Genomic DNA, 57671 nt, shown 5'->3' on the forward strand with positions numbered 1-57671 from the left:
CGCCAGGCGCCGCAACCACTCGCAGACCTATCTGATCACGGTCGCCGGTCTGAACCTGGCCTTGCTGTCGATCCTGCCGGCCCTGAAAGTCGCGCCTCTGGCCGTGACCCCATTGCTGCAGATCGACACCTTCGCTTGCCTGTACATGGCGTTGATCCTGGTCGCCACCCTCGCCTGCGTCACCCTCGCCCATGCCTATCTGGGCGATGGCGGTTCGGGTTACCCGGGCAACCGTGAAGAACTCTACCTGCTGATCCTGATGGCCGCCGCCGGTGGTCTGGTTCTGGTCAGCGCGCAGCACCTGGCCGGTTTGTTCATCGGTCTGGAACTGCTCTCGGTACCGGTTTACGGTCTGGTGGCTTACGCCTTCTTCAACAAGCGTTCGCTGGAAGCCGGCATCAAATACATGGTGCTGTCGGCCGCCGGTTCCGCGTTCCTGTTGTTCGGTATGGCGCTGCTGTACGCCGACTCGGGTTCGCTGAGCTTCGTCGGTATCGGTCAGGCGCTGGCTGCAACTGGCCTGCCTAGCTCGCTGGCACAATTGGGCCTGGGCATGATGCTGATCGGTCTGGCGTTCAAGCTGTCGCTGGTACCGTTCCACCTGTGGACGCCGGACGTCTACGAAGGTGCGCCGGCACCGGTCGCTGCTTTCCTCGCCACTGCTTCGAAAGTGGCCGTGTTTGCGGTGATGGTGCGTCTGTTCCAGATCTCCCCTGCCGCGAGCAGTGGCGTACTGAGCGACGTGTTGACCGTCATCGCCATCGCCTCGATCCTGTTCGGTAACCTGCTGGCACTGACCCAGAGCAACCTCAAGCGTCTGCTCGGTTACTCGTCCATCGCGCACTTCGGCTACCTGCTGATTGCACTGGTGGCGAGCAAGGGTCTGGCGGTGGAAGCCATCGGCGTCTACCTGGTCACCTACGTGATCACCAGCCTCGGCGCGTTCGGCGTGATCACTCTGATGTCCTCGCCGTACAACGGCCGTGACGCCGATGCACTGTACGAGTACCGCGGCCTGTTCTGGCGCCGTCCGTACCTGACCGCCGTACTGACCGTGATGATGCTGTCCCTGGCCGGCATCCCGCTGACCGCTGGCTTCATCGGCAAGTTCTACATCATCGCCACCGGTGTCGAATCGCACCAATGGTGGTTGGTCGGGTCCTTGGTACTGGGCAGCGCCATCGGCGTGTTCTACTACCTGCGCGTGATGGTCACCCTGTACCTGATCGAGCCAAACCTGCGCCGCCACGATGCGCAATTGCACTGGGAACAGAAGGCAGGCGGCGTCATGCTGCTGGCCATCGCCCTGGTTGCGTTCTTCCTCGGCGTTTACCCGCAGCCATTGCTGACACTGGTTCAGCAGGCGGGTCTGGCGGGCTGATAGCTCCGTCGCCTTTAGCTACAAACAAAAACGGCACCTTCGGGTGCCGTTTTTTATGTGTGATTTTTTCAATAGCAAACAGTATGTGTCGAGCAAACGGCTGCCAATCACCGCTGAAGAAGTGGTCGCCATCCGTCAAAAGCTCAATCTCTCCCGGTCGGTGTTTGCGATGTATCTGCACACCAACGCCCGAACGCTCGAAAACCGGGAACAAGACCGCGCCATACCTAATGCGCAAGCAACTACGCTGATTCGTCTGGTTCAGCGTTTTGCGCAGATGATCGAACAACTGGCGCCTCTGAGCTGATGTTCACAGTTCGCCTGAAGAAGTGAAAACGCCTTTCCTCTGGCGAGGAAAGGCGTTGACTACATTCTGCGAACCAATGTTTGTCAGCCACTACTTCCGTCATAGCGGTTGCGAATGATCAAACTTGCAGATTCGCCGTCGTAGTAATTGATATATATCCAACCATTGTAAGCGGTGAGGTTTTCTACCGTTGGCTTGCCAGTCACCGCGACAGTCACCGGCACCCTCTCCGCAGGTTGTCCCGTAAAGGTCGAAGTCGCGCGAATGCCATACCTCCAATACGAGGCTGATCCTCCCATTTCCTGAGGACCGAACCTTTCAGATATCCTGGCCTTGTTATGCCCCAGAGACATAGGCAAGTCCAAGGAACTGAAATCCCGCTCCAAGACTTTCAACCGCACCGAAAAACTGCCAAGTGCAGTGCTTTTGACGCAGTTCAACGACCAGTTCACACCGGAATCACTCAATGTCTGCGGGTCGGTCGGACTCACGGTAACGCCAAGTTCGGCCGCTTGCGCACTCAACTCCAGCACCACGTCGTGACCAAGCAAGAAACTGCGGTCCTGGGGTCGCACGGTCACTGTATGTGTCGCTCCAAGGCAGGGGAACGCCGGGCCGCCGCCAAACAGCTGCGGGAATGCATCGAAATCAACCTTCACCGCCTCGGCCAAATCCCCCGCTTCCACATACGCAGGTATTTGCCAGTCAGGCAGTACCGGGGTGGTCAGGTTCAAGCCGAAGATGCCGCCATTCCCGTTGTCGGTAAAAATATACCAATGCGCTGATTGCCCTTCCTTTATCTCCTGAGGCATTTCCAGGTCCGGGGAAAAGGTCAGGCCACGCTCCGCAGCGCCCCACAGGTCTTGCAAGGTTACACTGGAGCCGATCAAAACACTGCCTTTGTTGACCTTGAGTTCCAGCTTATAGGCTACGTCTCTTCCCCTTAACAACACGAGATCGCCCTTGGTCAGGTCAACCTGCTGACCGTCCAGATACAGCTCGGCCTCCTGCGCCCATTCGTCCTGCTGAACAGCGTTCACCTCGTAAGTTTCGGTCATGACCACACCCTCGTTGGCCTGGGTGATATCCGCCAGGATCTCACGCTTGCCGATCGTGTCCGGGGTATAGGCATATTGCGTCCAGCCCTTGAGGTCGGTCGTGGTTTCCGTCAAGGGTTCCAACTCGCCTTTGAGGCGCCACTGCACTTTCACGCCTTCGATTGCCTGCCCGTTGTCTGCAGAGATCACCTGTACACGCAACACTACGCTCTGCCCTGTGCCAACGACCGGCGTGCCAAGTACCGGAATGGCGTCACCGATTCCGTACAGTGACTCGACCACGTGGAAACGGTGAGGTTGAGTCCACTCGGAACAGTCTCCGTCGGCTATCTGCTGCGCCTGAATGTCGTAAGTATCAACTTCCCACTCCTCCTCGGCGTTCCAGCGCCAAGTGATAGAGCCGTCGATAGAGGCAAACGGGAGCTCGGGTTCTGCGACATGGCGCAGCACGATCTGCCCACCGGTTTCACCGCTGCCCTGGATCCTGGGACGGCGCAATGCATTGCCATTCGCTCCTGGCACTCGAATAACCGGTGTTGCTGGCGGTGCGTGTACGGTGAACACGTGAGGTGTACTCCAATCGGAATCCGGGCCATTGCTTGCCTGTTTCGCTTGAAGTTCGTTGGTGCCAGGCACCAAAGGATTCACCACCATGAACTCCAGAATGCCATCGGCGTTTGCTGTGTCCTCGCACAACGTATCACCACCGACAAGCCGGACGGTGAGCAGTGCACCGGGCAGGCCGACGACCTGAATGGTGGGGTATCTCGAGGTTCCGCTGCCCGCCTGCGGTTGTTGGAACCTGGGGGGATCGGGCCTGTCCGCCGCGTCCACGGTAAAGGTACAGGTGTCACTGGCATCGGAGTCCACGCTGTTTACGGTCTGCACGACCTTGACCGTATTTTCGCCAGGCACCCATTCCGCTGACGGGGTGAAGGTACGTTCCGCCCCACTGCCGGCGAAGTCGCCAGCCACCGGTTCATCGTTGTCGGTGAGCATTTTCAGGGTGACCGCTCCGGATGCCACCTCGGTAATGTTCAGCGGCTGTTTCAGTGCGACCGGGGCGGGCGGTGCCGCGATAGCCGGTTTTGGAGGCTTGATGTAGAACTCAAGCCTATCGGTGGCTTCGGACGTTTCCCCGTTTACGCTCTGTTGCGCGTTGATCAGTTGTTGCCCGGGCTGCCAGGGGAATTCGAAAAACCATAGGGTTGCGTCGTAGGTCACGGTGCCCGGTACAGGTTCGCCACTGTCGAATTGCACGAAGACTGTCGCCCCTGCCACGCAAGTTCCTTCCACCCTGACATTGGCCAAATGACTGGTTTTCGGTAGAGGGTGGGTGATCGCTGGCCTGGGTGGTTTCGCGGTCACCGAAACGGTGACCGGGTCGCTTGGGTCAGAGAACACATCATCCACGGCCTGTACCGCCTCGACATGGGTGGTTCCTGTCCAATCCATGGCGGGTGTAAAGATGCGCGATACGTCACTGCCATCGAAATAACCCGGCACCGTTTCGCCGTCCTCGGTCAGCATTTGCAGGGTAACGTCACCGGCCACTACGCTGGTAATGGTCAGTTGCTGTTTCGAAGTAACCGGGTTCAATGGCTGTCGGATGACCGGTTTGTAGGGGCGCATCACAACGCAAACCACATCGCTTGACTCGGAATTCACGCCACTGACGGTCTGCATGACCTTGACCGAAGTCCTGCCCGGTGCCCACCCGAACCTTGGCGTGAAGGTGGCGATATCACCGTTTGATCTGAATTCGCCATCCACCCTGGTGCCTGCTTCCGTGAACATTCGCAGGGTGACAATACCGCTTGAAACATCCTTGATGGTCAGCACCTGATGCGATGACGCCGGGATGGGTGGTTGTTCGATTTCCGGTTTTTTGGGGGGCGCGTACACAATAACCAATACGCTTGGCGACGACGCTGCACCGTCGATAGTCTGCACGACCTTGATTTTTTGCGTGCCGGCCCAGTCCGCAGTCGGTGTGAACGTACGCGATGCGTCGACTCCCGTAAAATCACCTTCAACCGCCGCGCCATCTTCGGTAAACATTTGCAAGGCAACGGCACCGGGGACGACGCCGGTAATGTTCAGACGCTGTCTCGGCACGGCCGGTTTCGGTGGCTGGTCGATTTCCGGCTGGGAGGGTTGCACCAAAAAGGTAACCACATTGCTTGGATCGGATGACACGCCGTCCACGGACTGCACGGCCATGACCGCATTGTTGCCCGCAGGCCAAGGCGGTGACGGTGTGAACTTGCAAGGGGTTCCAGTGCTGAATTCGCCAGTCACCGTTGCGCCTGCTTCGGTCAACATGTGCAATGTGCCGGGGGCGAATGAAGCGTCCTCAAGGATAAGTGCGTATCTCGAGCTCACGTAGCTTGGTGGCTGAGCAATCGACAGTTTGGAGGGTTGCACCGCAACGGTAACCAGATTGCTTGTATTGGCGACGTTGCCCACGGTCTGCACAACCTTGACCGTGGTCTTTCCCACCTTCCACGCCGCCGTCGGGGTGAAGTAGCGAACGGGGACGCTGTCCGTGAAGGAGCCTGCAACCGGTCCGCCTGCCTGCGTGTACATTTGCAAGTCGTTTTGACCGGATGAGGAGAAACTGATGGCCAGCACCTCTTTTACTGCTGCCGGGTCAGGTGGCGGAGCAATAAACAGTTTCACCACAATGGGCACCAACTCGCTTGGGGTGGAGGGGATACCGTCTACGGTCTGTACGATCTTGACTTGGGTGGACACAGACCAGTCTTGCGCCGGAGTGAAGGAACGGGTCGTGCCGCTGCCCGTAAATTCGCCTGCCACTTTTGCGTCAACTTCGTTGAACATTTCCAGCAAAGTAGCATCGAGTGAAACGGATTTGATGCTCAGCGTCTGCCTGGCTGTGACCGGAACGGGAGGCCGCTCGATGATCGGACTGGAAGGACGAACATTGACGGGTACCAGTCTGCTTGAATCAGATGCCACATCGCCCACGGTCTGCACGGCCTTGACCTTCGTGGAGCCCACCGCCCACGCTCCCGACGGTGTGAAAGTGCGAGTGGAGCTATTGAAGCTGCCAGCAACGGGTTCGTCTTTTTCCGTGAATATTTGCAGAGTGGCCTTCTCCGGCCAGACACCATTGATCTTCAGCACCTGTTTTACTGAGCTGTAGTGGGGTGGAGATTCGATCTGCAGCGTAGGCGGTTTTACGCTGACGACCTTGATATCTGACCAGGCAGAGCTCTGTCCGCTGACCGGTCCTACCTGTTTTGCAGTGATCAAATGCTTACCAGGGGGCCACGCTTCACCGCTACTAACCGACCAATTGCCATCCTGCCAAACAGTCGTGGTTAACTGAACACCCTTGTTCTTGTCTTCAAGCCAGATCTCAAGCGTGGCGTTCTTGAGGCCACCCTCGCCGCTAACGCTGACTTTACGGTGTGGGTAAACAATGACGCCGACAATTTGCGGCGCAAACAGGGCGGCAAAATTGGTATAGACCGCCCAGCGAGAGGGTACATCCTCATAGACCTGCAACGCCGTCATCGAAAAGCTCTCGGTCATCGGCAGAGGCTTTGTCAGGGTAGCCGTCCAGTTGCCATCTTCATCCACCGGCGCAGTTCCGATCACCAACTCACGTTGATCATACTCATACAGTTTGACCAAGGCGTCTGGATAACCTCTTCCACTTATTTGCGGTAGCGGAGTATGTACAACCTTAGGATTTGTGATCATGGGGGGCGGAAAGTCAACTTCAAATCTCATGGTTACCGAGAGGGATTTCGACTTATCAGAACTTAACTCATGATCATACGTAAACTTGAATTCCACTTCTGCCGAATGCTTATTACCTGCTATAGAACCGCCACCACTGATCTCATGCCAATAACCATCCTGAATCGCATTATCGTTTGTTAATTCCCTTTCAGACCAACTCCCTGCCGAGCTAAAACTCAAGTAGACATTACCCTTGCGCCTGCCGTTATCGGTTGCCGCATAACGCTTTGCCTGACAAGAAAACAAAGAACCTGAAGGATTCCAAAAACACTCCACTAAAAGCTTTGCTTCCCATGGCAGGAATAAATCCGGGTACTTCACATGCAACACCAATGTTGAAAATGACTTAACATTATTTCCTTCAGCGCCCTCCCCCTGAATGCTGCCCGCTGAATATTCAATAAATTCTCCGCCGCCGATAGCGTACGAATTTTCCGGCACTTCCACAGCGCTGCCTTCTTTTTTAGTATCGTCAGTTTCCATGAGGGGTCTCCCTGACTATTGGAAATTCAAATTAGAAAAAGGCACAGCAGCAAATAATGTAAAAAACACAACACAAAAGTTTGCCTACCTACCGGGAGCGAACTGAAAGACACAATAGTTTATTGCGCAGGCCACTCACAACTGTCACTTCTGACAGGCCTTCATAACTAACAGAAATCAACCCTTCAAAAAAACTTCGTTTTTATTATAAAAAAGTCGTCAGAAAAAAAGCCAACACAAGAAAAAGCGTTTCAAAAGCCGCAAAAACCAAACCTACAAACAAGCAAATAGTTCTAAACAATTATTACATGTTCCAATTAGTTCTATATAACCCCCCTCAACCTGTCAGGTCTGACAGGTTACGCCCCCCGCGTTTATCGTTAGTTTGCTCCTACCGGGCATTGCATCAATGCCGCTCTTGGCTGGTAGGAGAATCACACTCATGGCTGACAACAATTCGTTGCTGCAGAGGCTGGTCAAACCCGACGTCTCGACACAGAAGGGCCGCACCGACTTCGCAACGGCCATGCAGAAAATGGGTTTCACCTCAGTCTTCGATATCGTACGTCAGCCCAAAGCCGCGTTCGTCCGCCAGCTCGCCGAATTCACCGATGCCAACGCGGAACTCGCCTACGACAATGCCATGGGCTATGCAGCGCTGATTTCGCGCTTGTACCGGGAGTACCAGACTTCCTCCGGTAAATTCCAGCAACTTACCCACCGTAGCGGCGTTCGCGCTCTTGTTCCGCTGGGGCCAACTTTTCAATATCTGTTCAAGGAAAGCTGGGACGACTTCTGCAAGGTCGGGGCGCTTGCTGCCATTGATATGGTGATCGCCTACCTGATCAACTTAAGGGTGTTTCTCCTGCAACTGGAAGCGACTAACGAAGACCCCAAGCGCCTACTGATGGACAGGCGCCGTCCCGACCTGAAGGAGCTCTTGATCACCCACGAAAGCACTTTTACCCCAAGGCCAATGCTGGAACTGGTCACCCAGTTATTGGAAGATCGTTTGGGTGCTTTTCTGGAAACCAATCCGACTGATAAAGGCAAGTCCGCCCATGAGGCAGTGGCTGACCGGCGCTATCCCTTCGAACTGCCCTACAACTTCTATCACCATCAATGTCAATTGGGGCTGGCCGATAAAAAGCCTCGTCTGGGGGAATTGAACTATCGGGCCAGCCTGTTACTGCCGATCAAACAGCAATCAAGCAACGACTATGGCGAAGTGCAGAAACCGGTACTGCAAGCGCAACGTTTGTTATGCGGATTGAGCACGGAGCAACAGAACGTGCTGATCGAGCCCTCAGTGTTCAGTCATTTTTATCTGACCCGAGATGACCTGATCAAAGGGTGGGGAAGCCCAGGCACCACCCATCTGCGCCCGCATATCCCTCACAAAAGCTGCTATTTGTTGCTGACGGATCAGGAGGATGTCGCGGCCGTCAATCCGCAGGCACTAACGCCCACAGAAGTTGCAGGCAGCAAGACCGTCCTATCGCTGACCTTTCGCAAAGGCACCCAGACACAGGCTGCCAACGTCGATCTGAGTTCCAACGTTCCAGTTCTTTCAACGGGCTGGTTGATCAATCGCCTGCACGCTGCGTCAACGAACACCGTCATTTCCTACCTGAAGGGCGCCGCGTCCCTCCCCACGCCCACCGCACAGGGATACACCGCCAGTTTCGATCTGGTCACTGCCACCGCCGCCGGCGCCGAGCCCGTCAAGCTGGCCCGACAGCGCTTCACCCTCACGCTCGATGAGCACTACACCCTGACACCTGCGCAAATGGATTTTTTCAGAAAGTCTTACGGTGTCGAGGTTTCGCAAAGTTCGCCGCCGTGGCAATTGACGCGCCTGACAGACTTCATGGCGCACACCGGCCTGAATGCCGAACAGGTTGAAATGCTCCTGTGCCGACAGACCCGCGCGGTGCGTTTGTCGCCCAACTGCCCCAGCCAGAACCCGCAACACGGGGGTGTGACGCTCCCGCAGGCTGCCGCAAAAGTGCTGCCCTTCCCCCACCCGAACCAGTATGGCGCCTGCTACGTCAACGGCACCGGCGCCGGTGCTGACCTGTATGACAGCGAGCGGGAACCTGACGCCGAATCGATCATCCGTGATCAGTTCGACAATGCGATGGGGCTGGAACAAATCACTGTGGGCGATAGCAAGCAATGGCGCCTGAGCAAAACCTCGCTCAACCGTCTCGACCGCCTGCAACGCATGATTCGCTTGCAACGCTGGTTGCAGATCCCCTTCGCGAAGCTGGACACGCTGATCATGTCTGCGATCCGTGCCGAGGGCGAAGACAACCTGGCGATGGAACTTAACGAAAACACTCTGCGTGCATTGGGCGTCTATCGCTACCTCAATCGGCGCCACGGCATCGAGCCGGAGGAGTTCGCCGCACTGATGCACGACCTCTCGCCTTATGCCAGCGGCAAGGATGAAATGCCGTTGTTCGATCAGGTGTTCAATCGCGTGCAACTGTTCGACACCCCTCTGGTCCTCGACCAACAGCCCATCAACCTGGAGGTCGTCGACACCGCCACGCAGAAAACCGTATTGCAATTGTGTGCCGGCCTCGGTGTGCAACCGACTGAGGATTCGTTTCTGTTGATTGCCTTACAAACCCAGAAGTACCTGACCACACTCAAGCGCGATTTGCCCACCGTCTCCTCGTTCTACCGCCAGGCCCGGATTGCCCGTCTGTTTGGATGCTCGGTCGCCGAGTTGCTGACGCTGGCAGGACTGCTCGGAGGTTCTGCTTATAAAACCGTGTTGGCGAGCGGCCACTTGAACGCGCAGAAGACCAGGGAACAAGCGGACATTCTCGATGTGCTGATGCAGTTGGACTGGGCCGTAGACTGGCTCAAGGACAGCCAACAGACCGTCACACAATTGCAACAACGCCTGGGCCCACATGCCTCGGTGCGGGTCGAAGAACTGGACGGTGATCAGCAAGCCCAAGTGGACGAGCCGCCGCCCCTGCCCGACGATCTGCTTGAGCGCCTGAGCAAGTTGCAGGACGACACGCGCCGCAGCATGGTGACCAAAGCGCAAGTGGCCGCATTGGGCCTTCCACTGCGTAAGGATGGAAAAAGCCGACCGCAAGACATCCAATGGTTCGGGCTACTGGTCAGCCATAAACTCATCACGACAGACGGCCTGTTAATGGGCCTTGATCGTGCACTGACGCTGGTGGACGAACCGATCACCTGGCTACAGACAGGTGTCGCGCAAGTACTTAAAGACCTCGACCTTGAACAAGCTGTCAAAGACATGTGCGCCGAAAAACTCATCGAACTGCTGCTCGGTGCACATGACCGCCAGGTTCAGTTGCTCGAAGGATTGTTCCAGGAAACTGCCAAGCTGGCGCCGGACCGCTGCCGGGCGGTCATTCACTGGGCGCAGTCGTCGGTCTACAGCATTCTGGTGCAAGCGCTCAAGGAAACGCTGACCCCCGCATTGATCGAGCATTACCAGCGCGTCTCACGCCACGCCGAAATTGTTGTGCAACTGAGATTGAGCAACAGCGCCTTGCGCTTGTTCGTGGTCAATCCAACATGGCTGGGGGGCTCGGCATACGAGGGCAGCAACAGCGAGCCGTGGCTGTGCGACCTCTATCTGCTCGAACGCTTCAGTCAATGGTTCCACAGCCAGAGCCAATCGGAGGACAGCGTGCTGAGCTACTTCAGCGGCGCCAATCCAGCCAAGGCGCAATTGAAAAACAAAGCGCTGCGCACGCTCGCGAGCGAAACGGCCAACGCAGCACTGGCTCGTTTGCTGGAGTGGTCCGAAATGGAAGTGACCACGCTGACCAGCACCCTCCCCGATGAGCGCGCCAGCTCAATGGCCCAGGTCGACTGGGTACGTCGTTGCCAGGCCACTTGTCAGGCCAGCGGGCTGTCTGCCAAAGCACTGCTGCAAGCCACAGGGTTGACTGAAACAAGCCTGCTGAACGACTGGAAAATCGTTGGAGACGCGGTGATGGCCGCCAACTCTGCCTCTGACTCAACACTGGCCAATGGTTAAGGAACGATCATGACGAGCGCCTTCGACGCCCCCCTCAATGAAGCATTTCGTGACGCGATGCTCGCCCTGTATCTGCATGAGGCCGTGCCCAACGACCCGTACCTGATCGAGCAGGGGTTGACCCAACAAATCAAGACTGCCAACGACCTCTACGAGTTCTGGTTGCTGGACGTGCTGATCAGCCAGGATGTGCCGACCAGCCCGGTGGCCTGTGCCATTGCCAGTTACCAACAACAGATCAACAGCATGATGCTGAACATGGAGCCGGGGTACAGCGACGACAGTTTCACACCCCAGCAGATCAAGACCTGGCGCGACGGTCTCAATCGCTACCCGATCTGGTCCGCCATCCAGCAGTTGCATTACTTCCCTGACATCTACCTTGACCCCACGCTGCGCCTGACCAAGACCAGCAGTTTCGAGCAACTGGAAAACGACCTCAACCAGGCACAGATTCAGCCCGAAACCGTACAGACTGCCGTTCTGTCTTATCTGGCAAAGTTCGAGGAAATCGCCAACCTGAAGATCTGCAACGGTTACATCGATGGCGAAGATTTCGCCAACAGTACCTATTACTTCATCGGCAAATCCCCCGCCGAAAATGCCTACTACTGGCGCTCACTGGACATGAGCCAACGCCCGGTAAAAGAGCCCGCCGCCGCGTCTGGCAGTGTTCCGGACAAATTCGACAAGCCCCTGCCCAATGCCTGGTCGGACTGGCAGAGCGCCAATGTGCCGATTTCGGAAAAGGCCCTTGAACACACGATTCGTCCGTGCTGGTTCAACAACCGCTTGTTCGTGATCTGGGCGGAGCTGGAACTCCAGGATGCGGACGCCATGCAGTCCCCTGAAGAAGGGAGAGCCGAGACCAGCGTCAAGGTCAATCCGCGGTTCCGTTTGTATGCCAGCTACAAGAAATACGACGACAGGTGGAGCACGCCCCGGGTCTATATCGAGAGCTATTGCCAGACGCCGGCGCTCGTCGCCAAGCCCCTGGAACAGATCGCAGAGCAAACCCAGACCATCGCGGTGTATGACCACTCCACATCGCCAGAGTCGATGGTGATCATGTTGTATTCGAACTATCAGGACATACCTGGCGATATTCCCGGCAATCGCGACAAATATGATTTTCTGCGAACGGTGCGGATCGACAAGAACTTCAATGTGACGTCGCTGTTTCCGTCATATGGCGTGGTGCCCAATGTCAAACCAGGCGCGCCTCCATCCGCCACGGCGTTGCAGGATGGCTCAGGGCATGTGCTGCTGATCGGCCACATCTTCGCCAATAAAAACGCTGGCCGTTTTCAGTACTGGCTTCCCTCCAGCACCCCGGTGTTTGGTGCTATCGAGCACGCAACACCGGAAACAGAAAAGGACACTTGGGACTTCAACGATTGGCAGTCGCGCATCAAGACCTGTGAAGAAGATGTCGAGCTTGTCTACCATCCTGGCGATTCAAGTATCGGATTGACCTTGAGACTGAATGAAGGCTTTCCGGATGTCACCACGATCAAGTTCTCTGTTTATGGTTATTCCAACGAGGAGCTCTTCCACTTAACTCTAGTGTTCAGTCATACCGACAAGCGTGAATGGCTCACGCTGCTCGAAGGTTCGGAGATCAAGTCCTTCGGTGAATTCATGAATAGCCACGATACGGTGTATTGCTTCAGAGGCTGGCCAGACAGCATCAGAAGTCTTATTTCCGATCCTGACAGAAACAACCGAACTGAATTCTCCGTTCCTCCCATAGCGCCGGGCGGCAGCGCATCTCTGGCAGGGAAATTGGCGGGTTCGTACATACTCGACCGATTGCGCGATTCCCCTAATGAAATTTGGCTCTCTGATGTCTGGCGCGTTCCCAGAGGTGAAGAGCAATCTACGATGTCCATCTTTCCGCTCATCCAAAATCATGTCGTCGAGACTTATGGTTACCAGCTTTTCATAGGGCACCCTCTGGACGTAACGGCCACTGAGTTTCCTGCAAAACTTGAAGATATACGTCCCCTGTATAGCTCCGGGATCGTCGACAAACTGCCCGAAAACTCAGGCGGGGAAGGAATCACAGTCCCCGTCGACAAGATTAGCTACCAACCCGTCGGCTGGCCGGTTAAATGGCCCGACAAACCGAATGAGCTGAAAATTCCACTCGTGTACGGCGTCTTGATCCACAACAAGCATCGCTTAGGCCATTCACTCGTTGGCGCAGCCCTCAAAGCGGTATCCATCACTTGGGGAGAGACTCTCGCAGCAGAGCAAAAAAAAGCGCCGCTCATCAACAACAACGACAACGCTTCTCTGGGCAATGCTCAATACATCGACTTTACCGAATCAAGCATCAATTTCAGTGACGGATGTGAATCTAAAGAAGGTTATCGAGCGCCCATCCGCATGAACACCACCTTCGCCCGGGAATTGATCCAGCTCGCCGAAAGCGGCATGGATCCGCTGCTGAGTTGGCACACCCAGACACAGCAGACAGAACCGCCCATTCCCGATGGTCTCGGCGCGCAATCGATGGATTTCTCCGGCGCGTACTACCTGTATTTCCTCGAACTGTTCCTGTACTTGCCATGGCTGGTGGCGTATCGCTTGAATGAGGAACAGCAATACGAAGAAGCCAAACACTGGCTGGCGTATCTCTTCAACCCTTCACGGCAAAACGCAGATCCGGGGCATCCCGGCTATTGGCAGGCTGTGCCTCTTGAAACGCCCGTCTGGCCCGGTGCGCCAGACCCCAGCCAGGCCATTGTGTATCCGGACGATCCGCATCAGATTGCACTCAGTTTTCCCGTGCACTTTCGCAAGGCCTTGTACGGACTCTATATCGATATCGAGAGCAATCAGGCTGATCAGGTGTACCGAGAACTGACACCGGACGGTTTGGCAGAAGCCAAGTTGCGCTATGTCCATATCCTCGATTTGCTCGGGCCGCGCCCGGATGTGCGGCAAGTAGACGATTGGTCACCGATTACGCTGGATGAGTTGAGTGCTGCGAAAAATGACGACCTGCGTGCCTTCGAACAACAACTGATCGCCACCCAACGACAACTTCAGGAGCAGCCGCCGCTGCGCATCGGCAAGGCCCCGCAATCGCAGGACGCGCCATTGCTGTGTCTGCGGCCTTACCGCGAGGATTCATCGTTGTCCACCGTGGACAATCCGTATTTGCGCCGTCCGTTCAACCCTGAACTGATCAAGCGCTGGGACAGGGCCGAAGGCCGCTTGTACAACCTGCGCCATAACCTCGACATGGCGGGTAATCCCTTGAACCTGCCGTTGTTCGCCGCGCCACTGGACCCGCGCGCCCTGCTCGCTGCCTGGGGCCAGGGCCTGTCCGGGGCGGCGCTGAGTCGGCTGTTGAACCCACAGATTCCCCATTACCGCTTCAGCTTCATGTTCGCTCTGGCGCAGAACGCGGTGGACAGTGTGATCCAGTTCGGCTCGACGCTGTTGTCACTGATCGAGCGCAAGGAGCAGGCGCAGTATCTTGAGTTGCAACAGCAGCAGGCGTGGAATCTGGCGAAGGTGGCGGTGGATATACAGGTTCAGGCTGGGAAAATTGATGAAAAAAACAAGGAGGCGTTGCTGGCGAGTCAGGTCATCACTGAGGGGAAACTTGCCTATTACCAAGAGTTAGCAGAACAAGGATTGAGCCGTAATGAAAAGATTTCCAACGATGCACGCTTGAATGCCAATACATATGAATCAGGAGTTGGCTTAGCTCAAAAGGCCTCATCCCTCGCTAAAACGATACCAAACATTTTCGGACTTGCGTTGGGCGGGATCGACCTAGGAGCTGCGTCACAAGCAGTTGTTCATACCGTTGAAGGCTCAGTCATAGTTGATCGAGCTACTGCTGAGAATGCAGATCTCACCTCTCAGTTCGACCGACGCGGTGCGGATTGGAAGTACATGTACGACCAGGCAAAACTCGAAGCCGAACAGATCGAAGCACAACTCGCCGTCTACGAAGAACAGCACAAGGCCACCCAACTGCAACTGCGCCAGGCACAAACCGCGCTGAACCACGCCAAAGCGACCCACGACTTCCTGCTCAGCAGCAACCGCTTCAGCCGCTCACAGACCTACGACTGGCTCAACAGCAAGTTCGCTGGGTTCTACAACGGCGCTTATACCACCGCGCAATCGCTGTGCCAGGCGACCGAGGCCTGCTGGCAGTACGAAATGGGCGATTTCACGCAAACCTTCATCCGGCCCGGTGGGTGGAACGCCACCTACCGCGGCCTCGGTGCCGGCGAAGAGCTGAAAATGAGCCTGCAGCGCATGCACGGCGATTACCTGAAAAACAATAAACGCGAATTGGAGATCCGCAAAACCGTCTCGCTCAAAGAACTCAAGACCAAGTACCCAGACGTCGCTGGCAACAAGACCTGGGAAGAGATCAAGCAGACTCTGACGGACAATGGCACCTGTGAATTCGAACTGACGCAAAAAATGTTCGACGACGATTACGCCGGGCATAACCACTACCTGCGTCGGATCAAGACGATCAGCGTGACCCTGCCGATCAGCATTGGGCCTTATAAAGATATCTGCGCCGTGCTGACTCAGACCTACAGCAAAGTTGAAATGGCCGCCACCCTCGGCAACGCAAAGGAAAACCTGCGCGCGAGCCAACAGATCGCCCTCTCCCACGGCACCGACGACAACGGCCTGTTCCAGCTCAACTTCCAGGACGAACGCTACCTGCCATTTGAATGCACCGGGGCCATTTCGCGCTGGGTTCTGACCTTACCCAACCACGAAGCCCAAAAGGCCATGATCCTCTCCCTCCAGGACATCATCCTGCACCTGTGTTACACGGCCAGACGCGAGGGCGGTTCGCTATGAACGGACAACAGCCACCGCAACAGTCGACGATGCAAATCAACACCCCTGCTCTACCGAAAATGGGCGGCGCCATTCAAAGCGTTGGCAAGGGCTGGGGAGGCGTTGGCACCTCCGGCACGGCGTCCCTGGAACTGGCCCTGCCGATCTCTCCAGGCCGCGGCTTTGCCCCAGCGCTGGGGTTGGGTTACAGCAGCAATGTCGGCAACAGCCCGTTCGGAATCGGCTGGCAAATGACGAACAATGCCATCAGCCTGCGCACCACTCAAGGTACGCCAATGTACGATGGCACCGACCAGGTGGTGGGGCCTGGTGGCGATGTGTGGATGCCCGAGCGTGACGAAAGTGACGGTAAACCGATTTTCCGTAGCGTCACCGAATACAACCACCGGCCACTGGCCGGCGAGTACAACGTGGTGCGTCACTGGCCGCGGGTCGAGGGTGAGTTTGCCCTGATCGAACATTGGTTCTCTGCCACCGACACTGCGGGTTTCTGGCTGATACACGGCGCAGATGGCAGTCTGCATGTGTATGGCAAAACCGAAAGCTCGCGTCGCAGCGACCCGAACAACCCGCAGCATGTCGGCGTGTGGATGATCGACGAAAGCCTCAACACCCGAGGCGAGCACATCGTCTACGAGTACAAAGTCGAAACCGACCCGCCCCAAGCCCCGCAATGGCATGACTACCGCGCTCAGCGCTATCTCAAACGCGTGTGTTACGGCAATGCCGAGGCCAACCCGCACCTGTACGCATGGGAAACCGATAGCTGGAAAAAGCAGCACTGGCACTTTCAACTGGTGTTCGATTACGGCGAGCGCAGCACCGATCTTGAGCAGGTACCGACCTTCGCTGAACAAAAAACCTGGTCCGGTCGCGGCGACCCGTTCTGGAACTACAGCTACGGTTTCGGACTGGGTACCCAACGCCTGTGTCGGCAAGTGTTGATGTTTCATCATTTCACCAAGGAACTGGGGGATTCGCCCGCACTGGTCCAGCGTCTGCTGCTGGAACACCGGGTCAGTCCGTTGGGTTACAACCAACTGACCGCGGCTCATATTCAGGCTTACGATGGCCTGGGCCAGACAGAAAGCCGACCGCCGATGGAGTTCAGCTACAACCCGTTCGAACTCGACTCGACGCATCGCAACTGGACACCGTTCGCGCAAATGCCCGGGCTCAACGACGGCCAGCACTATCAACTGGTGGACCTGTACGGCGAAGGTATTCCGGGGGTGCTGCGTCGTTACGACCAGGCCTGGTATTACCGCGAACCATTACGCAGCGAGACCGGCGGCGACAACGTGAGCTACAGCGACTGGAAACGTCTGGAGCACATTCCTGTGACAGACAGCAGCAAGCCGATTCACCATTCGCTGACTGACCAGACCGGCGACGGCAAGCTCGACTGGGTAATTGCCATGCCGGGGATGTGTGGTTGTTTCACCCTTGATCCGGACCGTAACTGGTCCGCTTTCGTGCCCTTCGATGCGTTTCCCAACGAGTTTTTCCACCCGAAGGCGCAGATGGCCGATCTGGTCGGTGATGGCCTGATCGACCTTGCGCTGATCGGCACCCGCAGTGTGCGCCTTTACGCCAACCGCCGTGCGGCAGGGTTTGCCAACGGCGTCGACGTGCCTCATTCGGTAAAAACAACTGAAGGGGATGACGATGAACTGCCAACACCGAGTAATACGCTAACCGAGTTGGTCGCCTTCGCCGATGTACTCGGCAGCGGCCAACAACATCTGGTGCGCATCCGTTATAACGAAGTCAAATGTTGGCCCAACCTGGGCCATGGGCGTTTCGGCAAGGGTTTTGTGCTGTGTGCCTTGCCATTTGTCGACAGCGAATTCAATTGCGCGCAGGTGTTGCTGGCCGACCTCGACGGCTCGGGGGCGACCGATCTGATCTACCTGGAGCCCGATGGCCTGCGGGTATTCATGAACCATGGTGGCAACGGTTACGAGCAGACCTGGGACGTATTGTCCTGGCCCGAAGGCGTGCACTACGATCGGCTCTGCCAGGTCAGCACCGCCGACCTGCAAGGGCTCGGTTGCTCCAGCATCGTCCTGACGGTGCCGCACATGACGCCCCAACACTGGCGCTATGATTTCGTCAAAGCCAAGCCTTACCTGATGAATCGCACCTGCAACAATATGGGTGCCAGTACCGGCGTCACCTATCGCAGCTCGGCCCAGGAATGGCTCGATGAAAAACAGGAGCAACACGCCGCCAAGGTCGAAAACCCGGTCTCCCGCCTGCCGTTCGCCATGCATCTGGTCAGCCGGCAAACGCAATTCGACGACATCACGGGTAATCGACTGAGCCAGGGCTTGCGCTATCGGGGTGGTTATTACGATCGCCTTGAACGCGAGTTCCGCGGTTTTCGTGTACTGCTGCAGACCGATACCGAAGCCTCGGCGGCGGAGCGCGCAACAGTCGGTTTCACCGCGCCAATCCTCAGCAAGACCTGGTTCCACACGGGGGATGCCATCGATCCTGCGAGGGACGGTTATTACGTTGGAGATGAATTGGCTGTTGCCCTGCAACCCACGTTGCTGCAGAACTACCACTTCAATGATCGGGCGACGCAGCCCTTCACCGCCGATGATGAAAGCATCAACCGTGAAATAGCCCGAGCCCTGAGCGGCAGGGTACTGCGCTCGGAAACCTATGCGGCAGATGACGACCCCCTCACCGCGGTGCCGTACGCGGTTCAGGAACACCGCCATCTGGTGCGGGTGCTGCGTCCCAAAGGCAAGCATCAGCCCTACGCGGTGCTTCAACCTCTGGCTCTGGAGTCCATCAGTTACCAATATGAGCCAGCCATCGCGGACGACCCGTTGTGCCAGCATCACATCAACCTTGAGTGGGACGAATATGGCGCCTGCGTCCACAGCTTCGACGTCCACTACGCACGACGCAAGCACGTTGACGATACGCCGCCCTTCAGTGACGAACATCAGCAAAACTGGTGGAAGGATGCCCATGACGAGGCGCAACAGAACTGGTACCTGACGCAAACCAGATCGCTGCCCATCCACTTGCCGAACACCCAGGCGTGGCGCCTGGGCCTGCCCTATCAAAACCGCACGAATGCCCTGGTTCTGAAAAATACCGCACTGAGCCCCGCCAGTATCCACCATGACCGGTTTCTTGAACTGAGCCAGGAAAATGGGGAATGGGCAAAACAGGCGATGCTGACGAGTCTGTCCCGCCAGCACTACATGGACCCCGAGAACGGCCAGCCCCTGGCGCCTGGGGCCGCGACCTTCGAAGGGTTGACCGCTCACCTTGAAACAGCCGAACTCGATGAAATCGCCCTGAGCGCCTACGACAGGCTCAAGGATGATCAAGGCAACATGCCCTTCAACCTGAAAGAGAAACTCGAATCACCGCAAGTGGGTTACCACATCATGGATCGGTTCCTGCCCGAGGTAACCCGGCAAGCGGTGCAAGATCCCGGGGACGCCAAAAATTATCTGTGGTCGGTGCATCACGGCTTTCCCACCTACCACACGCTGGATGGCTTTTATAACGTCCAGAAGTACCGGGAAACCCGCAGCCACGGCGAAACCCTGATCACCTACGACACACACTGGTGCCTGACCATCGCCGTGACCTTGCCGGACGGTTGCACCACGCGCAGCCTCGATGTGGATTACCGCACCTTCCTGCCGGCCGCCATCGAGGACGCCAATCACAATATCCAGGAGGCGCGCTACAACGCGTTCGGCGAACCGCTGATTACCAGTTTCCATGGCACGGAACTGGGAGAGCCGGTGGGCTTCGATCCGCTGGAGACCTATGTGCCTGCGCCTGACCGTGACCCTGCCATCGCCATCGCCGATCCGCACAAAGCCATCGGCAATTTTGCCAGTGCCGGGTTCTCCGATACGTTCAGCTGGATGGGCCGTCTCTCACGAACCGCGCCACCCTCCCCGGCATGGTTCGAATGGGCCAGGGCTGAAGGATTTGTATTGCCTGGCGGGCACCTCTGCGACAGGGCCCGGCAACATATTGCCGCCCTGGAAAAACCCGACCCGAACGAGACGATTCTCAAACAACAAATCGACGCGGCACAACGTGAACCGGTTTACGCCGTTGCCATGCTGGCCGACCGCTATCCCGACGATGTTGAAAAGATGCAAGTGCGGGTCAGCATCACCTGTTTGGACGGCTTTGGCCGGACCCTGCAAACCAAACAGGAAGTCGAACCTGGCCTGGCCTGGCTGACCCATGAAAACGGTGAACTGATCCTCAAGCCTGACGGCACGCCAGAGCAAGCCCAGGTGTCGAGACGGTGGCGCGTCAACGAACCGGTGGAGTACAACAACAAAGACAAAAAAGTGCGGATCTACCGGCCCTACTTCGCCGACCAGCCGCGCTACATCAATGACCGGTCAATGCGCGAACATGCCTATCACGACCAGCAATTCTACGACGCGGCGGGGCGCCCGACCGAAACCGTGCTGGCCAAGAAAATGCTGCAAGGCAACCCGGCGACATTGAAGCCCTTGCGCCGGGAAATCTGGTACTGGATCTGGTGCACGGTGGCCTTCGATGAGAACGACCTGTTTGAACCGCCACCGGAACAACGGCGTGGCAACTGGTGGTCATGAAGATCGGCATTGATTCATCTTCCCCGCGCCTGACAGCCATCGACAGCCGCGGCTTGCCCGTGCGGCAGATTGCTTACTGGCGCCAGGCGGCTGAAACCGAGGCGCGCATCACGCTTCAACAGCATGACGCCGCCGGGTGGTGCGTCAGCCTGATGGGCGAAGCGAATCTGCTCGCGATGGCGTCAGCACAGCCAGCATCTTCGTTGGCGGCCCCAGCGCTTTCGCGAGCAGGCTCTCGCCCACAGGTTTAGGCGGCTGGTTCGACCTTATCCAGCGCGCTGTTCACCGCCAGTTCGCCGAGCATGACGATCTGTGCAATCCCCAGCAACGTCTTGCGGTGCGTGCCTTCGAGCAACGCGGCGAAGTCACCGAGCATGACGCTGGCCGAGGACAGGGACTCGCTGGCGTTGGCCAGCAGGGATTCGGTGTCGGCGGTGGGGTTGACCAGGAACATCTGGTTCTGGACATAGGGCGTGGCCATGATGGCGGCCGTGGGTTTGAGGTAAAAGTCGAGGGCGCGGTCGGCGGCTTCGTGGAGTTTGCGGGTGTCTTCGCCCGCGTAGGGGGACGTTGTATTGGCGTCCGCAGGAACGGTTGTTGCCGGGGGGTTGGGTGTTGGCTTTTTCATGTTGTTTCTCCTTCTGAACGTTGAAGCTGATCCATTCGGTTCCACGCGAAGGGGTGGCAGCTGTACGCAGGTTGGAACCCGGGGAACGGAGAAACCCGGCAGACTCGAAAGTCTCCCGCGTACAGCCGCCATAACAGACTGCACACCATGAAGGTGGGCAAGCATACGTCATGAAAGACGCTTTGGCGTTGATACGTTCTCCGGGGTTCCAATCCCGATCGCTGATTTGGCAGCGACGTTCACAGCCTAGAGAGCCGACGTCCGACGGACAACCTGAAAACATTGTGGGAAGGTTCTGTATTTTCGGAAAACCTTTAAACATCCCGAATCGAAATACTCGCCAGCACCAGGACTGTTGTGAAGGCAATGACTTGGGCGAGGGCATTACCTATTCGTAATGCGTCGCCGCTCTATTGGATCAACGCGAAACCTGTGGGCGCTCGATGGCGGTGATTCTGGCACAACTGAAAACGGCACCTTGCGGTGCCGTTTGCCCTTCACACATCAGCTTTTATTTACGCGCATCTGCCCAGGATTTCAGCAGTTCGTTGTAGCTCACGGTCTCGCCCTTCGGCTTCTCGTTCGCCAGTTTCGGTTTCGGCGCGCCCGGTTGATCGAACCAGTATTGCGCGTCGCGTTCCGGGTTCATTTTCGGTGCGCACGTGGCTTGGGCCTTGGAGCGTTCCAGACGCGACATGATCGCGTCCTGATCCTTGGCCAAACCATCCAGCGCTTGCTGCGGGGTCTTCTCGCCGCTGGCCGCTTCGGCGATGTGGCTCCACCACAATTGCGCCAGACGCGGATAGTCCGGCACGTTGGTCCCGGTCGGGGTCCATTGCACGCGGGCCGGGCTGCGGTAGAACTCGACCAGACCACCGAGTTTCGGCGCCAGATCGGTCATCGCTTGCGAGTTGATGTCCGACTCACGAATCGGCGTCAAACCGACGATGGTTTTCTTCAGCGATACGGTTTTCGAAGTCACGAACTGCGCGTACAACCACGCCGCGAGTTTCTGTTTCTCCGGCGTGGATTTCATGAACGTCCACGAACCCACGTCCTGATAACCAAGCTTCATGCCCTCCTCCCAATACGGCCCGCGCGGCGACGGCGCCATCCGCCATTTCGGCGTGCCGTCGTCGTTGACCACCGGCAGACCCGGTTTGGTCATGTCGGCGGTGAAGGCGGTGTACCAGAAAATCTGCTGAGCGATGTTGCCTTGCGACGGCACCGGGCCGGACTCGGAGAACGTCATGCCCGCTGCTTCCGGAGGCGCGTACGCCTTGAGCCAATCGACGTATTTGGTCGTGGCAAACACTGCCGCCGGGCCGTTGGTGTCGCCGCCTCGGGTCACGCTGGAACCCACCGGGTGGCAATCCTCGACACGAATGCCCCACTCGTCCACCGGCAAACCGTTAGGCAAGCCCTTGTCGCCGCCGCCCGCCATGGAGAACCAGGCATCGGTGAAGCGCCAGCCCAGCGACGGGTCTTTCTTGCCGTAGTCCATGTGCCCGTAAACACGTTTGCCGTCGATTTCCTTGACGTCTTCGCTGAAGAATTTGGCGATGTCTTCATAGGCTGACCAGTTCACCGGTACGCCCAATTCGTAGCCGTACTTTTCCTTGAACTTGGCTTTCAGGTCCGCGCGTTCAAACCAGTCAGCGCGGAACCAGTACAGGTTGGCGAACTGCTGGTCGGGCAGTTGATAAATCTTGCCGTCCGGCGCCGTGGTGAACGAAATGCCGATGAAGTCCTTGATGTCGAGGGTCGGCGAGGTGAAGTTCTTGCCTTCGTTGGCCATCAGGTCGGTGATCGATTCGGTCTTGCCGTAACGAAAGTGCGTGCCGATCAGGTCCGAGTCATTGACCCAGCCGTCGTAGATATTCTTGTCGGACTGCATCACCGTCTGCATTTTTTCCACCACGTCGCCTTCTTGCAGCAAGTCGTGGGTGAGCTTGATCCCGGTGATTTCGCTGAAGGCCTTGGCCAGCACCTTGGACTCGTATTCATGGGTGGTCAGGGTTTCCGAAACCACCTTGATTTCCATCCCGCGAAACGGCTCTGCAGCCTTGATGAACCACTTCAACTCTTCGAGTTGCTGATCGGCCGTCAGGGTCGACGGTTTGAATTCGCTGCCGATCCACTTTTTCGCAGCGTCCTCGTAGGCATCGGCCCAGGCAGACGCGCTCAAACCGCTGAGTGCCAGCATGGCTGCCAATGAAATGCTATGTCGCAGCTTATTGTTTTTGTCGAACATAGAGACCTCCTGTTTAGGATTTCGGAGCACGGTTGTCGAGCGACTCGACTAGCCCCAACGCATCACAGCCAACAGCCACACCAGGGACAACGCGGACGCGACCCAGATGCTCCAGTCGGTGGCGCCGATGACCAGCAAATGCAGGTAGGCGCTGCCGAGAAGACCGATAAACAAGCGATCGCCACGGGTGGTGGCAATCGGCAGAAAACCTCGCCGCAGGACGCTCGGCGAACGCAGCTCCCACGTCGTCATGCCCACCAGGAGCAAGTCTATGACAATGAAGAATGCCGCTGTGGGGGTGGTCCAACTCATCCATTCCATCATCAGCTCCTCAGACCCGGCCGAGGGCAAAGCCCTTGGCCACATGGTTGCGAACAAACCAGATCACCAGCATGCCCGGCAAAATGGTCAACACCCCCGCCGCCGCCAGCACGCCCCAATCGATCCCCGAGGCCGAGACCGTGCGTGTCATCACCGCCGCAATCGGCTTGGCGTTTACCGAGGTCAACGTGCGCGCCAGCAACAGCTCGACCCAGGAAAACATGAAGCAGAAAAACGCCGTGACGCCGATGCCGGAACCGATCAACGGGATGAAAATCTTCACGAAGAACTTGGGGAAACTGTAGCCGTCAATGTAGGCGGTTTCGTCGATTTCCTTCGGCACGCCGGACATGAAGCCTTCGAGAATCCACACCGCCAGTGGCACGTTAAACAGGCAGTGCGCCAAGGCCACGGCAATGTGCGTGTCGAACAGACCAATCGACGAATAGAGCTGGAAGAACGGCAACAGGAACACCGCCGGCGGCGCCATGCGGTTGGTCAGCAGCCAGAAGAACAGGTGCTTGTCGCCCAGAAAGCGGTAGCGTGAAAACGCATACGCCGCCGGCAGTGCCACGCTCAGGGAAATCACCGTGTTCAGGCTCACGTAGTACAGCGAGTTGATGTACCCGCTGTACCAACTCGGATCGGTGAAGATCACCTTGTAGTTCGCCAGCGTGAAGTCCTGTGGGAAAAGTGTCAGACCGCCGAGGATTTCGGTGTTGCTCTTGAACGACATGTTCAGCAGCCAGTAGATCGGCACCAGCAGGAACAGGATGTAGACCAGCAACGGGATCAGCTTTCTTTTGCTCATGGCCGGGCCTCAGCGGTTGGCGTCGGAGTGCGTCATGGCGGTGTAGAACAGCCAGGACACCAACAAGATGATCAGGAAGTACACCAGCGAGAAAGCCGCTGCCGGACCCAGGTCGAATTGGCCTACGGCCATTTGGGTCAGCGTCTGACTCAAGAAGGTCGTGGCGTTACCCGGCCCGCCCCCGGTGAGCACAAACGGCTCGGTGTAGATCATGAAACTGTCCATGAAACGCAGCATCACCGCGATCAACAGCACGCTCTTGAGCTTGGGCAACTGAATGTGCCGAAACACCGCCCAGGCTGACGCCCGATCGATGCGCGCCGCTTGGTAATACACATCGGGAATGGCGCGCAATCCGGAGAAACACAGCAGCGCCACCAGCGAGGTCCAGTGCCAGACGTCCATCACCAGCACCGTCACCCAGGCGTCCATGGTGTTGGCCGCATAGTTGTAGCTGATGCCCATCGCGTTGAGACTCGACCCGAGCAAGCCGATGTCGGCGCGGCCGAAAATCTGCCAGATCGTGCCCACCACGTTCCACGGGATCAGCAGCGGAATCGCCAGAATAATCAGCACCAGCGACGACCAGCGGCCCTTGGTCGGCATGGTCAGGGCAATCCCAATGCCCAGCGGGATTTCAATCAGCAACACGCACGCCGAATAGATGAACTGGCGCAGCAGCGAATCATGCAGACGCGGATCCAGCAGCACCTGCCGATACCACTCAGTGCCGACGAAGTAGCGGCTGGATTGGTCGAAGATGTCCTGCACCGAGTAGTTGACCACGGTCATCATCGGGACGACCGCACTGAACGCCACCAGCAAAAACACCGGCAACACCAGCCACCAGGCCTTGTTGTTCTGCACCTTGTTCATGGCTGCACCTCATTGTCTTCAGTGGCTGGCAGCAGGAATTCGTCGGCATAGACCATCAGCCACTGCGCCGGAAAACTGATGTACGCCGTGCCCTGCGGCACCGGTTTGTCTTCCGCCAGGCGCACTTTCAGCGCCACGCCGTCGAGATCGAGGGTCATGATCTTGTAGGTGCCGAGGTCTTCGACGTGTACGACGTGTGCCTGCATCGCGTCGTCAAACGGCTCATCCCAGACATGAATGAACTCGGGACGGATACCGACCTTCAGATTTTTCCACTGACCGTGTTCGATATGACGCTGCAAGGCGTCAGACAGCGGCAGGTGCGTCGAGCCGAAACCGACCCCGCCCGGTTGCGGCTGCACGTCGATCAGATTCATGCCGGGGCTGCCGATGAAGTAGCCGACAAAGGTGTGGCTCGGCCGCTCGAACAACTCCCGTGGCGTACCGAACTGGACGATCTGGCCGCCGTACATCACCGCGATCTTGTCGGCGAAGGTCGAGGCTTCGAGTTGATCGTGGGTGACATAAACCATGGTGATGTTGAATTGCTCGTGGATCTGCTTGAGCTTGCGCCGCAGTTTCCACTTCAGGTGCGGGTCGATCACTGTCAGCGGTTCATCAAAGAGGATCGCCGACACGTCGTCGCGCACCAGGCCCCGGCCCATGGAGACTTTCTGTTTCTCGTCGGCGGTGAGGTTGCGCGCCTTTTTGCTCAGCAACTCTTGCAGATCGAGGACTTCGGCAATTTCCTGCACCTTGCTGTGCACTTTCGCCTCGGCCATGCCCTGATTACGCAGGGGAAACGCCAGGTTGTCGAACACGGTCATGGTGTCGTAGACCACCGGAAACTGGAAAACCTGAGCGATGTTGCGCTTCTCGGGGGTCAGGTCGTTGACCGCTTTGCCGTCGAATAACACATGCCCTTGCGAGGGGCTGAGCAAGCCGGAAATGATGTTGAGCAACGTCGATTTGCCGCAACCGGACGGGCCGAGCAGCGCATAGGCGCCGCCCTGCTCCCAAACGTGATCCATCTCGCGGATCGCATAATCCTCCGCACCGCCGGGGGTTTTGCTGTAGCTGTGGGCGAGGTGTTGCAAACGGATTTCGGCCATCAGGCAACCCTCGCGACACGCAGGCTAGGTGCTTGCACCAAGCGGCCCTGCGCATCGAAAACAAACAGTTTGTGGGTCGGGATATAAATGCGGATCGGCTCGTCGACGTCGTATTCGTGAACGCCGGACAGGTGCAGCACCAACAGGAAATGCTCGTTGCGCACATGCAGGAAGGTTTCCGAACCGCTGATCTCGGCGACTTCCACCGTCACGGCCAATTCCAGATCGTCATCGTTGCTCGGCACCAGCGAGATGTGGCTGGGGCGCACGCCGAAGCGGAACTCACCCTCGCCCACCGGACGCAGATCAACGTTCAACGGGAAGTGTACGAAGTTGGCAAAACTCACTTCGTTACCGGCGATGCGCCCCGGCATCAGATTGATCGGCGGCTCGGAGAACAACTCGGCAGCCAGCACGGTTTGCGGCTGGTGATACACCGAGGTCGACGGGCCGCTCTGGATCACTCGCCCCTCGTGAAGAATCGTCGTGGTGCCGCCCAGCGCCAGCGCTTCGTTAGGCTCGGTGGTGGCGTAAATGGCGATGGTGTGGCGCAGCTTGAACAACTCGCGCATTTCCTGACGCAGTTCTTCGCGCAGTTTGTAGTCGAGGTTGACCAGCGGCTCGTCGAACAGGATCAGTTCGGCATCCTTGACCAGCGCCCGGGCCATGGCGGTGCGTTGCTGCTGCCCCCCGGAAAGCTCCAACGGATAGCGCTGCAGAAACTTCTCGATGCGCAGCATCTTCGCGGTTTCCTGCACCTTGCTGTGGATGATCTCTTTCGACACACCGGACTGACGCAGCGGCGAGGCGATGTTCTCGAACACCGTCATGGTCGGGTAGTTGATGAACTGCTGATAGACCATCGACACATTGCGCAGACGTACCGGGCGTTGGGTGACATCGACGCCGTTCATCAGGATTCGGCCGCTGTCGGGCTTGTCCAGACCGGCCATCAAGCGCATTAGACTGGTTTTGCCGGACAGCGTGCGACCGAGCAAAACGTTGAAGGATCCGGGTTCGAATTTCAGGCACGCATCGTCGATCCAGCTCTGGCCCTCGACGGTGCGGCAGACGTGCTCCAGGGTGAGTGACATGGCTCGGCCTTTTTATTATTGGAGTCAAGCGACCTGTGCAGTAGAGCGACATTCGTGCCAGAAATGGCAAGTTGTTGATTTGTTGTGAAAATCGTTGAAACCGCCGGGAAACGGCGTTCATTGCTGAACACATTTGAACAGTTGCGCGATTGACAATGAACAATAGTGAACAACACTCTATGGATGCTTTTTGCCCGATCTCATGACCGCTGAAGATCCAAATGTGGGAGCGGGCTTGCTCCGGGCGGCGATCCGACGAATGCGGTGTGTCATTCAACTGATTCATTGACTGATCCACCGCATTCGCGAGCAAGCCCGCTCCCACAGTTGATCTGTGTTGTGTTCAAGAGATGGGTTCATAACAACAATAAAAATCGCTGCATCAGAGGCTGACTGCCATGGCCGCACCTGCCCCGCCGCTGTCCCACGACGCGATCATCCAGAGTTCCTGGCAACGCTGCCGCGCGTTCGGTCTCGATCATCAAAGTACTCCAGCCTTCGATCAACTCCCCGCCGCAGGCATTGCGCACCTGCTCGACAGTCAGCACTCGCTGGTGCAGACCACCCATCAGGAAGTGTTGCCCTACTACGAGAACATCCTGAGCAATTCCAATTGCCTGATCATGCTCGCCGACAACCAGGGCCAGGTGCTGACGTCGTGGGGCACGCAACGGTTTATCGCGCCGAATCTGGCCCGGGGCTTTCAGGCCGGGGCGAGCTGGATGGAACGCTGCAGCGGCACCAACGCAATCGGTACGGCGCTGGCCTGCGAGCAAGCGGTACACATCGAACACGATGAACATTTTCTGAAAGCCAACCGCTTCATGACCGGTTCCGCTGCGCCGATTTTCGACGCTGAGCGCAAGGTGATCGCGGTGCTTGATGTGTCCAGCGACAGCTATCTGCCGCCCTCACACACCTTGGGCATGGTCAAAATGATGAGCCAGACCGTGGAAAACCGGCTGATCCTCAACCTGTTCCACGGCCAGCACTTTCAACTGACCTTCAACACCGGGTTGAACAACCTCGACAGTCAGTGGGCAGGGTTGTTGATTTTCGATGAGAGCGGTCAGGTACTGTCGGCCAATCGCCGGGCCGACAATCTATTGGGTGTGCGCTTGTCGCGGGTCAGCGTTGAGAGCCTGTTCAAGGTGTCGCTGCTTGAGTTGATCAATCAGCCGGACGGCTTGCCGTTTGCCTTGCAGACCTGCGGGAGTAACCGTTTTCAGTGTTTGTTGAAGCGGCCGAAACAGGCGCTCATTGAGGCGCGAGTGTTTACGTCTGACCCCAAAGCCGCCGCGCCAACCGCGATCAGCCTCAACACACTCCACTTCGGCGACAGTCGCGTGGAAAAAGCCGTGCGCCAGGCCGAGCGTTTGCTGGAAAAAGACATCCCGCTGCTGATCCACGGCGAAACCGGCGTTGGCAAAGAGGTGTTCGTCAAAGCCTTGCACCAGGCCAGTTCCCGCAGCAAACAGGCATTCATCGCCGTCAACTGCGCGGCGATCCCCGCCGAACTGGTCGAATCGGAATTGTTCGGCTACGAGAAAGGCGCATTCACCGGCGCCAACCAGAAAGGCAGCATCGGCCTGATCCGCAAGGCTGACAAAGGCACGCTGTTCCTCGATGAAATCGGCGACATGCCGTTGCCGACCCAAGCGCGGTTGCTGCGGGTGTTGCAGGAGCGCTGCGTGCAACCGGTGGGCAGCAGTGAGTTGTTCCCGGTGGATCTGCGGATCATCTCGGCGACCAACCGCTCGCTACGGGAGCAGGTGCAACTGGGGCGGTTTCGCGAGGATTTGTATTACCGCATCGGCGGGCTGACCCTGGAGTTGCCGCCATTGAGAGAGCGCAGTGACAAAGAGGCGTTATTCAAACGACTGTGGGAACAGCATCGTGAACCGACGCAATGGGCGGGGCTGAGCCGCGAAGTGTTGGAACTGTTCGATAAGCATCCGTGGCCAGGCAATCTGCGTCAGGTCAGCAGCGTGATGCAGGTGGCGCTGGCCATGGCTGAAGAGCAACCCGTGCGGCCGGAGCATTTGCCGGATGATTTTTTTGTCGATCTGGAAATGGAGCCGGTTGAGCGCGCGCAGCCGCTGGGGCTGGATTTGAATGATGTTGAAGCGTTGAATCGGGAGTTGAAGGCGGCTGGGGGGAATATTTCGCACTTGGCGCGGCGGCTGGGTGTGAGCCGCAACACTCTTTACAAGCGGTTGCGTCAGGCTGAATGACAAGATGTCTGGGCGGGTCTGATCGCTGGCAAGCCTGCGATGACTTCAGCCCTGTCCCTGTAGATTCCTGAGATAACCCAAAAACAAAAACCCGCACAAGGCGGGTTTTGTTTTTAGCGGATCAGCCAATCAGTCAGCCAAACGCCAGGTCGTGCCACCCTTGCCGTCTTCCAGCACCACGCCCATGGCGGTGAGCTGATCGCGGATGCGGTCGGATTCGGCCCAATCCTTGCCCGCCCGTGCCGCCAGACGCGCCGCAATCAGCGCGTCGACTTCAGCCGCATCAACTCGCCCTTCGGCGCCCGCCTGCAGGAAGTCATCGGCCTCAAGCTGCAACACACCCAACACGCTGGCCAGTTCTTTCAGACGCGCCGCCAGACCGGCCGCCGCATTGAGATCGCTCTCACGCAGACGGTTGATCTCGCGAACCATCTCGAACAGCACCGCGCAGGCTTCCGGCGTGCCGAAGTCGTCGTTCATCACGGTGGTGAAACGTTCGACGAACGCTTCGCCGCCGGCCGGTGCCACGTTCGGCAGGCCTTTCAACGCGTGGTAGAAACGCTCGAGTGCACCTTTGGCGTCCTTGAGGTTGTCTTCCGAGTAGTTGATCGCGCTGCGGTAGTGGCTCGACACCAGCAAGTAACGCACGACTTCCGGGTGGTACTTTTCCAGCACGTCGCGAATGGTGAAGAAGTTGTTCAACGACTTGGACATCTTCTCGCCATTGATGCGAATCATGCCGCAATGCATCCACGCGTTGGCGTAGGTCTTGCCGGTGGCCGCTTCGCTCTGGGCGATTTCGTTTTCGTGGTGCGGGAACTCAAGGTCGCTGCCGCCGCCATGAATGTCGAAAGTCTCGCCGAGGCAGCAGGTGGACATCACCGAGCATTCGATGTGCCAGCCCGGACGCCCGGCGCCCCACGGCGATTCCCAGCTTGGCTCGCCCGGCTTGGTGGCTTTCCACAGTACGAAGTCCAACGGATCCTGCTTGGCTTCGTCGACTTCGATCCGCGCGCCGATGCGCAGGTCTTCGATCTTCTTGCGCGACAGTTTGCCGTAGCCCATGAACTTGGCGACGCGGTAGTACACGTCGCCATTGCCCGGGGCGTAGGCGTAACCCTTGTCGATCAGCGTCTGGATCATGCTCAGCATGCCCGGAATATGGTCGGTGGCACGCGGTTCCATGTCCGGCTTGAGGATGTTGAGGCGCGCCTCGTCCTCGTGCATCGCCGTGATCATGCGCTCGGTCAGTGCGTCGTACGGCTCGCCGTTTTCGCGGGCGCGATTGATGATCTTGTCTTCAATATCGGTGATGTTGCGCACGTAGGTCAGGTTGTAACCGCTGAACCGCAACCAGCGGGTCACCAGGTCGAACGCAACCATGCTGCGGCCGTGGCCAATGTGGCAGTAGTCGTACACGGTCATCCCGCAGACGTACATGCGCACATTATTGCCATCGAGCGGCTTGAAGACTTCTTTGCTCTTGGTGAGCGTGTTGTAAATCGTCAGCACTTTTAATTTCCTTGACGCTAAATCACTGGCCCCACGAATCACGCAGGGTCACGGTACGGTTGAATACCGGCTGACCTGGTTTCGAGTCCTTGATATCCGCAACGAAGTAGCCTTCGCGCTCGAACTGGAAACGGTCTTCCGGCTGTGCATTGCCAAGCGATGGCTCAGCACGACAACCGGTCAGCACTTGCAGTGAGTCAGGGTTGATGTTGTCGAGGAAACTGGCGCTGTCTTCGGCCTTCTCCGGGTTCGGAGAACGGAACAGGCGATCGTACAGACGCACTTCGCACTCGATGCTGGCGGCAGCCGGCACCCAGTGGACCACGCCTTTGACCTTGCGGCCTTCAGGGTTCTTGCCGAGGGTGTCCGGGTCGTACGAGCAACGCAGTTCGACGATGTTGCCGTCGGCGTCCTTGATCGCTTCGTCGGCACGGATCACGTAGCTGCCGCGCAGACGTACTTCGCCGTTCGGCTCCAGGCGCTTGTAGCCCTTTGGCGGTTCTTCCATGTAGTCATCGCGGTCGATGTAGATTTCACGGGCGAACGGCAGCTTGCGCACGCCAAGTTCTTCTTTCTGCGGATGACGCGGCAGTTCGAGGTTCTCGACCTGGTCTTGCGGGTAGTTAGTGATCACGACTTTCAACGGACGCAGCACGCACATGGCGCGCGGGGCGTTCGCGTCCAGGTCCTGGCGGATGCTGAATTCGAGCATGCCGAAGTCGACCACGCCGTCGGAGCGATTGGTGCCGATCATGTCGCAGAAGTTGCGGATCGACGCCGGCGTGTAGCCACGGCGGCGGAAACCCGACAGCGTCGACATGCGCGGATCGTCCCAGCCATTGACGTGCTTTTCATCGACCAGTTGCTTGAGCTTGCGCTTGCTGGTGATGGTGTAGTTGAGGTTCAGACGGCTGAACTCGTACTGACGCGGGTGCGCCGGCACTGGCAAGGCGTCGAGGAACCACTCGTACAGCGGACGATGGCTTTCGAATTCCAGGGTGCAGATCGAGTGGGTGATGCCTTCGATGGCGTCCGACTGACCGTGGGTGAAGTCGTAGTTCGGGTAGATGCACCACTTGTCACCGGTCTGGTGGTGATGGGCGTGGCGGATGCGGTACATGATCGGGTCGCGCAGGTTCATGTTCGGCGAGGCCATGTCGATCTTCGCGCGCAGCACGCGGGCGCCGTCCGGGAACTCACCGGCGCGCATACGGGCGAACCAGTCGAGGTTCTCTTCCACCGAACGGTCGCGGAACGGGCTGTTCTTGCCCGGCTCGGTCAGGCTGCCACGGTATTCCTTGGCCTGCTCAGGGGTCAGGTCGTCGACGTAAGCCTTGCCGGCCTTGATCAGCTCCACCGCCCAGTCGTGCAACTGGTCGAAATACTGCGAGGCGTAGCGCACTTCGCCGGACCATTCGAAGCCCAGCCATTTGACGTCGCTTTCGATCGCGTCGATGTATTCCTGATCTTCCTTGGCCGGGTTGGTGTCGTCGAAACGCAGGTGCGTGACGCCGCCGAACTCCTGGGCCAGGCCGAAGTTCACGCAGATCGACTTGGCGTGGCCGATGTGCAGGTAGCCATTGGGCTCAGGCGGGAAACGGGTGACGATCTGGGTGTGCTTGCCCGAGTCCAGGTCTGCCTGGATGATCGGCCGCAGGAAATTGACCGGCACGGCAGGGCCGGACTTGGCATTCGAGGTAGGGTCGACAGTGGGCTTGCTCATAGGATCCTTGACTTACATGTGCGCGGCCGCAGAGAGGGGCCAGACAAAACAAAGCCGCTATCATAGCCGATGCTGTCAAGGGGCTGACAGAGCAGGCCTTATAAAGGCGTGCATTTAATCGCCGGGATTTGAAAAACAGCCTCGAAATTCGCGCCTGTCACGCTAAACTGCGCACCTTGGCCGACGCTGGCTGAACCGGTTGCGGGGCGCAATGTCCCAAAACCACGAATTCCTATCAAGAGTAGCGATCATGACTCAAGTCAAACTGACAACAAACCATGGCGACATCGTCATCGAACTGAACGCTGAAAAGGCGCCGATCACCGTCGCCAACTTCATCGAGTACGTTAACGCCGGTCACTACGAAAACACCGTTTTCCACCGTGTCATCGGTAACTTCATGATCCAGGGCGGCGGTTTCGAGCCAGGCATGAAAGAAAAGAAAGACAAGCGTCCAAGCATCCAGAACGAAGCCGACAACGGTCTTTCCAACGACAAATACACCGTTGCCATGGCGCGCACCATGGAGCCGCATTCGGCTTCCGCGCAGTTCTTCATCAACGTGGCCGACAACACCTTCCTGAACCACAGTGGCAAGAACGTTCAGGGCTGGGGCTACGCCGTGTTCGGCAAAGTGACCGCCGGTACTGAAGTTGTCGACAAGATCAAAGGTGTTTCGACCACTTCCAAGGCCGGCCACCAAGACGTACCAGCAGACGACGTGATCATCGAGAAAGCCGAGATCATCGAAGCGTGATACTGCTGATTTCAGACTTGCATCTGGAAGAGGAGCGCCCGGACATTACCCGGGCGTTTCTGAATTTGCTCGCCGGACGCGCCCGCTCGGCGAGTGCGTTGTACATTCTGGGCGACTTCTTCGAGGCGTGGATTGGCGACGATGCCATGACGCCCTTCCAGCGTTCCATCTGCCTGGCCCTGCGCGAATTGAGCGACAGCGGCACGGCCATATTTCTGATGCACGGCAATCGCGACTTCCTGCTCGGCAAGGCCTTCTGCAAACAGGCCGGCTGCACGTTGTTGAAGGACCCGAGTGTCGTGCCGTTTTACGGCGAGCCGGTGCTATTGATGCACGGCGACAGCCTCTGCACCCGCGACGTCGGCTATATGAAGCTGCGTCGTTACCTGCGTAACCCGATCACCCTGTTCATCTTGCGCCACCTGCCGCTGAGCACCCGTCACAAACTGGCGCGCAAACTGCGCAGCGAAAGCCGGGCGCAGACGCGGATGAAGGCCAATGACATTGTCGATGTCACGCCGCAAGAGATTCCGCGGATCATGCAGGCGTTTGGCGTGAAGACGTTGATCCACGGGCACACCCATCGACCGGCGATTCACAAGCTGCAGCTGGGAGAGCAGGCGGCAAAGCGGATAGTGCTGGGGGACTGGGATCGTCAAGGTTGGGCGTTGCAGGTGGATGAGAACGGGTATGTGTTGGCGCCGTTTGATTTTGCGCCGCCGCCGGCACTGCCCGCTCCCGCCCCCTAAAGCTCAAACACTAAACCAATGTGGGAGCGGGCTTGCTCGCGAAGGCGGTGGTTCAGTCGACATCTCTACTGAATGACACACCGCTTTCGCGAGCAAGCCCGCTCCCACATTTTTGACCGCGTTTTACTTAGTGACCGCTGGCTGCTGGGCCTGCTTTGGCAGCAAACGGCGGCTTCGCCAGCCACACAATCAGAATCAACCCCATAAACCCCCACCCGAGCAGCGTGAAGTAATCCACGGTGGAGAGCATGTACGCCTGGCTGGTCAACACATGATCGAGTTGCGCATACGCCGGATTGCTCGCCCCGCCCAACTGATTCAACGCCTCCCGCGTCGCGGGCTCATAGGTGCTGATGCTTTCACTCATGTACGCATGGTGCTGATCGGCCCGGCGAATCCAGATCCAGGTGGTCAGCGACGCCGCGAAGCTACCGCCCAACGTCCGCAAGAATGTCGCAAGGCCCGCGCCGTCGGCGATCTGGCTCGGCGGCAAGTCCGACATCAGAATGCTCAGGGTCGGCATGAAGAACAGCGCCACGCCAATCCCCATGAACAGTTGCACCAGAGCGATGTGCTGGAAATCCACCTCGTTGGTAAACCCGGCGCGCATGAAGCAGCTCAGGCCAATCGCCAGAAACGCCAGCCCGGCCAGTAAACGCAGGTCGAATTTGTGTGCGTACTTGCCGACAAACGGCGACAGCAGCACCGGCAGAATCCCGATCGGCGCCACGGCCAGACCGGCCCAGGTCGCGGTGTAGCCCATCTGGGTTTGCAGCCATTGCGGCAGGATCAGGTTGATGCCGAAGAACCCGGCGTAACCCAGCACCAGCACCAGCGTGCCGATGCGAAAGTTGCGGTACGCGAACAACCGCAGATTGACCACCGGATGCTGGTCAGTCATTTCCCAGATGATGAACACCGCCAGCGCGATCACTGAAATCGCCGCGCCGATGATGATGAAGTTCGACTCGAACCAGTCCAGGTCATTGCCCTTGTCGAGGATCACCTGCAACGCCCCCACGCCAATGATCAGCGAGATCAGCCCAACGTAGTCCATCGGTTGACGGCTGGTTTCCACCGGGCGCTTGGCCAATTGCGAGCGCACGACCATCACCGCAAAGATCCCGATCGGCACGTTGATGAAGAAGATCCACGGCCAACTGTAACTGTCGGTGATCCAGCCACCGAGAATGGGGCCTGCTATCGGTGCAACCACCGTGACCATCGCCAAGAGTGCCAATGCCATGCCTCGCCTCGCGGGCGGATACACGGCGATCAACAGGGTTTGCGTCATCGGATACAGTGGCCCGGCAACAAGTCCCTGCAACACGCGAAAACCGATCAGCTCGGGCATCGACGTAGAAATACCGCAGAGAAACGAGGCCAGCACAAACAGAATGGTGGCCCATAGAAACAGCTTCACCTCGCCGAAACGCCGGCTCAACCATCCGGTCAGCGGCAGCGCAATGGCGTTGCTCACGGCAAACGAGGTGATCACCCAAGTGCCCTGCTCCGAACTCACCCCCAGGTTGCCGGAAATCGTCGGCAACGCCACGTTGGCGATGGTGGTGTCGAGCACTTGCATGAAAGTCGCCAGCGACAGGCCGATGGTGCTGAGCAACAGGCTGGGCGGCGTAAAAGAGGCGTTATTGCTCATCGCGAATCCTTTGGAACCTGAATAGCGTTGCCCCCGCCCTTGAGGGAGCGGGCGTGCTCGCGAAGGCGGCCTGTCAGACAAATCAATGTTGAATGACACACCGCTTTCGCGAGCACGCCCGCTCCCACAGGGTCAGTGGTGGATCAGCGTTGCGCGGTTTTGCTGACCGCAGCGCTGTTGTCGTGGATCAGTTGCGCGATCATTGCGTCGGCTTCGGCCAGTTGACGGTCGTAGACGTTGGTGCTGAAAGACGCTTTTTGCGGCGATTGTTGAGCCAGTACCGGGCCGCTCTGGTCATGCAGATTGACCTGGACAGTGGTCGACAGACCGACGCGCAGCGGGTGCTTGGCCAGCTCTTCGGCGTTGATGTGAATGCGTACCGGCACACGCTGAACAATCTTGATCCAGTTACCGGTGGCGTTCTGCGCAGGCAACAGGGCAAACGCGCTACCGGTGCCAGCACCGAGGCTGTCGACGGTGCCGCTGTATTTCACATCGCTGCCGTAGATGTCGGATTCGATATCCACTGGCTGACCGATGCGCATGTCGCTCAGTTGGGTTTCCTTGAAGTTGGCGTCGATCCACAGTTGATCCAGTGGAATCACCGCCATCAGCGCGGTGCCCGGTTGCACGCGTTGGCCGAGTTGCACGGTGCGCTTGGCAACGTAACCGGTGACCGGCGCGATCAACGTGCTGCGGGCGTTGGTCAGGTAGGCCTGACGCAGCTGCGCGGCAGCGGCCATTACGTCTGGGTGCGACGACACCACGGTGTCATCGACCAGCGCACTGGAGGTTTTCAGTTGCTGTTTGGCATTGGCCAAGGCGTTTTGCGCCGAGGTCAGATCGTCGCGGGCGTGGGACAGTTCTTCTTTGGAAATCGCCCCGCCAGCGGCGAGATTTTTCCGGCGGTTGTAGTTGTCCTGAGCCTTTTGCACTTCGGCCTGTTGCGCGTTGACCTGGGCTTTCATGCCGTCGACGTTGCTGTACAAGCCGCGCACCTGACGCACGGTGCGGGCCAGATTGGCCTGGGCACTTTGCAGGCCGACTTCGGCGTCGTTCGGGTCGAAGTTGATCAGCACCTGGCCTTCGTGGACCAGGTCGCCATCATCGGCGCCGATGCTGACCACGGTGCCGGTGACCAGCGGCGTGATTTCAACGACGTTGCCGTTGACGTAGGCGTCGTCGGTACTTTCGTTAAAGCGCCCGATGAATTCGTGATACGCCCAGACGCCGCCACAGGCGACAAGGACGATAACAGCCAGCACCAGCAGCATGACTTTGCGCTTGCGTGGATTGCCGGTGTCCGGGGTGTTGTCTTGAGCTTGGGTGTTTTGGGCAGTGGCCATGACAAATACCTTGAATTAGTTGTGCGGCGTGGCTGGGGTGGCGTTGGCTGCGGTCAGGGTTTCACCCTGGAAGCCGCCGCCCAGCGCTTGCATCAGTTGAATCGACAGGTCGATCTGCTCGGCATTGAGGTTGGCCAACTGACGTTGGGCCTGGAGCAATTGCTGCTCGATACTGAGCACGTCCAGGTAGTTGCCGATGCCGGAACCGTAACGCTGGACCACCGTGTTGTAAGAGTCCCGGGCAATGTCGGTGGCGTGTTGCTGCGCACCGATCTGCCGGCCGATGTCACGCAACTGGTTGATCGTGTCGCTGACATCGCCCAGTGCTTTCACCAGACTTTTGTTGTACTGCGCCACCGCCAAGTCGTAATCGGCGTCACGCGCATCAAGGTTGGCGCGCAGTCGCCCGCCATCGAAGATCGGCACCGAGACAGTCGGCGCAATGCTGAAGAAGCGACTGGCCGAACCGAACATCGCATCACCCAACAGGGATTCGGCACCGGCCGAGGCCGTCAGGTTGAGGTTGGGATAGAACTGGGTTTTCGCCGAATCGATGTCTTTGCTCGCCGCTTCTACACGCCAACGCGCAGCGACCAGATCCGGGCGACGACCGAGCAGTTCCGCCGGCAGCACAGACGGCACAGCCACGGCGCTCGATTGCAGGACTTTCGGGCGAGCGATTTCATTGCCGCGATCCGGGCCTTTGCCGAGCAAAACCGCCAAAGTGATTTTCGCGCTGGTCAGGCGTTTTTCCGCATCGATCAGGCTGGCTTCGGAACTGGCTTCCAGGCTTTGGGTTTGCTGGAACTGGTATTGGCTATCGATCCCGGAACTCAGACGACGCTGGCTCAGGTCAAGCATTTGTTGAGTGCGCTTGAGGTCTTCGCTGGCCAGGTCATAGACGATGTGTGCCTGACCGAGATCGCTGTAGGCCCGAGCCACGTCGGCGGCGAGGGTCAACTGCGCAGCCTGACGGTCGACTTCGGCGGCGCGGGCCTGACCGAGGGCAGCTTCCCAGGCGTCACGCTGACCGCCCCACAAATCGAAGTTGTAATTGAAGCCAGCGCTGATGTTGCGCACGGTGGCGTAGGCATCGCCCTGCCCCCGCGGATCCTGATCCTTGGCCAGGCGCGAACGGCTGATGCCGGCGCTGGCGTCGAGGGTCGGATAGCGCGCGGCATCGGCGGCATACGCGGCGGCGCTGGCCTGATGGGCGCGGGCTTCGGCGATCTGCATGTCTGGGCTATCGTGCAGCGCTTCGCGGATCAGGCCATCGAGTTGCGGATCACCGAGGCTGGTCCACCAGTCGCTTTTCGGCCACGCGGCCGGCGACAGGGTTACGCCGTTGAGGGATTGGCCAGCCTTGAGGCTTTTCGCATCGAGGCTTTGGCCTTGGGTGTCGAGGCCACTGTAGTTGGCGCAACCGGCGAGGATCATCGCCGACAACACCAGCGTCAGGCTGCTGCGCAAGGTTTTACCGCTCATTGTGTTCACCTAACCGCTGGAGGGTGATCGGGTCACCGGCTGCCAGCAGGATTTTCTTGAGGATGTATTCCAGGGTCTTCAACTCGTCCGGAGTGACGGCGCCCGCCAGTTCATTCATCGCATTGGCGCCGATGTGCGGCAGACGATCGGCCAGTTGCTGGCCTTGTTCGGTCAGCTTGAGTTGCACCTGACGGCGATCGCCTTCGCTGCGCTGGCGAGCGAGAAAGCCTTTCTGCTCCAGACGATCGAGCATGCGCGTCATCGAACCGCTGTCCAGCGACAGATGCCGGCAGAGTTCGGCCGGGGTGTCGACGCCGAACTGGGCCATGATGATCAACACCTTGAACTGCGCGGCGGTGATGCCGTGGGGTTCCATGTGGGTGTCGATGATCCGGTCCTTGAGCAGCGCAGCACGGCCAAGCAACAGGCCGAGATGGCAATGTTTGAATTCGTCCGGGGTGAAATGCTTCATGTGCTCACCTAATAACTGCCTAGGCAGTGAATGTATGTCGAGATGTTACTGCCTAGGCAGCGAATGTCAACGTAATAGTTAGGTTGCTTTGTAATTAGTTGACCAGCGGGCTTAGCTTTTTGCGATGAACACACTGACGCCTTCGCGAGCAAACTCGCGCCCACAGAGGATTTCGCGTCGAACGCAGATCCAGTGTGGGAGCGGGCTTGCTCGCGAAGGCAGCGACTCGGTTTAAGAAATGAAAGCGATCCAGAAATCCGGCTTATAGAGAGGCCGATCAGGACTCGTCGGAAGGATGGGCAGGCGCTGGCGGTTGCACCGGATGCACCTCACGCCCCCGCAAGGCCGTCACCGCATAACCACAAGCACGCTTGGTCACCGCGTAAATGCTGTGCCAGCCCGGTGGCGCCGGCTCGATGGCCGCATGCAATGCCCGCGCATAATCGAGCACCAGCCCGGGGGTCCAGGCCATCACCTCGGCGCGCTTGCGCACTTGAGCCGCCACCCAGAACTCGGGGCTGATGATGACTCGGACAAAGTCGAGCATGCTTGAATGCCCCCGATTCATCGCCCCTTCAAGGGCCGCTTCAAGGCTATGGGCGACGGCACTGGAGCAATTACGGCTGGTGAGGTTGTAAGTGCCGTTCTGGCGATATTGCGCCCAGAACGCATTCAGCCGGCGGGCATCGTAGTGGGCAAAACTGACCTGAACCGAAGACGGACACCAGTCAGCCACTTCACCCGCATAGTCCGGCAGAAACCTGCCGGCGACATCATTGTTCGGCGTCGCCCGCAGCAAGCGCACGAAATCCCCCGCTGAACGATCAATGTCGTCCTGCGGGTAATGACTGATGTAGATATCCGGGCCACATTCCAATGCCGCGTGGCCGGCGGAGATCACGCCGTTGATGTCGACCGCCGCGATATAGCGGTTGAGCAGCCGGTTGCGCACCAGGGTGTCATCAACGGTGCCGCTGGGTGTCCAGACGTGGATCACCAGCGCGGCGCTGCATGCCGGCGCACTGACCGAAGCAGGGCTGACCGGCGACTGCCAGTTTTTAAAGCGCAACGCCTGCCGCAAGAGCGCGCAGCCCGAGAGAAAAACGCTCATGCCAATGCAGAACGGCACCGTGCCCTTATAGAGCGTCGGATACGGTTCAAGGATGAACAGCCCAAAGCCGATTTCGAACAACCCCGTCAGCAGGGACACTTGCCAACCGACAAAGCGCACTACCAACGCCGCTGCCAGCCGAAAGCCCCCGTCGAGCAAAAACGCCACACCAAACAGCACTGCCAGAATCAGGCCGGCGGCGTGTTGTCTGTCGACGATCAGCAACCCCAACACCAGAAACGCCAAACCTCGCGCCTTGCGCAGAGCGGCGGCAGTCCCGGTTCGAGGTGCCGGTACAAACAGAATGATCAGGGCTTCGAGCAACAACAGATAGCCGAAGAGATGCAACGGGAAATACAGAACGCCGTCCAGCGCATCAATGAAGATGGCCACACCGGCCGCCCCCCAGACAATGCCCGTCAGCGCCAGCGCAGACCAACGCTTGCGGACAAAATCGCTACCGAGCAAGACCCTACTCAAGCGAACCATATGCACCCCTGTTATCTTCGGGCAGCCTTATACCGCAAAGCGTTCGAGTTGCGGTGAGTCTAATTCATTCTGGAAAAGCCGGATCGCAGTGTCGCGACCCGGCTATGGGCAACGCGACCTAGAAATCGCGCTTGTAGAAGATATCCAGCGAACTCGCGACGCCACTGGCCGCCTCGATATAAACCTTCTTGCTCAGCTTGTAGCGCAAGGCAATGGTGCTGGCCGGTTCAAACACGCCAACGCCGTAGCGCAAACTGAGCTTCTCGGAGATGTTGCCGCTGGCCACCACACTGGTGGTGGTGCCGCTGCCCTGGGTGTCGAGCTGGAAGTCCTGAATCCCCAAGTCCTTGGCCAGGCTGCTGGTCACTCCGGAACTGCCCATCAAGCCAAGGCCCAACGCCGCTTGCGCGAGCATGTTGTTGTCCTCACCGCTGGTGCTCAGCGGACGCCCCAGGACCAGATAGGACAGCGCCTGCTCCTGGCTCATCGCCGGTTCCGAGAAGATCTGCGTGGTCGGTTGCTCAGCACTGCCGCTCAGGCGAATACCGGCGATCACGTCGTCAGTCTGGCGAATCGCTTCGATGTCCAGATACGGCTGATCGATGGGACCTGCAAACAACAGACGCGCACGCCGCACCGTCAGCCGCTGCCCGTAGGCGCGGTATCTGCCGTCGTTGAGCCACAACTCGCCACGCGTGTCCATGTTGTCGCCGATGTGCACACGCCCTTTCAGGTTGGCCGTGAGGCCGAACCCGGCGAAGCTGAGTCTGTCGTCACCGACCACCACGTCGATGTCCATTTTCATGGCCATCGGCGGTTTACCCTCTTCGGTCTGCGCGCCGACAATGATCGTGTCATCGGAGACTTTTACCGTCGATGGCGGCAATTCACGCACGGTGATTTCGCCCTTGGGCACCAGCACCTTGCCGGCAATCTTCAGCTCGTCGCCCGCCATGGAAATCTTCAGGTCCGGCGCCACTTCGAGCTTGGCGTACGGTTCGACGTTGACGGGTAACTGCGTGCCCTTGAGCGCCAGATCGACCATGAGTGCCTGGCCCCAGGCAACGTTGCCATTGAGACTGCCCTGCCCGGTCTTGCCGCTTTTCCAGCCGCCGTCGAGGCGTATCGATTCCCCGGCGATGACCGCTTGCAGTTGCAGATCCTTGAGTTCCATCGGCAACTCGGCACCGGACACTTCGCCTTCACTGAGCTTTACCGTGCCGTTGACCAGCGGCGCCAGCAGCCCACCGGATATCGTGCCGCTGCCGTTGAGGTGGCCGGTGAGTTTCTCGACCATCGGTACAAACGGCCGCGCCACCGACAGATCCAGCCCGGTGAGGCGGAAGGTACCGCTCAGGGGTTTGTTCTTCGGCAAGGGATTGAGCTGCGCCTGCACACTCAATTCACCGAGTTTGCCGCCGACGAAGTTGAGGTCGGTGTCGATGCGCTTCGGCGTGAGTTTGCTGGTGAGCTTGAGGGTCTGGTAGGGGAAATCCAGCCACTGATCCTTTTCACGCACGCGCAAGGTGCCGCCGCTGGCATCGACGCTGATCACACCGTTCGGGCCGCTGGCCGGCAGGTCCAGTTTTAGATCGGCGTTGAGCTTGCCCTGCCACGCGAAGTCCTTGGGCAACCACTGCGCCAGGCTTTCAATCGGGAAGTGCTTGAGGTGGTAGCGCAGCTTCGGATCGGGCATCAGCCGTTGATCCTCACCGCACAGGCTGGCGCTGCCGGACACCCAGCAATGCGCGCCGAAGTTGATTTTGCCGTCGGCCAATCGTTCCAGCCTGGCTGGGGTTTGCAGCTTCCAATCCTGGCCACCGGCCTGAATGTCACCGCTGGCCAGGCGTCCACGCCAGTTGCCCTTGTCCAGATTGCCGTCCAGGCCCAAGGCCAGTTTCAGCTTCGGTCCGAGCAGGTCGAGGCTGAGTTTCTGGTTCTTGATGTCGCCCTGAGCGCTGGCGGTCAACACGCCCAGATTGGTATCGCCGGCCTGAATGCCGCTGCCCTTCAGATCGATTTTCGCCCGCTGTGCACTGTCGAGCGTGGCGTCGAGGTTGAGGCTTTGCAGGCGATTGTCCTGGAAGGCCAGTTGCGAACCTTGCAGGCCGAGTTTGCCTTGCGGCGCTTTCAAGGTGCCGGCGACGTTGACCTGACCGTTGACCTGCCCGCGCAATTGCGGCCAGAGCTGGGCCAAGCGCGTCAGCTTGATGTCGATCTGCCCGGTGAGTTTCTCTTGCAGGCTGCCCTTGCCGTTGATGCTGTTGTCGCCGAGACGGATTTGCAGGGCATTGAGGTTCCACTGTTCGCCAGCACCGTCAGCCTTGGCTTGCAGCACGGCCGGTTGGCCACGCAGTTTGCCTTTGAGATCGAGGTCGGCGGTCAGGCTCAGGCGGTCATTCTTCAACTCGCCTTTGCTTTTCAGCGGCCCTGCCAAGGTGCCTGGCAGTTCCGCGACCCAGTACGCCGGGTTCAACGCCGACAGGTCTAGCGCGGTGTCCCAGGCGATGCCATCGGCGAACTGCACGTTGACATGCCCTTCGGCCTTGCCCTGCCCGGCTTCCATTTTGAATTGCGGGAGGGCGATCTGTTTGAGGCTGCCGCTGAACGGACTGCTCAGGCTGAACGCCCCCGCCGGGCCATCCAGCGCGGCGGCGAAGTTACCGATGTATTGACCGTCGGTGTAGGAGACTTCGCCATTGAAGGTGCGCAAAGCGACTTCTGGCTCGTCGATCACCGGATAAAGCCGATGCCACGGAAAGTCCTGCCAATTGATGTTGGCCTGAGCGGTGATGCCTTTGCTCCAGTCAACACTGCCGGTCAGCTTGAGGCTTTGCTTGTCATTGGCGCTCAGGTCCAGGCCGGCGATTTGCGCGCCGCTGGCGTCGACCTTGCCTTTGAGTAACAGCGCCACCGGACCTTGCTCAGCAGGCAGCTTCGCGTGACCGAGCAACTGGTAACCGTTTTTCAGGTCGCCTTCACCGGTCAGCAGCAATTGATTGAGTTGCAAAGTGTCTGGCAGGTCGGCGCTCGGTTTGAACGCCTCGCTGGTGATGCGCACTTTGGCCGGGAGATTATCTGCCAGCGGTTGCAGCTCACCACTCAACTGGCCATCAAGATAGCCATGGCTGTCGGCGTGCAGGTTGAGGGTCTTGAGCAAATCGCCGTCGATCTTCAGGGCCAGTGTCCAGGGATCGCTACCCGGCGAAGGCAACGTCAGATCACCGGCGATGTTCAGCGGCCAGTCGGCATTCGGCTGCAACAGGCCCGACAGGTTCAGGCTGAGGTCGTCGCGCTGCAATTTCACGCTGTCGATCTGCAGGCCCTTGGCCGTCCAGTGCGCCGCCAGTTTCAGGCCTTTGAGTTGCTCGCTGCCGTTGAACAGCAAACTGCCAACCTCGACGTCGCCCAACTCGATAGCCACCGGCAATTGCAGATCCGGCAGTTTGATCGGGCCGCTTTCGGTGGTCTCTTCGCTCGGCGGGAATTGAAGGATGACCTGATCAGCCTTGAGCTGTTCGATGCACAACGTCATGCGTGTCAGGCACAGCGGTGACCAGGCGAAGATCGGCTTGTCCAGCTCGACACGACTGCTGTCCTGCTGCCACACCAGATGGTCGGCGCTCCATTGTCCGCCGAGGCGACCCTGGAAATTTTCCACGCTCAAGCCCGGCACCCGACTCAGCGCCCAACGGCTGCCAGCCTGCGTACCCAGCACCGCAGCGATGCTCAAGAGAATCAACGACACCAGCGCCAACAGGGCCAGCGCCGTTATTTTCAAACCACGCTTCACAGCTCAGGCCCCATGGAAAAGTGCAGCCGGAAGCCGCCATCGTCGTCCAGCGCGCGGGCCAGGTCGAGGCGGATCGGCCCCACCGGTGAAACCCAGCGCACACCGATGCCAACCCCGGTCTTGAGGTTCGGCAGTTCGAGTTTGTTGAAAGAGTTGCCCTGATCGACGAACGTCGCGACTCGCCATTTTTCGGCGACCGAATATTGATACTCCACGCTACCGGCGACCATGTAGCGGCCACCGATGCGGTCGCCCTTGGAGTTTTCCGGCGACAGGCTCTGGTAGTCGTAACCGCGCACACTCTGATCACCACCGGCAAAGAATCGCAGCGACGGTGGCACCGAGTTATAGCCATTGGTGGCGCTGCCGCCGACCTGCACGCGACCAAGGAAGCGGTGCTTGTCGAACACCGTGGTCAAGCCTTTGACCAACGCGGTGCCATACAGAAGATTGTTGTCGGAGCCGACGCCCTCCTTCGCCACTTTGCTTTCAAAGGCCAGGCGATAACCGTTGTGCGGGTCGATGCGGTTGTCGCTCTTCAGGTACGAATAGCTGATGCCAGGCATAAGCAAGGTACTCAGGCCGGAGTCATCACCGAGTTCGTATTCTTCGCGCTGCCATTTCAGCGAGATCACCCGTTGCCAGCCGCTGGGCAACTTGCTGTGCCATTCCGGGCCGAAGGTCAAAAGCTTGCTCGACGTGTCGGAGCCATCAATGTCTTCGAACTGATAACCGCCGGCCCAACGCAGTTTGTCGGTCAGCGGCGGGTCGAGTGGAATGTCATAGAACAGCCCGACGTTTTGCCGTGGCGCCGACAATTCGGCTTCCCAGCCATAGCTGTCGCCCTGCGGATTGACCCAGTGGCGCGTCCAGTTGGCCTTGATTCGCGGCCCGACGTCGGTGGAGTAACCGAGGCCCAGGCCCATGGTGCGCGGCTTGCGGGTGTCGAGTTTGACCTCCACCGGGATCACGTTGTTTTTCGCAGCAGTCGGTGCGGCATCCACGCGCACGCCCTCAAAATAGCCACTCGATTGCAGATTGCGGTTGAGTTCAGCAATCAACTCGGAGTCATACGGGTCTGCGGCCTTGAACGGCACCATGCGTTGCAGCAGGTCTTCGTCGAACGGCGTGTCGCCCTCGAAACTGACGTTGCCCAGTGCATAACGCGGGCCGCTTTCGTAGATCAATTCGACGTCGGCAATCCCGGCACGAGGATCCACCAAGAGTTTTTGACGGGTGAAGCGGCCACTGAAAAAACCGAAGCGCGAGGCCTGATTCTGGATCAGCCGTTTGGCGTCTTCGTAACGGCCATGATTGAGTACCGCACCGGGCTTGAGCACGTCGCTTTTCGGCACACGAAAGGATTTGAGAGAGGCCGCGGGGCCGTCGATGCGAAGGGTGACGTTGCGCAGGCGAATCGGCTCACCGGGATCGATGTTCAGCACCAGGCGCGGTTTTGCCCCGCCCTTGACGTCACTTTCAATCTGCGGCTGGTAATAACCCAATGCCTGAGCGGCCTTGCGCGCCTGCTCTTCGGCGCCGCGACTGAAGCGCTGCAAGGCTTCTTCGTCACGGTCGCCCAAGCCGCCGATATACCCTTCGATATTGGCTTTGAGTTCGTCGTTGGACGGTTTGATCCGCACGTCCAATTCACTTTGCGCCAGCGCCGCGCAGCTGGTTAACAGCACGAACACGCCACTGGTAAATCTTCCTGGAAACTTCATAGGCGCGGATGCTATCACGGGCTTGGGAGCGTGATAGAACAGGAAATTTCCCAAGAAGTTCGATTGTTATGCTGTTGCAGTTTGTAACAGCTGCGGATTGGCGTGAAAAAAAACGTGTTCGCGCACCGGACCGACGGCAACTTCGCCAATCTCCTGATAACCCTGACGTTTATAGAAGTCCAGGTAACGCGGATTGCCGGTGTCGAGCACCACGCCTTGGGACGTTTCGTCCACCGCGCACCAGTTGTGCACAGCCGTCAGCAATTGTTCGCCGAAGTGTTTGCCCTGGAACTGCGGATGAACCCCCAGCAGCGGCAGCATGTGCACCGAATCGCCGGGCACGCACGCGGACACGGCATCGTGATACTCCAGATAGCGCCGAGTGCAACGCAAACCGGTGCTGAGCACCATCCGCAGGCGCCACGCCCAGCTGTCGGTGATGCCCAAGCGACGTTGCGGCGGCGCGATCAGGGCGATGCCGATCAAGCGGTCGTTAACCAACAGGCCAATGGCCGGCAGATCCTGCAGGAAGTGTTGCTTGACCAATTCACGCACCGTCGCCCGCACGCGTTGCTCGTAGCCGGGGCGCTCGGCTTCGAACAGGTAACCGAAAGTCGGCTCGTGGCGGTAGGCCTGATACAGCAGTGATCGGGCTTCACGCGAATAGCCGCGGTCGAGCATATGAATGTCGGCGATGGCGGTCTGGGTTTCAGGCATGACGTGGATTCTCCCCGGGGCACGGCTCAAATGGCTGCGCTCTTGTTGGTACGAACCTTTTGGTGTTGGCACGGTTCCCCTCAGGTATAGACCAACTCGGGATCTTCATCGATTTTGCCGGCCTCTTCGCGAGCAGGCTCGCTCCCACATTTGGAATGCGTAACCCTGTGGGAGCGAGCCTGCTCGCGAAGAGGCCCTCCCAGGCAATACAAATCCCACAGGCCAAAATGATTTCTCCCACCCCACACTGGCCCCCATCCCACATGTCAGCTAGCATCGCCCTTTTGCCAGGACTGCCGACCATGAAGATTGTTTCCTTCAACATCAACGGACTGCGCGCCCGTCCGCATCAGCTGGCAGCGCTGATCGAAAAACATCAGCCGGACGTGATCGGCCTGCAGGAAACCAAAGTCCACGACGACCAGTTCCCGCTCGAGGAAGTACGCGCCCTCGGGTACCACGTCTATTACCATGGCCAGAAAGGCCATTACGGCGTGGCCATGCTCTCGCGCCAGGAACCGATTGCCATCCATAAAGGTTTCGCCACCGATGAAGAAGACGCACAGCGCCGTTTCATCTGGGGCACCTTCGCCGACGCCAACGGCGTGCCGGTGACGATCATGAACGGCTACTTTCCTCAGGGTGAAAGCCGCGACCATCCCACCAAGTTCCCGGCCAAGCAGCGTTTTTACAACGATCTGCAAGCACTGCTGGAAAGCCAGTTCAACAACGAACAGCCGCTGGTGGTGATGGGCGATGTGAACATTTCCCCAGAAGATTGCGACATCGGCATCGGCCCGGACAACATGAAGCGCTGGCTGAAAACCGGCAAATGCAGCTTTCTGCCGGAAGAACGCGAGTGGATGGCGCGTCTGAAAAACTGGGGCCTGACCGACAGCTATCGCCACCTGAACCCGGACGTGACCGACATGTTCAGCTGGTTCGACTACCGCAGCCGTGGTTTTGAAGACGAACCCAAGCGTGGCCTGCGCATTGACGTGATCCTGGCCTCCAACGGTCTGCTGCCACGGGTGAAAGCGGCGGGCGTGGACTATGAACTGCGCGGTATGGAAAAACCGTCGGATCATGCGCCGATCTGGCTTGAATTGAGCTGATTCAGGACATCACACATTCCCCTGTGGGAGCGGGCTTGCTCGCGAAATCGGTGTGTCAGTTGACGAAAATGTAGCTGATACGCCGCCATCCGCGAGCACGCCCGCGCCCACGCTGACGCGCTGTAATCTTTTGGTCATGCGACTGACTTAATCTCCCGGGCAATCCCCTTGGCTTGATTCGGTGCCGGCATGATCCTGCGTGTTCTGTTCGTTTTTCTATTGAGTGCAGGGCTGACGGTCTCTGCCGCTGCCCTGCCGATACCCGAAAACGGCCCGGCGTTGCGCATTCAAGGCTCCAACACCATCGGCGCTGAACTCGGCCCGGCGCTGGTCGAAGGTCTTTTGCAGGAACAAGGCCTGCTGAAAATCCACCGCGAGCCCCCGGATACCGCCAACGAACAACGCATCGTCGGCCTGACCGCCCAAGGTAAACGCGTCGTGGTGGAAGTCGCCGCCCACGGTTCCAGTACCGGTTTCACCGCGCTGGGAAACGCCAGCGCCGATCTGGCGGCCTCCTCCCGAGAGATCAAGGACAGCGAGTTGCTCAGCCTGCAATCGCTGGGCGATCTGAAAAGTCCCGCTGCCGAGCAAGTCATTGCCATCGATGGTGTGGCGATCATCCTTCACCCCGACAACCCGCTGCAGCAACTGGACACCGAGCAACTGGCGCGCATCTTCAGTGGCGAGGTGAAAACCTGGAAAGACCTCGGCGGTCGTGGCGGCCCGATTCATTTATATGCGCGGGATGATCAGTCCGGCACGTACGACACGTTTAAGGAACTGGTCCTCAGCCCTCGCGGGAAAAGTCTGAACAGTTCAGCGAAAAGGTTCGAATCCAGCGAGCAGTTGTCCGACGCCGTGAGCAGCGACCCGCAAGGCATTGGCTTCATTGGCCTGCCGTATGTGCGCCAGGCAAAAGCCGTGGCAATCGCTGATGGCGCTTCGCAATCGATGCTGGCGCTTAACAATCTGATTGCCACCGAAGACTATCCGCTGTCTCGACGGCTGTTCTTCTATCTGCCGCCAGACAGCAAAAACCAGTGGGCGACAGCGTTGGTGGCATTTGCACAAAGCCCTCAGGGCCAGACGATTGTCGCCGCCAACGGCTTTATCAGTCAGACCGTACGTGCGATGAGCGTCACCCCCAATTCACTGATGCCCGAGGGTTATCAATCCCTCAGCCGCCACGCCCAACGTCTGACCGTGAACTTCCGTTTTGAAGAAGGCAGCGCCAGCCTGGATAACAAGGCGCGGCAAGATCTGGCGCGGGTGCTCGACTATATAAAGGGTCACGACAAGACCGATCGCGCGGTAACACTGGTGGGGTTTGGTGATGCCAAGGATGACCCGGCGCGCGCGGATCTGCTGTCGAAATTGCGGGCGATGGCGGTGCGGCGCGAACTGGTCAAGAACGGCGTGGTGTTGCGTGAAGTTCGCGGCTTTGGCGCGCTGATGCCGGTGGCGACCAACAGTGCCGATGAGGGGCGGATCAAGAATCGGCGGGTGGAGGTTTGGGTGTATTGAGTGTTCATCGGCACTTGCATTGACGCCTTCGCGAGCAGGCTCGCTCCCACATTGGATCGCATTTCTTGCGGTTGAATGCGGGAGCGAGCTTGCTCGCGAAGAACGATAACGCGGTGCTGGATCAGCGCTCGCTGCGCAGCATTTCCTTCGGCACATATTTGCCGATCTCGAACTTGCCGATCGCCGCGCGGTGCACTTCGTCCGGGCCGTCAGCCAGGCGCAGGGTGCGTTGCATGGCATACATGTAGGCCAGCGGGAAATCGTTCGACACCCCGGCCCCGCCGTGGATCTGAATCGCTCGGTCAATCACGCGCAATGCCACGTTCGGCGCGACGACTTTGATCTGCGCGATCTCGCTCTTGGCGACTTTGTTGCCGACGGTGTCCATCATGTACGCCGCTTTCAACGTCAGCAAACGGGCCATGTCGATTTCCATTCGCGAGTCGGCGATTTTGTCGATATTACCGCCCAGGCGTGCCAATGGTTTGCCAAATGCCGTGCGGTTCACCGAGCGTTTGCACATCAACTCCAACGCCCGTTCAGCCATGCCGATCGACCGCATGCAGTGGTGAATCCGGCCGGGGCCAAGTCGGCCCTGAGCAATTTCGAAGCCGCGTCCCTCACCGAGCAGGACGTTTTCGTACGGCACGCGCACGTTGTCGAACAACACTTCGGCGTGACCGTGCGGTGCATCGTCGTAGCCAAACACCGGCAGCGGACGGACGATTTTCACACCTGGGGTATCGACCGGCACGAGGATCATCGAGTGCTGGGCGTGGCGCGGCGCGTCGGGATTGCTCAGGCCCATGAAGATCAGGATTTTGCAGCGCGGGTCGCAGGCGCCGGAGGTCCACCACTTCTTGCCGTTGATCACCCACTCGTCACCATCACGCACAGCACGGGCGGCCATGTTGGTGGCGTCGGACGAGGCAACGTCCGGCTCGGTCATGGCGAACGCCGAGCGGATCTCGCCGCGCAGCAGCGGTTCGAGCCAGCGCTGCTTCTGCTCTTCGTTGGCGTAGCGCACCAGCACTTCCATGTTGCCGGTGTCCGGCGCCGAGCAGTTGAACGGCTCTGGCCCCAGCAAGGAGCGGCCCATGATTTCCGCCAACGGTGCGTATTCGAGGTTGGTCAGGCCGGCGCCGAGTTCCGACTCGGGCAGAAACAGGTTCCACAGTCCTTCAGACTTGGCCTTGGCTTTGAGCTCTTCCATGATCGCGGTCGGCTGCCAGCGGTCGCCCTCGGCAACCTGGCGCTCAAACACGGCTTCGGCCGGGTAAACGTAAGTGTCCATGAACGCGGTCACGCGCTCACGCAGTTCTTGCACCTTGGGCGAATAAGCGAAATCCATGGGCAGTACCTTCTTTTTGGAGAGGTTGTTCAGGTCATGCAATCGATGCTAGAACAGCGTTGATAATTTACCTAGCCTATTCTCGGCGTGTATAAACATTCATCACCGATATATGATCCAGTGATCGTCAGCCCCTAAAACACCTGCCCTTAAAAACAAGAGAAGCCGCGTTATGAATCTGAGCAAGGTCGACCTCAACCTTTTCATCGTCTTTGACGCGATCTACACCGAAGCCAACCTGACCCGCGCCGGGCAGATTGTCGGCATCACTCAGCCAGCGGTGTCCAACGCATTGGCGCGGTTGCGCGAGACCTTCAACGACCCGCTCTTCGTGCGCACGGCCCAAGGCATGGTGCCGACGCCGATGGCGCAGAACATCATCGGCCCGGTGCGCAACGCGCTGTCGCTGTTGCGAGTGTCGGTTCAGGAAAGCCGTATTTTCAATCCGGCGCAAGCGGCCAAGACCTACCGCATCAGCATGACCGACCTCACTGAAGCGGTGATTCTGCCGCCGCTGTTCCAGCGTCTGCGCCGACTGGCACCGACGGTGATCATCGAAAGCTTTCTGTCCAAACGCCGGGAAACCACTAAGGAACTGGCGGCCGGGCGGCTGGATTTTGCCGTCGACGCGCCACTCAACACCGACCCGCAGGTGCGCCACGTCAAACTGATGGAAGACCGTTACGTCTGTGCGATGCGCAAGGGGCATCCGATGGCGGGCAAGGAAAAACTCAGCCTCGATGACTATCTCTCGCTGACCCACATCCATATTTCCAGCCGTCGCAGCGGCTTGGGTTATGTCGATCTGGCCTTGGGCAAAATGGGCATCCAGCGCAAGATCGCCCTGCGCTCCCAGCATTACCTGATGGCGTCCCAAGTGATGCAGCAGACCGACATGGTCATGACCGTGCCGGAGCGTTTCGCCCGTCGGCACGAACTGCATGCGTTCAATTTGCCGGTCAACGATGTACCGCCGGTGGAGACTCACCTGTACTGGCATGAAAGCACCGACCAGGACCCGGCGAATCGCTGGATGCGCGAGCAGATGATCGAGTTGTGCCAGCAGGTGACGGCGCATGAGAAGAAGCTCGACAAGGTGTAGGAAGTTTTACCGCGGCGCTGCCATCACGAGCAGGCTCGCTCCCACACGGGATCGCATTTCCATGTGGGAGCGAGCCTGCTCGCGAAGAGACCAGCAAACACAGCGCAAATTTTGAGCCTTGACGTAAACGTCAACCTGACATTAGCTTAGCGCCAAGCCCCTATTTCCGAGCGCTTTGATGAGCAGCCAGACCTACAGCATTTCCGACCTCGCCCGCGAGCTGGACATCACCACGCGGGCGATCCGCTTTTATGAAGAGCAAGGCCTGCTCAGCCCCGAGCGTCGTGGCCAGGAACGCATCTATTCACCACGCGACAAAGTCAGTCTGAAGCTGATCCTGCGCGGCAAGCGCATCGGTTTCTCGCTGGCCGAATGTCGCGAATTGATTGAGCTCTACGACCCGTCCAGCGGTAACACCAAACAGCTCAACAGCATGTTGGCGAAGATCAGCGAACGCCGCGAACAGCTAGAGCAGCAGTTGCTCGACATCGAACAGATGAAGCTGGAACTCGATACCGCCGAAGAGCGTTGCGTGCAGGCGCTGGAGCAGACGCTCAAGAGCCAGCAGATCGCGCAGTAATTGAACACAACATTTCCCCGGTGGGAGCGGGCTTGTTCGCGAAGGCGGTGTATCAGATAGCAATTTGTCGCCTGACACTGCGCATTCGCGAGCAAGCCCGCTCCCACAAGGGGGGTCACCTCGAATTCAAAAGAACAGGTCAACGCCATGTCCCTCCCCTCCCAAGTACGCCTGATCGAAGTCGGCCCGCGCGATGGCCTGCAGAACGAAGCCCAGCCCATCAGCGTCGCTGACAAAGTGCAATTGGTCGATGCTCTGAGCGCCGCAGGTCTGGGCTATATAGAAGTCGGCAGTTTCGTCTCGCCCAAATGGGTCCCGCAGATGGCCGGCTCCGCCGAAGTCTTCGCGCAGATCCAGCGCAAACCCGGCGTGACCTACGGCGCACTGGCGCCGAACCTGCGCGGCTTCGAAGACGCTATCGCGGCCGGGGTCAAGGAAGTCGCGGTGTTCGCCGCCGCGTCGGAAGCGTTCTCGCAGCGCAACATCAATTGCTCGATCAGCGAAAGCCTGGCGCGGTTTTCACCCATCATGGATGCGGCGAAACAACACGGCGTTACCGTGCGCGGTTACGTTTCCTGCGTGCTCGGCTGCCCCTATGAAGGCACGGTCGCGCCAGAGCAAGTGGCCATGGTTGCGCGGGAGTTGTACGCCATGGGCTGCTATGAAGTATCGCTTGGCGACACCATCGGCACTGGCACGGCAGGCGCGACCCGGCGTCTGTTCGACGTGGTGTCGGCACAGGTGCCACGGGACAAACTCGCCGGGCATTTCCACGACACTTACGGCCAGGCCATGGCCAACATTTATGCCAGTCTGCTCGAAGGCATTGCGGTGTTCGACAGCTCTATCGCCGGACTCGGCGGCTGCCCTTACGCCAAAGGCGCGAGCGGTAACGTGGCGACCGAAGACGTGGTGTACCTGCTCAACGGCCTGGGGATCGAAACCGGTATCGACCTGGACGCCTTGATTGACGCGGGCCAACAGATCAGCGCGGTGCTCGGTCGCCCAAGCGGTTCGCGTGTGGCCAAGGCACGTAGCGCACAGTGATGAAGGACTGTGTTACCGCGGTGTCGCCGATTTGGGCTTAAACGAGTAACACGGAAACAAATTGTCTGGCTTTGGCAGAACGAAAAAACCCTGAAAAATATTAAGCTATTGATTTATAAGGTATTTTAAAAGTTGGCACGCGTTCTGCTATCTCTATGGCATAACAAGAATAAAAAGCGGCAAACCAATAAAAATAAGACGTACCGACTCTGACATAACAAAAACAACACGGCAGAGACGCAGCTAACAGATTTTTTTGGAGAAGGTATGCTTTTCAGGGTGCTCTCAGGAGTGACCCGCAACCGGGCAGAGAACAATAAAACTACCTTCAGGTAGCTCCCGAATCGGTTGGATCGTTTAACGAGAAAGCAGATCAGCGCTCAAAAAAATACGTTTGCTCTTGACCCCGGATGGGGGTCGCCAAAAAAGCGGTAGAAGGCCACGGTTGCTAAAAACAACAATAGACCGAGCCTCAATAATAAAAAGAGCACGCGACGACAAAATTAAAGGGGAGCCTCGGCTCCCCTTTGTGCTTTCTGCGATTTGTATTTTCACCGCGTCCCTTGTGGGAGCGGGCTTGCTCGCGAATGCATCAGGTCAGTCAACATCTTTGGTGGATGACACTGCGCATTCGCGAGCAAGCCCGCTCCCACAGGGGTAGTGGTTACCGCTCGATGCTCTTCAACTCCTCGATACTGATCTCACGCATCCTGAATTTCTGGACCTTGCCCGTCACCGTCATCGGAAACTCTTCGACGAACTTGAAGTGCCGCGGCGTCTTGAAGTGCGCGATGCGTTCCTTGCACCAGGTTTGCAGTTCCAGCTGCGAAGCACTGTGGCCGGGGTGAAACTTGATCCAGGCGACGATCTCTTCCCCGTAACGCGAACAGGGAATGCCGATTACCTGCACGTCCGCCACTGCTGGATGGGTGAAGAAGAATTCTTCCAGCTCGCGCGGATAAACGTTTTCGCCACCACGGATGATCATGTCCTTGTTACGCCCGGCGATGTTCACGTAACCCTCGTCATTCATGCTCGCCAAGTCACCAGTGTGCATCCAGCCCGCGTCATCAATAGCCTCGGCCGTGGCTTGCGGGTTGCTCCAGTAACCGAGCATTACGCTGTAACCGCGAGTGCAGAGTTCGCCGATGGTGCCGCGAGGTACGAGGTTGCCAGCCTCATCGATGATCTTGCTTTCCAGTTGCGGCTGGGTGCGGCCGACGGTGGTCACGCGCAGTTCCAGTTCGTCACTTGGACCGGTTTGCAGCGACACCGGGCTGGTCTCGGTCATGCCATAAGCGATTTGCACTTCGCTCATGTGCATCTCGTTGATCACCCGACGCATGATTTCAATCGGACACGTGGCGCCGGCCATGATCCCGGTGCGCAGGCTCGACAGGTCGAACTCGGCGCGCCGTGGTTGATCGAGCATGGCGATAAACATGGTTGGCACGCCGTACAGACCGGTGGCTTTCTCTTCAGCGACGGTTTGCAGGGTCAATAGCGGATCAAAGGCGTCGCTGGGGTAAATCATCGTACTGGCGTGGGTGATGCAACCGAGGTTGCCCATGACCATGCCGAAACAGTGGTACAGCGGCACGGGGATCACCAGCCGATCAAGCGGCGTCAGGCCGATGCTTTCGCCGACCATGTAACCGTTATTGAGGATGTTGTAGTGACTGAGGGTCGCACCCTTGGGAAAACCGGTGGTGCCGGAGGTGTACTGGATGTTGATGGGTTGATCGAAGTGCAAGCTGTTGCTGCGGTCGCGTAATTGCTCTGGGGGGACACTGGCTGCCAGATCGGCCAGTTGCGACCACGGCAGAAAACCTGAAGGCGGTTGTTTGTCGAGACTGATCACTGCGCGCAAATCCGGCAGGCGCTCGCTGCGCAACTGTCCGATGGATTGCTCGGCCAGTTCCGGCACCAGCCCCTGCAACATGGCGTGGTAGTTGGAGGACTTGAACGACCCGGCGCAGACCAGCCATTGGCAGCCAGATTGTTTCAATACGTATTCAAGTTCGGAGCTTCGGTAGGCCGGGTTTATGTTGACCAGAATCACGCCGATTTTTGCCGTGGCGATTTGCGTGATGCACCACTGCGCGCCATTCGGCGCCCAGATACCGAGGCGGTCACCGGTCTGCAACCCCAATGCGAGCAAGGCTCTGGCATGCAAATCCACGGAATCCGCCAGTTGCCGCCAGGAATAGCGCAACGACTGATGACGCACCACCAGCGCCTCGCCGTTCGGGTATTGCGCGACAGTCTGGTCGAACTTCTGCCCGATGGTCATCGCCAGCAAGGCTTTGTCCTGGGAACCGCGGGTGTAGCTGCGCTGCGGGTTTGCACTGGGTTGATCCATGACGACCCCTATTATCTTTATTAGTGGGTTTACCGGAGTTCTATTTTTGGTGGGAGGGGGGCTTGCTCGCGAAGGCGGCGTGTCATTCAACCAATATGGTGACTGAACCACCGCCTTCGCGAGCAAGCCCCCTCCCACAAAAGACAATCCGTTTTCGATCTTGAACTGCTCCTACTCTCGCTCAAGTTGACGTTAACGTAAAGGGTGATTGACAGTCATTCATCGCAGGCTTACGTTAACGTAAAGGTGAGAGCCTAGCGACCGCCCTCCCCACCCTACAAAAAAGCCAAAAGGTGACCCATGAGCTACCCATCCCTGAACTTCGCCCTCGGTGAAACCATCGACATGCTGCGTGATCAGGTTCAGTCCTTTGTCGCTAAAGAAATCGCCCCGCGCGCGGCGCAGATCGACAGCGACAACCTGTTCCCCGCCGACATGTGGCGAAAATTCGGTGACATGGGCCTGCTCGGCATCACCGTGCCGGAAGAGTACGGTGGCGCTGGCCTGGGTTATCTGGCGCACGTGGTCGCGATGGAAGAAATCAGCCGAGGCTCGGCCTCGGTGGCGCTGTCCTACGGTGCCCACTCCAACCTCTGCGTCAACCAGATCAACCGCAACGGCAACCACGAACAGAAAAGCAAATACCTGCCGAAGCTGATCAGCGGCGAGCATGTCGGCGCCCTCGCGATGAGCGAACCGAACGCCGGTTCCGACGTGGTCTCGATGAAATTGCGCGCCGATAAACGTGGCGACCGCTTCGTCCTCAACGGCAGCAAAACCTGGATCACCAACGGTCCTGACGCCAATACCTACGTGATCTACGCCAAGACCGATCTGGAAAAAGGCCCTCACGGCATCACCGCCTTCATTGTTGAACGCGACTGGAAAGGCTTCACCCGCAGCAACAAGTTCGACAAGCTCGGCATGCGCGGCTCAAACACCTGCGAGCTGTTTTTCGATGACGTCGAAGTGCCGGAAGAAAACATCCTCGGCGTGCTCAACGGCGGCGTGAAAGTGCTGATGAGCGGCCTCGATTACGAACGCGTCGTGCTGTCCGGCGGCCCGACCGGGATCATGCAGTCGTGCATGGACCTGATCGTGCCGTACATCCACGACCGCAAGCAGTTCGGCCAGAGTATCGGCGAATTCCAGCTGATTCAGGGCAAGGTCGCCGACATGTACACCCAACTGAACGCCAGCCGTGCCT

The 57671-nt window shown here is 58.6% G+C and carries 34 protein-coding genes and 1 pseudogene (1 of these 35 running past the window's edge); 15 read left to right on the forward strand and 20 right to left on the reverse strand.

Features of this window, described 5'->3' with window-relative positions; genetic code table 11:
* Both nuoN and ACIOU6_RS14730 read left to right on the forward strand, forming a co-directional pair.
* On the forward strand, nt 1-1381 hold a 1381-nt coding region (gene nuoN / locus ACIOU6_RS14725), incomplete at its 5' end, for an NADH-quinone oxidoreductase subunit NuoN (protein WP_401137387.1).
* A 94-nt stretch (nt 1382-1475) separates the two neighbouring features.
* Nucleotides 1476-1688: pseudogene (locus ACIOU6_RS14730) on the forward strand (helix-turn-helix domain-containing protein); the annotation flags it as partial.
* Between the two features lie 83 nt (nt 1689-1771).
* On the opposite strand, the gene ACIOU6_RS14735 reads toward ACIOU6_RS14730, so the two are convergent.
* Nucleotides 1772-7003: a hypothetical protein gene (locus ACIOU6_RS14735; protein WP_401137390.1), complete on the reverse strand. Its 5232-nt coding sequence runs from the start codon at nt 7001-7003 to the stop codon at nt 1772-1774.
* Nucleotides 7004-7445: 442 nt separating this feature from the next.
* On the opposite strand from ACIOU6_RS14735, the gene ACIOU6_RS14740 reads away from it, so the two are divergent.
* The 4 genes from ACIOU6_RS14740 to ACIOU6_RS14755 are packed head-to-tail and all read left to right on the forward strand — an operon-like array spanning nt 7446 to nt 20769.
* Complete coding sequence (locus tag ACIOU6_RS14740) at nt 7446-11042, forward strand: Tc toxin subunit A (RefSeq protein WP_401137393.1); 3597 nt, start codon at nt 7446-7448, stop codon at nt 11040-11042.
* Between the two features lie 9 nt (nt 11043-11051).
* Complete coding sequence (locus ACIOU6_RS14745; protein ID WP_401137396.1) at nt 11052-15896, forward strand: neuraminidase-like domain-containing protein; 4845 nt, start codon at nt 11052-11054, stop codon at nt 15894-15896.
* Nucleotides 15893-20518 carry a SpvB/TcaC N-terminal domain-containing protein gene (locus ACIOU6_RS14750; RefSeq protein ID WP_401137399.1) on the forward strand — a complete coding sequence of 1542 codons (4626 nt, stop codon included), beginning with the start codon at nt 15893-15895 and terminating at the stop codon, nt 20516-20518. Before ACIOU6_RS14745 ends, ACIOU6_RS14750 begins: the two co-directional genes overlap by 4 nt.
* A complete protein-coding gene (locus ACIOU6_RS14755; RefSeq protein ID WP_401137402.1) occupies nt 20515-20769 on the forward strand; it encodes a hypothetical protein in 255 nt (84 codons plus the stop codon). Before ACIOU6_RS14750 ends, ACIOU6_RS14755 begins: the two co-directional genes overlap by 4 nt.
* Here the strand turns inward: ACIOU6_RS14755 and ACIOU6_RS14760 are convergent.
* From ACIOU6_RS14760 to ACIOU6_RS14790, 7 genes are all read right to left on the reverse strand, one after another.
* On the reverse strand, nt 20766-21146 hold the full coding sequence (locus ACIOU6_RS14760; RefSeq protein ID WP_221730401.1) for a DUF6124 family protein: 381 nt from the start codon (nt 21144-21146) through the stop codon (nt 20766-20768). The genes ACIOU6_RS14755 and ACIOU6_RS14760 overlap by 4 nt on opposite strands.
* Nucleotides 21147-21657: 511 nt before the next feature.
* Nucleotides 21658-23400: an ABC transporter substrate-binding protein gene (locus ACIOU6_RS14765; protein WP_221730402.1), complete on the reverse strand. Its 1743-nt coding sequence runs from the start codon at nt 23398-23400 to the stop codon at nt 21658-21660.
* Nucleotides 23401-23448: 48 nt separating this feature from the next.
* Entirely contained in the window at nt 23449-23721 is a 273-nt protein-coding gene (locus tag ACIOU6_RS14770) for a DUF2160 domain-containing protein (RefSeq protein ID WP_401137407.1), read from the reverse strand.
* Nucleotides 23722-23731: 10 nt separating this feature from the next.
* A complete protein-coding gene (locus ACIOU6_RS14775) occupies nt 23732-24532 on the reverse strand; it encodes a carbohydrate ABC transporter permease (protein ID WP_123450806.1) in 801 nt (266 codons plus the stop codon).
* Nucleotides 24533-24541: 9 nt separating this feature from the next.
* Entirely contained in the window at nt 24542-25408 is an 867-nt protein-coding gene (locus tag ACIOU6_RS14780; protein WP_221730404.1) for a carbohydrate ABC transporter permease, read from the reverse strand.
* On the reverse strand, nt 25405-26520 hold the full coding sequence (locus ACIOU6_RS14785; RefSeq protein WP_339493727.1) for an ABC transporter ATP-binding protein: 1116 nt from the start codon (nt 26518-26520) through the stop codon (nt 25405-25407). Before ACIOU6_RS14785 ends, ACIOU6_RS14780 begins: the two co-directional genes overlap by 4 nt.
* A complete protein-coding gene (locus tag ACIOU6_RS14790; RefSeq protein ID WP_401137411.1) occupies nt 26520-27614 on the reverse strand; it encodes an ABC transporter ATP-binding protein in 1095 nt (364 codons plus the stop codon). Before ACIOU6_RS14790 ends, ACIOU6_RS14785 begins: the two co-directional genes overlap by 1 nt.
* Nucleotides 27615-28012: 398 nt before the next feature.
* Here ACIOU6_RS14790 and ACIOU6_RS14795 point away from each other — a divergent pair, with 398 nt between their 5' ends.
* Complete coding sequence (locus ACIOU6_RS14795; protein ID WP_401137413.1) at nt 28013-29848, forward strand: sigma-54-dependent Fis family transcriptional regulator; 1836 nt, start codon at nt 28013-28015, stop codon at nt 29846-29848.
* Nucleotides 29849-29977: 129 nt separating this feature from the next.
* On the opposite strand, the gene cysS is transcribed toward ACIOU6_RS14795, so the two are convergent.
* A complete protein-coding gene (cysS, locus tag ACIOU6_RS14800) occupies nt 29978-31360 on the reverse strand; it encodes a cysteine--tRNA ligase (RefSeq protein WP_221730408.1) in 1383 nt (460 codons plus the stop codon).
* A 22-nt stretch (nt 31361-31382) separates the two neighbouring features.
* A complete protein-coding gene (locus ACIOU6_RS14805) occupies nt 31383-33083 on the reverse strand; it encodes a glutamine--tRNA ligase/YqeY domain fusion protein (protein WP_401137416.1) in 1701 nt (566 codons plus the stop codon).
* 250 nt (nt 33084-33333) lie between these two features.
* Here ACIOU6_RS14805 and ACIOU6_RS14810 point away from each other — a divergent pair, with 250 nt between their 5' ends.
* Nucleotides 33334-33840, forward strand: a complete 507-nt coding sequence (locus ACIOU6_RS14810) for a peptidylprolyl isomerase (protein WP_221730410.1) — start codon at nt 33334-33336, stop codon at nt 33838-33840.
* Nucleotides 33837-34589 carry a UDP-2,3-diacylglucosamine diphosphatase gene (lpxH, locus tag ACIOU6_RS14815; RefSeq protein ID WP_401137419.1) on the forward strand — a complete coding sequence of 251 codons (753 nt, stop codon included), beginning with the start codon at nt 33837-33839 and terminating at the stop codon, nt 34587-34589. The genes ACIOU6_RS14810 and lpxH overlap by 4 nt, the downstream gene beginning before the upstream one ends.
* Before the next feature lie 127 nt (nt 34590-34716).
* On the opposite strand, the gene ACIOU6_RS14820 is transcribed toward lpxH, so the two are convergent.
* The 8 genes from ACIOU6_RS14820 to ACIOU6_RS14855 all read right to left on the reverse strand — a co-directional run bounded on the left by ACIOU6_RS14820 (nt 34717) and on the right by ACIOU6_RS14855 (nt 47383).
* Nucleotides 34717-36246, reverse strand: a complete 1530-nt coding sequence (locus ACIOU6_RS14820; protein ID WP_221730412.1) for a DHA2 family efflux MFS transporter permease subunit — start codon at nt 36244-36246, stop codon at nt 34717-34719.
* A 143-nt stretch (nt 36247-36389) separates the two neighbouring features.
* Nucleotides 36390-37592, reverse strand: a complete 1203-nt coding sequence (locus tag ACIOU6_RS14825; protein ID WP_221730413.1) for an efflux RND transporter periplasmic adaptor subunit — start codon at nt 37590-37592, stop codon at nt 36390-36392.
* Between the two features lie 15 nt (nt 37593-37607).
* Entirely contained in the window at nt 37608-39077 is a 1470-nt protein-coding gene (locus ACIOU6_RS14830) for an efflux transporter outer membrane subunit (protein ID WP_401137423.1), read from the reverse strand.
* A complete protein-coding gene (locus tag ACIOU6_RS14835; protein WP_221730415.1) occupies nt 39067-39549 on the reverse strand; it encodes a MarR family winged helix-turn-helix transcriptional regulator in 483 nt (160 codons plus the stop codon). The genes ACIOU6_RS14830 and ACIOU6_RS14835 overlap by 11 nt, the downstream gene beginning before the upstream one ends.
* A gap of 277 nt (nt 39550-39826) precedes the next feature.
* Complete coding sequence (locus ACIOU6_RS14840) at nt 39827-41149, reverse strand: HdeD family acid-resistance protein (RefSeq protein ID WP_221730416.1); 1323 nt, start codon at nt 41147-41149, stop codon at nt 39827-39829.
* A 118-nt stretch (nt 41150-41267) separates the two neighbouring features.
* A complete protein-coding gene (locus ACIOU6_RS14845) occupies nt 41268-44942 on the reverse strand; it encodes a translocation/assembly module TamB domain-containing protein (RefSeq protein WP_401137427.1) in 3675 nt (1224 codons plus the stop codon).
* Nucleotides 44939-46666: an autotransporter assembly complex family protein gene (locus ACIOU6_RS14850; protein ID WP_401137429.1), complete on the reverse strand. Its 1728-nt coding sequence runs from the start codon at nt 46664-46666 to the stop codon at nt 44939-44941. Before ACIOU6_RS14850 ends, ACIOU6_RS14845 begins: the two co-directional genes overlap by 4 nt.
* Before the next feature lie 66 nt (nt 46667-46732).
* Nucleotides 46733-47383, reverse strand: a complete 651-nt coding sequence (locus tag ACIOU6_RS14855; RefSeq protein ID WP_221730419.1) for an N-acetyltransferase — start codon at nt 47381-47383, stop codon at nt 46733-46735.
* 302 nt (nt 47384-47685) lie between these two features.
* On the opposite strand from ACIOU6_RS14855, the gene xthA reads away from it, so the two are divergent.
* On the forward strand, nt 47686-48498 hold the full coding sequence (gene xthA / locus ACIOU6_RS14860; protein ID WP_221730420.1) for an exodeoxyribonuclease III: 813 nt from the start codon (nt 47686-47688) through the stop codon (nt 48496-48498).
* Nucleotides 48499-48687: 189 nt separating this feature from the next.
* Nucleotides 48688-50022: a substrate-binding domain-containing protein gene (locus ACIOU6_RS14865; RefSeq protein WP_401137431.1), complete on the forward strand. Its 1335-nt coding sequence runs from the start codon at nt 48688-48690 to the stop codon at nt 50020-50022.
* A gap of 121 nt (nt 50023-50143) precedes the next feature.
* On the opposite strand, the gene ACIOU6_RS14870 is transcribed toward ACIOU6_RS14865, so the two are convergent.
* Nucleotides 50144-51373, reverse strand: a complete 1230-nt coding sequence (locus ACIOU6_RS14870; protein ID WP_221730422.1) for an acyl-CoA dehydrogenase — start codon at nt 51371-51373, stop codon at nt 50144-50146.
* Nucleotides 51374-51545: 172 nt separating this feature from the next.
* Between ACIOU6_RS14870 and ACIOU6_RS14875 the strand changes: the two genes are divergently transcribed.
* From ACIOU6_RS14875 to ACIOU6_RS14885, 3 genes are all read left to right on the forward strand, one after another.
* Entirely contained in the window at nt 51546-52475 is a 930-nt protein-coding gene (locus tag ACIOU6_RS14875) for a LysR family transcriptional regulator (RefSeq protein ID WP_339431992.1), read from the forward strand.
* 178 nt (nt 52476-52653) lie between these two features.
* Nucleotides 52654-53055 carry a MerR family DNA-binding transcriptional regulator gene (locus ACIOU6_RS14880; RefSeq protein ID WP_003223708.1) on the forward strand — a complete coding sequence of 134 codons (402 nt, stop codon included), beginning with the start codon at nt 52654-52656 and terminating at the stop codon, nt 53053-53055.
* Between the two features lie 147 nt (nt 53056-53202).
* Entirely contained in the window at nt 53203-54102 is a 900-nt protein-coding gene (locus ACIOU6_RS14885; RefSeq protein WP_401137434.1) for a hydroxymethylglutaryl-CoA lyase, read from the forward strand.
* A 664-nt stretch (nt 54103-54766) separates the two neighbouring features.
* On the opposite strand, the gene ACIOU6_RS14890 is transcribed toward ACIOU6_RS14885, so the two are convergent.
* Entirely contained in the window at nt 54767-56464 is a 1698-nt protein-coding gene (locus ACIOU6_RS14890; protein WP_401137437.1) for an AMP-binding protein, read from the reverse strand.
* A 300-nt stretch (nt 56465-56764) separates the two neighbouring features.
* Here ACIOU6_RS14890 and ACIOU6_RS14895 point away from each other — a divergent pair, with 300 nt between their 5' ends.
* Nucleotides 56765-57671, forward strand: partial view of an isovaleryl-CoA dehydrogenase gene (locus tag ACIOU6_RS14895; protein ID WP_258708485.1) — the 5' portion only. Its footprint extends 257 nt past the window's final position; the window shows 907 of its 1164 coding nt (coding positions 1-907); the start codon lies at nt 56765-56767; the stop codon falls past the right edge of the window.

This window comes from Pseudomonas sp. NPDC087615, from assembly GCF_044743445.1.
Lineage (GTDB): Bacteria > Pseudomonadota > Gammaproteobacteria > Pseudomonadales > Pseudomonadaceae > Aquipseudomonas > Aquipseudomonas baetica_A.

Coding starts and splice junctions, on each gene's coding strand:
- ACIOU6_RS14775 (WP_123450806.1), bottom strand. CDS start 24,532: ATGAGCAAAAGAAAGCTGATCCCGTTGCTGGTCTACATCCTGTTCCTG.
- ACIOU6_RS14855 (WP_221730419.1), bottom strand. CDS start 47,383: ATGCCTGAAACCCAGACCGCCATCGCCGACATTCATATGCTCGACCGC.
- ACIOU6_RS14885 (WP_401137434.1), top strand. CDS start 53,203: ATGTCCCTCCCCTCCCAAGTACGCCTGATCGAAGTCGGCCCGCGCGAT.
- ACIOU6_RS14735 (WP_401137390.1), bottom strand. CDS start 7,003: ATGGAAACTGACGATACTAAAAAAGAAGGCAGCGCTGTGGAAGTGCCG.
- ACIOU6_RS14795 (WP_401137413.1), top strand. CDS start 28,013: ATGGCCGCACCTGCCCCGCCGCTGTCCCACGACGCGATCATCCAGAGT.
- ACIOU6_RS14780 (WP_221730404.1), bottom strand. CDS start 25,408: ATGAACAAGGTGCAGAACAACAAGGCCTGGTGGCTGGTGTTGCCGGTG.
- ACIOU6_RS14790 (WP_401137411.1), bottom strand. CDS start 27,614: ATGTCACTCACCCTGGAGCACGTCTGCCGCACCGTCGAGGGCCAGAGC.
- ACIOU6_RS14765 (WP_221730402.1), bottom strand. CDS start 23,400: ATGTTCGACAAAAACAATAAGCTGCGACATAGCATTTCATTGGCAGCC.
- ACIOU6_RS14825 (WP_221730413.1), bottom strand. CDS start 37,592: ATGGCCACTGCCCAAAACACCCAAGCTCAAGACAACACCCCGGACACC.
- ACIOU6_RS14850 (WP_401137429.1), bottom strand. CDS start 46,666: ATGAAGTTTCCAGGAAGATTTACCAGTGGCGTGTTCGTGCTGTTAACC.
- ACIOU6_RS14875 (WP_339431992.1), top strand. CDS start 51,546: ATGAATCTGAGCAAGGTCGACCTCAACCTTTTCATCGTCTTTGACGCG.
- ACIOU6_RS14745 (WP_401137396.1), top strand. CDS start 11,052: ATGACGAGCGCCTTCGACGCCCCCCTCAATGAAGCATTTCGTGACGCG.
- ACIOU6_RS14835 (WP_221730415.1), bottom strand. CDS start 39,549: ATGAAGCATTTCACCCCGGACGAATTCAAACATTGCCATCTCGGCCTG.
- ACIOU6_RS14770 (WP_401137407.1), bottom strand. CDS start 23,721: ATGGAATGGATGAGTTGGACCACCCCCACAGCGGCATTCTTCATTGTC.
- ACIOU6_RS14870 (WP_221730422.1), bottom strand. CDS start 51,373: ATGGATTTCGCTTATTCGCCCAAGGTGCAAGAACTGCGTGAGCGCGTG.
- ACIOU6_RS14830 (WP_401137423.1), bottom strand. CDS start 39,077: ATGAGCGGTAAAACCTTGCGCAGCAGCCTGACGCTGGTGTTGTCGGCG.
- ACIOU6_RS14820 (WP_221730412.1), bottom strand. CDS start 36,246: ATGAGCAATAACGCCTCTTTTACGCCGCCCAGCCTGTTGCTCAGCACC.
- ACIOU6_RS14865 (WP_401137431.1), top strand. CDS start 48,688: ATGATCCTGCGTGTTCTGTTCGTTTTTCTATTGAGTGCAGGGCTGACG.
- ACIOU6_RS14810 (WP_221730410.1), top strand. CDS start 33,334: ATGACTCAAGTCAAACTGACAACAAACCATGGCGACATCGTCATCGAA.
- ACIOU6_RS14755 (WP_401137402.1), top strand. CDS start 20,515: ATGAAGATCGGCATTGATTCATCTTCCCCGCGCCTGACAGCCATCGAC.
- xthA (WP_221730420.1), top strand. CDS start 47,686: ATGAAGATTGTTTCCTTCAACATCAACGGACTGCGCGCCCGTCCGCAT.
- ACIOU6_RS14785 (WP_339493727.1), bottom strand. CDS start 26,520: ATGGCCGAAATCCGTTTGCAACACCTCGCCCACAGCTACAGCAAAACC.
- ACIOU6_RS14890 (WP_401137437.1), bottom strand. CDS start 56,464: ATGGATCAACCCAGTGCAAACCCGCAGCGCAGCTACACCCGCGGTTCC.
- ACIOU6_RS14840 (WP_221730416.1), bottom strand. CDS start 41,149: ATGGTTCGCTTGAGTAGGGTCTTGCTCGGTAGCGATTTTGTCCGCAAG.
- ACIOU6_RS14760 (WP_221730401.1), bottom strand. CDS start 21,146: ATGAAAAAGCCAACACCCAACCCCCCGGCAACAACCGTTCCTGCGGAC.
- ACIOU6_RS14805 (WP_401137416.1), bottom strand. CDS start 33,083: ATGAGCAAGCCCACTGTCGACCCTACCTCGAATGCCAAGTCCGGCCCT.
- ACIOU6_RS14750 (WP_401137399.1), top strand. CDS start 15,893: ATGAACGGACAACAGCCACCGCAACAGTCGACGATGCAAATCAACACC.
- ACIOU6_RS14740 (WP_401137393.1), top strand. CDS start 7,446: ATGGCTGACAACAATTCGTTGCTGCAGAGGCTGGTCAAACCCGACGTC.
- ACIOU6_RS14880 (WP_003223708.1), top strand. CDS start 52,654: ATGAGCAGCCAGACCTACAGCATTTCCGACCTCGCCCGCGAGCTGGAC.